We start from the raw sequence: 57,671 nt of genomic DNA, 5'->3' as shown, positions 1-57,671 counted from the left end.
ATAAAAGGTAAAAAATATTAAAATCACAAACGCGCATACCACGCGCAATATATGCTTATCATCATCAAATCTCGTCTCAAAATAATCAGGTATGGTAATACTATTAGCAATCACACTTGTATAGATTCTTAATCTTTTTGCTACAAAAGTCCAATTTAAAAAAGCTCCTATGGTAAGCCCTATGGCTATATAGCTTTCTATAAAACCACTCACATAAAGTGCACCTGGCAAACCTAATAAAAGCCAACCACTCATATCACTTGCTCCCGCACTCAGAGCGGAAACAACAGGTCCCAAAGAACGACCACCTAAGAAATAATCCTCTGTATTTTTATTTTTCGTAAAAAAATAAAAACCTATAAAAAGCATTAAAGCTGAATAAGCTATAAAGGTGATAACAATTTCTATATTAATTTGCACAACTTCCATATCATTTTCCTTTTTTTATTTTTCCTTACAACCCTATTAAACCACCTAAAGCTTTACATAAAGCAAATAAACAAATTTTAGCTTAAAATCAAAACTTACTTCAAAACTCTTGCCCCTAGATTTCCATATCTGTGATAAGAGATGCTTAAAGATTTTTCATTAAAATAATACAAAAGCTCAAAATGCCCATTAATTAAAGGCTTATCTCGTTTAATAATTTTGGCATTTAAAGCCGCTTGTTGATAAATAGGATTTTGCCTATCTGGCTTGCCATAATAAAAAATGCGTTCAAAATTTGCTATTGTTTTTGAAAATTCAAACTCGTTTTCTTTTTTGGATTCAAACTCAAAAATGCGAAGTTCTTTTTGGATAAAATCAAGATTCTCATTTTTTTCGTAGCTTAAATAAACTCTCACTCCACTTATCTTTCCTGCTATAAGCACAGATAAAATATCACTTAAACTATCATCTGCGCTTATTCTCAAAGCAAGACTTTTGATAGGCGTATAAGAAAATAAATTATCTTCACCTCTAATTTGCACATAATCTTTACTTTGGCTAAATTCATTTTCATAATGGTAAGTATAACTTTTAGCCATTAAAATAGCTTTTTGTAATTCTGCCTTTAAGTGAGAATCTAATTTTAAACTTAGCTCGGCTAAAGTCTTGCTTAATACATTTTCTTTGACATTCATATCAGCCTCATCTTGGCTTATATGTAGAAATTGTGTTACATAATTATAAATTCCAACTTTTCTACCAAAACCTATGGCAGATTTTTTTACTCCTCCAAAAGGCTGACGAAGCACTATTGCTCCTGTGGTTGGCTTATTTATATAGATGTTTCCAGCTTCTATATGAGTATGAAAATACTCCCATTCTCTTTCATCTAAGCTCTCAAGCCCAGCGGTAAGCCCATAACCCGTAGAATTGACTATATCAATGGCTTCTTCTAAATTTTGTGCTTTCATCACACTCAAAATAGGAGCAAAAAGCTCATTTGTATGAGTAAAATCTCCTTTTTTAGTGCCATATTTTATGGCAGGACTCATCAAATGCTCATTTTTATTGATAAACTTAGCCTCTAAAACCCAATGTTCATAAGGAGCAATCTCTTTTAAAGCTTTTTTAACCTTATCACTTGGCTTATCGGCTAAAGCCCCAAGCTTATTTTTAAATTCAAAAGGCGAACCAATAGCCAAAGATGAAGCTGCATCAATAAGACATTTTTTAAACTCCTCATCTTCATACACTTCTTTTTCAAGCACAAGCAAAGAAGTAGCTGAACATTTTTGCCCTGAATTTGAAAAAGCTGAATGAATAATATTTTTCACAGCTTGATCTCTATCTGCCATTTTTGTAACTATGGTTGCATTTTTCCCTCCTGTTTCAGCACTTAGCCACAAAGTAGGATTGGTTTTCAACATAGTATAAGCTGTTTCTTCTCCTCCTGTTAGCACACAAGCTTTGATTTCATCGGTATTTAAAAGGTATTTGGATATATCGCTTCCTTTAGCGGGCAAAAAGATAAGTCTATTTTTGCTGATACCAGCGTCCCAAAAACACTTGCAAATCTCATAACCACTTAATACTGACAAAGATGAAGGCTTATAAATGACTACATTACCGCTTGCAAGCATAGAACTAATACTCCCAACCGAAATACCTATAGGAAAATTCCAAGGTGCTATGACTAAGCCAACGCCTTTTGGACTAAATCTTGTCTTTGGGTTTGTTCTTCTTAATTCCTTTAAAGAATATGGATAAAACTCAAGAAAGTCAATAGCTTCGCTTACTTCAGAATCTAGTTCTAAAAAAGTTTTACCCACTTCAAGAGCAGCTATACCTATTAAATCCCCTCTTCTTTCCCTCATTAATTGAGCAGTGCTACTTAAAATCTCATAGAGATTATCAAAGCTTAGATTCTCATTTGCGCTTAAAGCGACCTTTAAACTTTCTTTTATCTCATTTTCTCCTGCCAAATAAATATGTGCTATGGTTTGGTTATTGATTTTATCTTTTTGTTCTACATTTTTTAATTTCTTGTGCGTGAAGTCAAGCTCGCCAGCAACAGGATAAAGCTTGATGTCTCTTAAATTTTCATATTTAACACGTATTTTTTGCGCCCAAACTCTGTTTTGAGCAAGAATAAAATCTGTATCAGGCTCATTTTTAAAAACTCCGCTTTGATACGAGCTTTGTTCTTTTGGCACATTATTTCTATCTTGGATTCTATGTGTGCTATTATCAAGATTTTTTATACCCTTTAAAGAGGCAAGAAAAAGCTCTTTTTGTACATTCCACGCTTTATCTCCTACCTTAAGCCCAAAAAAGTGTCTCATAAAATTATCTTCACTTGTATTTTCATCAAGCCTTCTTACAAGATAAGCTATAGCATTGTTAAAATGAGATTCATCACAAACTGGGGCATAAAGGATAAGTTGATGTATTTTACTTAACTCCAAAGAACACTGCATACTCATACCCTCAAGCTGCTCAAAAGTAAAACTATCTAGTGCATTTGCTCTTTTTATCCTTATATAAGCATAAGCTATTTCAAAAATATTATGACTTGCTATACCAATATGAATAAACTTATAATTATCATCCTCTAAAACAAAATCGAGCATTTTATTATAATTACTATCTGTATCTATCTTTTTATCAAAAGTGGGCATTGCCCAACCTCTTTGAGAAGCAATAAGCGCCTCGGATTCCATATTTGCGCCTTTAACAAAGCGGATTTTAATGGGTTTCATTCCTTTTAAAACTCTTTCTTTAGAAAAAGCATACAGCTTTTTAAGATATTCATAAGAATCTGGCAAATATGCTTGAAGCACTATACCTGCCTTTATATCAAATTGAGCAATACTTTCCATAAAAGCAGCCACTGTAAGCTCTAAATCTCTAAATTCTTCCATATCAAGATTGATAAACTTAGGCTGATTCTGTCTTTGCTCTTCTTCTAAAGCTAAAGCATAAAGATTCTCAAGCCTCTTTACTATTTCTGCTTTTGAATAATCAAAATCTATGATATTAATTTGAGAAAAAATTGTAGTAATTTTTATAGAAATATAGGTAATATAATTGCTTTTTATAGCTTCTTCATATTTTTTTATGCGATATTTGCTCTCAATTTCACCCAAAACCTCTTCACCTATAAGATTAACATTTAAGATAATATTGCTCTGATTTTTTCTCGCTAAAATATGAGATGTTAATTGCGCCTCATTGGCATCTAAAACCATACTTTTAGTGTCATTTCTTAAATGTCGTATAAAAAATGGCACACTTAAATGTGGAGTGAATTTTCCAAAATGTAAAAATGCAAAAAGCAAAAATTTCTCAAAAGCACTAAAAAAATCAGGTATGCCATATTTATTTAAAGAATATTCTATAAATTCAAAACTTGTCTTGGCTTCTTTTGAACGAAAAGAGCGATCAAGCAATTCAATAAGCATAACCTTAGCTTTAGGGTCATTTAAAAGTTTTTGCATCTTAAAATGAAAGGCTTTCTCTCTTGATCTTATGCTCGTATTAATTTTTTCTTGCAAATCTGCGGCAAAATCAAGGCTTTCTTGGATAATTTCTTGCATTTGTTTTTCCATAATAAATAATTTAATTTTTTAATCAATTTGAGTAACAATAATAATTTTAAAAGAGCTTTAGATTATACTTGCTCAAGGTTAATACTCCTTCATCTTTTCTAACCTTAAGATTCATAATTGCAACACAAAATAGGCTTTCTCATTTTCGTAATATATTTTAAAATATAAATATAAAATTTAAAAAGTAAAATATTTTTTTAATATAACTGATATATATCAAGTATCTAAAATGAAAATCAAGGATAAGATTCGTTCAATCATTTGGATTCTCCAAATGTAAGCGAAATTTTAAGGAGGCTTTATGACAAGCAAAATACAAGGTAAAAAGCCCACACTTTCACGCCGAGACTTTATTAAAAGTGCAGCAGCAGCTTCGGCAGCAGCAAGTGTCGGGCTAAGTATCCCAAGCGTAATGAGTGCAGAAGCACAAAATGCGCAAAAGCTGTGGAAATGGGATAAATCAGTATGTAGATTCTGTGGAACAGGTTGTGGCATTATGGTGGCTACACAAAAAGATAGTGCGGGACAAGCTAAAATTGTAGCAATTAAAGGCGATCCGGAAGCACCAGTGAATCGTGGCTTAAATTGTATTAAAGGATATTTTTGCGCCAAAATTATGTATGGAGCAGATAGGCTTACAACACCTCTTTTGCGTGTCAATAGTAATGGAGAATTTGATAAAAAAGGTAAATTTGCTCCTGTAAGCTGGAAAAGAGCTTTTGATGAAATGGAAAAACAATTCAAAAAGGCTTACAATGAGCTTGGACCCACAGGTATAGCAGTTTTTGGCTCTGGACAATACACAATTCAAGAGGGTTATGCTGCTGTAAAACTTGTTAAAGGCGGATTCAGAAGCAATAATATTGACCCAAATGCACGACATTGTATGGCAAGTGCGGTTGTTGGCTTTATGGAAACTTTTGGTATTGATGAGCCTGCTGGGTGTTATGATGACATTGAACTTACAGATACAATCGTTACCTGGGGTGCAAATATGGCTGAAATGCACCCTGTGCTTTGGAGTCGTGTAACCGATAGAAAATTAAGCAGCAGTAATGTAAAAGTGATTAATCTCTCTACTTATACGAATCGCACTTCGGATTTAGCAGATATTGAGATTATCTTTAAACCACATACTGATTTAGCAATTTGGAATTTTCTTGCACGCGAGATTATCAATCGTAATGCTGTAGATGAAGCATTTGTAAAAGAAAATTGCGTTTTTAGCACAGGTTTTGTTAATATCGGTTATGGTATGAGAAATAATCCTCAACACCCTAAATTCAAACCTGAAGAAAGAAATATAGTTGCTAAAGAAGTATCAAAAATAGTAAGCAATGATGAGGGTATCACACTGCAATATTTAGGCATCAAAGCAGGTGAAGAAATGAAAATGGATAAAGCTGGTGCAGCAGGAAATCACTGGGGCATTAGTTTTGAAGATTTCAAAAAAGGCTTAGAGCCTTACACACTTGATTTTGTAGCTAATCTTGCTAAGGGTAATCCTGATGAAAGTATAGAATCTTTCAAGCAAAAGCTTCAAAGTTTAGCAGATTATTATATTGATAAAAATCGCAAAATTGTAAGCTTTTGGACTATGGGTATGAATCAGCACCAAAGAGGCACTTGGGTAAATGAACAAAGTTATATGGTCCATATGCTTCTTGGCAAACAAGCTAAACCCGGCAGTGGTGCGTTTTCACTTACAGGACAGCCTAGCGCGTGCGGCACTGCTCGTGAAGTGGGAACATTCTCACATAGACTTCCAGCAGATATGGTAGTAGCAAATCCAAAACATCGTGAGATTACAGAAAAAATATGGAATCTCCCCTCTGGCACACTCAATAGCAAAATCGGTGCACCCTATTTGAAGATTATGCGTGATTTAGAAGATGGTAATATCAAATGGGCGTGGGTGCAAGTAAATAATCCTTGGCAAAATACAGCCAATGCTAATCACTGGATTGCTGCAGCAAGAGAACAAGATAACTTTATCGTTGTAAGCGAGTGTTATCCAGGCATAAGTGCCAAAGTGGCAGATTTAATTTTGCCAACAGCAATGATTTATGAAAAATGGGGTGCATATGGTAACGCTGAAAGACGCACTCAACATTGGAAGCAACAAGTTGTAGCACCCGGTGAGGCTATGCCCGATATTTGGCAAATGGCTGAATTTGCAAAACGTTTTAAACTAAGCGAAGTATGGAGCAAAGGATATGAAGCCCTTGATATTAAACCGGTTTTAGAATCTGCCAAAGCTATGGGCTATACAGAAGAAGATACGCTCTTTGATGTGCTTTTTGCCAACAAAAATGCAAAAAACTTTAGTGCACAAGACGCTCTACTTAAAAATGAGTTTAATACCGAAGTATTGGGCGATTCTCGGAATGTTGAAGATGGCAATGGAGAAGCATTTAAAGGATATGGGTTTTTTATCCAAAAATATCTTTGGGAAGAATATCGTCAATTTGGACTAGGACACGCTCACGATTTAGCTGATTTTGATACTTATCATCGCGTAAGAGGCTTGCGTTGGCCTGTTGTAAATGGTAAAGAAACACAATGGAGATTTAATGCAAAATATGACTTCTATGCGCAAAAACTTGGTAATGGTAAAGCATTTGCATTCTACGGCAATAAGGGCAAAGATATGCCTGCTGGCTCACTTAATGCTCCAAGCGAAGAAAAAGTTAGTATTGATAACAAAGCAAAAATCTTCCTTCGTCCTTATATGGACCCCTGTGAGATGCCCGATAAAGAATATCCTATGTGGCTTTGCACTGGGCGTGTATTAGAACATTGGCACTCTGGCACGATGACTATGCGTGTGCCTGAACTTTATCGTGCTGTGCCTGAAGCACTCTGCTATATGCACCCTGATGATGCTAGTGCTCAAAATTTAGAGCAAAATCAAGTGGTATGGGTAGAATCTAGAAGAGGTAAAGTCAAAGCAAAACTTGATTTACGCGGACGAAACCGCCCACCAAAGGGGCTTATTTACGTGCCTTGGTTTGATGAAAATGTATTTATCAATAAAGTTTGCCTTGATGCAACTTGTCCAATTTCAAAGCAAACAGACTTTAAAAAGTGCGCTGTGAAAGTGTATAAAGCATAAGGATAAAATGTGTCAGACGAAACACTCAAGCCATCAAACCCCCAAAGACGCGAAGTGCTGCTTAAAATAGGGCAAAATGCAGGTTTTGCTTTATTGGGGGCACTTATATGGGGTGCGTATGTTAATGTCGCTAAAGCTGGAAATGCTAATATTTTGCGCCCCCCTGGTGCGAGCAAAAATGATGCTGATTTTGTTGCAAGCTGCATTAAATGTGGTCTTTGTGTGGAATCTTGTCCATTTTATACGCTCAAACTTGCTACGCCAAATGATGATACCACTCTTGGCACACCATTTTTTGAAGCTCGCAAAGTGCCTTGCTATATGTGTAAAGATATTCCTTGTGCAGCAGCGTGTCCCACTGATGCACTTGATTTAAAACGTCTTTACAAACCCAAAAAACACGAAGAAGATGGGCAAAGCTATACTCAAGCAGATATTAATAATGCCACAATGGGTATAGCTATCGTGGATTCTAAACATTGTGTAGCTTATGCAGGCATACAATGTGATGCTTGCTATCGTGCGTGTCCGCTTATTGACAAAGCCATTAAGCTTGAATATAAACGTAACGAACGCACTGGAAAGCACGGATTCTTATTACCTGTAGTAGATAGTGATTATTGCACAGGTTGTGGTATGTGTGAAAAAGCGTGTGTAACGGAGCTTCCCACAATCATTGTGTTGCCTCGTAGTGTTGCATTAGGTAAAATGGGAACAAACTATATCAAAGGTTGGGATAAAACTGATGAAAACAGACTTTTTGAACTCAAAGAGCAAAAAAACATCAAGTCTAAAAAACCTAGCCATAGCGATAGTTTAGAGTATCTCAACAATTCACTTGGAGAGATATAATGAAGTTTGCAAAAATAAAATATCTGCTTCTTAGGCGTTTATCTCAATTTGTAATTCTTGCACTTTTTATAATGGGGAATTATTCTATTGCGACACTTAAAAATGTGCAAAACAAAGAAGAATTGGGTGTTTTTGGTGGCAATATAGAATCTCTAATAGGAGATTCTAGCTCTGTGGTGGCAAAGCAACCAAGCATACTAAGCTCTATCGTGCAAGGAAATTTAAGTCATTCAAGCTGGTTTGGTGGCGCTTTTAATCTCACAGACCCTTTAAGTGTAATGCAAATTTTTCTTGCAGGTGGTGGATTAGCATTTGATGTATTGCTCGGAACTTTGCTTGTAGTGCTGATTTATGGCATATTTTTAGGGAGGGCTTATTGTGCTTTTGTTTGTCCTATTAATCTTATAACAGATTTTGCAAACTTCTTACGTGCAAAGCTAGGATTAAATTATGCTCAACGTAAGCTCTTTCTTTCGCGTTCTACACGATTTGTAATCTTAGGGCTAGGCTTAAGTTTAAGCGCAATATTTGGTGTAGCTGCCTTTGAACTTATTAGCCCTATCTCTATGGTGCATCGTGGTGTAGTTTTTGGTATGGGTTTTGGCATTTTTGCCATAGTGGCTGTGTTTTGCTTTGATTTATTTGTACTTAAAAATGGTTTTTGTGGGCACATTTGTCCGCTTGGGGCAATGTATTCACTCATTGGGAAATTTGCACTTTTACGCGTTCATCATACACTTTCACATTGCACAAAATGTATGAAATGTGTGCAAATTTGCCCTGAGCCTGAAGTCCTAAAACCTATTGGCAAACAAGGAGGCGCATTAAAAACAATGACTTGTTTGCGCTGTGGGAGATGTATTGAGGTGTGCGATGATAACGCACTGAATTTTAGTATTTTAAATTTTACACACAAGGAGAAAAGATGAAAAAATACGCTCAAAGTTTAATAATTGGGTTACTTGGATTGGCATTTTTCGCGTGTTCAGATTCTACGGAATCTAAAAGTGATAATGTGTCTAAAGAGATACAAGGTGAAATGTTTAAAGATAGTGAAATTGGCTTAAGAAAAGTGGATTTGCAAGATGAAAAAGATGTCAAATTACTTCAATATGCATATCCTAATGCTTCTGCAGGCGAGAGCACACTTATTGAACGCTCATTTGAAAATGCTCCACCTATGATTTCTCACAGCATAGAAGGTATGCTACCTATCACAAAAGATGATAATCAATGTCTTACTTGCCACGACCCTGCAGTTGCAGCAGATGTAGGTGCTATAGCCGTTCCTGCTTCGCATACTTATGATTTGCGCACAAATAAAAATTTAGGCGAAGTCTCTCACGCACGATTTAATTGTGTGTTATGTCATACTCCACAGGCAAATGTAGCACCAGCTATTGCCAATACTTTTTCACCTGCTTTCCGCACTCAAGAAGGCAAAAAATCATCAAATCTTCTTGATGTTCTTAATGAGGGCGTAAATTAAGGTTAAATAAAGTGGATTCTCTACAAAGATGCATACGAAAGTTTAGCACACAAAGACTATTGTGCTGGCTTTTGTGTTTTTTTGCTTTATGTTTGCCCCTGTGCGCAAAAGCTCTTGTAATTGAGAGTAAAAATGCACAAATTATTCATACAAATGGCATTATCACGCATATCAGCACCTTTGGGGAACACATTTTTGTAGGTAATGCAATAGGTGAAATTGATGTGTTTAAGCTTGATAATTCGCAAAAAGCACACAAAATTTATAGTTTAACTTTGCCACTCATTGAAGATTATTTTGGAAATACTCACGCACCACGTGTATTTGACATTACTACTTTTGATGGCAAGACACTTTTTGTTCTTAGCGAGGCTTCTCGCGGTGCAAAAGAAATCCTTAAGCTCTCTGCTACACAATCCCCTCAAGTAATTTATAATACCCACACTGCACCAAAACGCATTATCGCTTTCGAAGACAATAAGCTTGTTGTAGGGTTTTTAAGTAATGAGATTGGGCTCTTTGATATTAAAAGTGCTCAATTTGTGTATATAACTCACCCAAGCCTTGCTGGATTTTCTGATTTATGTGTGAATGCGCCTTTTATCTTTAGCACTGATGAATCTGGTATTGTAAATGTGATTGAGAGTTCAAATGGCAAAGTGCTTTCACGCCTTGATAAAATAAACAAAGACAATAACTACCAAATTGCCTCTGCAGGTGATAAGATTCTAACCGCAAGTGTGGATAGGCAGATGGGAATCTACACCTTTCAATCAAGCCCTAAAGCAAAATTTACCCTTACAAATGCTACGAGCATTAAGAGCACATTTCTTATTTATGCAGTGGGTATCTCGCCTGATGCTATGTGGGCAGCTTTTAGCAAGAATGAACAAAATGATATTAGCATTATTCATCTTGCCACACAAAAAGAGTATTTCATACTCAAAGGTTCTACATCACTTATTAATAGTCTTATTTTTTATGATAAAAATACACTCATTTCAGGCAATGATGATAAAACATTTATCATTTGGAAACTGCCAAAATCTAAGGAGAAATAATGAATATCTCAAGTATCGTTGTGAAAACTACTCAAGAAAGTTTTGAATCTGTAAAAAATGCTATTAAAGAAATACAGGGTTGTGAAATATATATTGAAGACAAAGCTACAAATCAGCTTATTGTCGTTATAGAATCTCAAAACACCGAAGAAGAAGTAGCTATTAACAAACATATAGAATCTATGGCGGGAGTAATGAGCGCAAATATGCACTATGCCTATCAAGAAGATGAGATTAACGCACAACTTAAATCCATAGATGGTGGTATAAGCAAGTTTCTCAATAATGATTCTATCCCTGCTGAAAATATTGCTTACTCTGGTTCTATAGCACATCTTATGGGGAAAAAGCGCAAATAAATATTTTTTTATTTCATTTACATAACAGAGGTTTTAATTCTTATGATTCTATAGTCCCTTTTGTATCCATAAACTTAGTGATGCAACCCGCTCTCATATATTATATATTGGAATCTTTGAGCTATCATTTGAGCGCGTTGCAATATCAGCGAAATATGCTCCTCTTTTGCATATACTGCCCTTAAGCTTTCTTCAAATAAATTAAGCCACACATTAAAAAGCTCGCGTGGAAAAGGTGGTAAATCAAGGTGAGCTTTGAGAGGCTGCCCATTATAATCACCACTATTTAAAAGCATTCCTTGCCAAAAATTTGCAATCTTTGCTTTATGCACTTCCCACACCTCATCACTTGTGCCAATTTTTGTATTAAAAATATCGCCTAAACCACTTTTATCCGCACGCACTTTGGCGTAAAAAATATCCATAAGTTTATTTATAGAATCTACATTAATTTCTTCAAAAGTCATTGTCTCCTCCTAAGAATTTTGTATATAAACGCTATTTTTGCTCATACCACAAATAAAGTCAAGCACTAAAACAATGGAGTAAAATCACATTACTATAATGCCTTTTTACCAAGCACGCCATAACGATATTCATACATAATCACCCCTATTACAACCACACTTGAACACACAAGAGAAAGCGGATAAGAAAACCACACGCCAAAAACACCATAATAATAAGACAAAACAAAAAGTAAAATACTCACAAAAATGAGATTATAAGAGAGCGTGATAAGAAAAGAGCTTTTTGGACGTTGGATTGATTGGAAAAATATTGCACTCACAATATTAAATCCTAAAAATATATAGCCTATAAAATACACTTTCATTGCTTCAAGGGTTGGCTCTAAAATCATTTCTTGCCCACTTTTTAAAAAAAGTTTGACGAGCATAGAATCTATACTCATAAATACTGCATAAACTAAAATGCCTAAAGCAGTAGCAAAGCCCACTCCAAAAGCATAAATTCCCCTCACTCGCTTCATCTCTCCAGCTCCATAGTTATAGCTTGCTACAGGCTGCACACCTTGGGCGCAAGAGAGTAAAATCGTAAAGCACACTACACCCACATACATCACGATACTATAAATAGCAAGATAGCTCACTTTCATCTCTTCGCTATCAGCTAAAGTCTTCAATGTGTGATTAAACATAATCATTACAAATGCTACACTAAGTTCAGAAATGCTTTGAGGCACACCATTTTTTGCGGAAGCAAACACAGCATTGAGTGAAAAACGCCATACAAAATAAATGCGCCCTATTTTACGCACAAAATGGCTTAAAAGTATCATCATACCTAATCCGTGTCCCATAGCAGTAGCAAGAGCAGAGCCAAACATACCAAGCTCTAACACAAATAAAAAAATATAATTTAATACAATATTTGATGCAGAGCCAATAATCATCGCCATCATTGCCAAAATCGGGCGCTTATCATTAATCACAAAAATATCAAGCAAAGGGTGAAGTACCATAATCACAGCACTCAAAAAAATCACTTGCAAATACTCCACCACATAGGGCAGCACTAACTCATTTGCCCCAAGTGCAAGAGCAACTTTTTCTACACAGAAAAAAAGAATTACGCCGATAATGACAGAAAAGAGGGTTGCAAAATAAAATACCGAGCTAAACATTAATCTTGCGCGGTTATCTTGTCCTTTACCCAAAAAATACGAAGCAATAGAAGCTGCCCCTAAGCCAAAGAGTAATTCAAAAGCAATGAGAGCGGGAAATACAGGCCAACATAGCCCAATAGCAGCAAGTGCATTTTCACCAAGCTTTTTTCCCACAAAAATACCATCAATGGTTGAATAAGTTGAAAGTGCAAGCATTGCACATAAATTAGGAATAAAAAAATAAAAAAAGAGTTTGTAGATAGAATCTTTACGCATATCTACTTTATCATTTACGCTTACTGCACTCATTACTCTTTCCTATTTATTGATGTTTGAAACGCTCTATTGCTCTTTGATAATCCTGTGGAGTGTCAATTCCGACACTTTGAGTTTGCACTACTGCCATTGCAATAGTTTTACCCTGATAAAGTGCGCGAAGCTGCTCGAGTTTTTCTATCTCCTCTAAAGGGCTTTTTGGTAACGAACAAAATTCTTGCAAACTTTTTGCGCTAAATCCATAAAGCCCCAAGTGCCCCAAGTATGGATAAGTTTTCAATTCCTCACTCTGTCCATCTCGGCAAAATGGAATAGGAGAGCGTGAAAAATAAATTGCTTCATTGTGTGCATTAAGCACAACTTTAACAAGATTAGAATCTGCTATATCGGATTCGCAAATAATTTTAGCTAAACTACCCATAAATGGCGTATGTTTTTTCATCAAATCTTGCAAAGTGCGTATCACAGAGATTTCCAAAAATGGCTCATCAGCTTGAATATTAAGAATAACCTCATTATCGCTCAATCCGAGTTTTTTACTTGCCTCTGCACATCTATCTGTGCCGCTACTATGACTTTTAGCTGTCATTACACAAGGAATCTTATGTGTTTTACATACAGATGCTATTTGTTCATCATCACACGCCACCACAACAGAATCTACCTGCTGTGCATTAAGTGCTGTGCGCACGACCATAGGCAACCCACCTATATCACATAATACTTTTTTTGGGAATCGTGTAGATTCTAATCTTGCAGGGATAATAATCATTGTTTCTCCTTAATCTTTTACTTTAACGGCATTTTATCGCGTTTTATCTACCAATGTTTATATATTCATTAAGCAAAATCCCTAAAGATCTTACCTACATCTACACCTCTTATCACTTTTTGGGCGCATTTATCATAAATACCTTGCGCTCCATTTATTAAATCATCACTTGATATGCCGTGGCTTATAGAGATTTTTGCTTCCAAATACGCACTTAAATTATCAAATACTTTAAGAAACTCCCCATATATGCCATTGTATTCATTTTGATTGAATTTATCCATTAGTTCTTCACCACTTGTAGCATTATGAGGAAAATGCTCAATAATATAGCGATTAGCAAACTCATTTTGCGTAAAATAAATAATATCTTCTGCGATATTAGGTGGCACAATCGCTAGAATTTTCTTTTTTACAGCTTCTTCTTCAATCTCTTTAATAAGTCTATCAAGCCCTTTTACACTGCGTTTAATAGGCGAAATAATATCGCGTGTGAGTATTTCTGGTAAATCGTGAAATAATCCACACAAAAAATGATTAATCCGCATTTTCTCACAACAGCCTATGTCAAAACTCACCAAATACGCGCTTAAAGCTACAATAAGTGTATGCCCTAAGACTGAAGTAGCTGGGATCCTAGGTGTTTGACTCCAACGTTTTTGGAATCTAAGCTGCCCAAACATAGCAACAAGCTCACGCACATTCTCATAAAGCATAATCTGCTGCATACCTGCAAGATGATAATGCTCTTCAACTTGTTTATTGATGATATTTCGGATATTTTGCACATCATACATAAAAGGATTAAAATGATAAATAATATCAAACTCCCATTTAGACGCATAATAATGGGAAGCTTTAAGAATCTGTCGCTCCAAGCTGTCTTTTGAACCAAGCAAATATTCCCCCATAGAAGAGAAAAACTCATAGTCTTTCAAATCACATTCCAAACATTCACACACAAATTTAACGAGTTCTTTATTATGCGTCTCTCTTAGCTTGTGAAATACAGGTGGTTTAATATCTGTCAAAACAATGCGCTCAAAAAATTCAAAACAAAATTGTAATATTAAAGATTCCCAATCCACACTTTTACCGAGATTCTCCTCATATTTTGCCAAAATATAAGCAATGACAATTTTATGCGCTTGCTTATCAAGCTCCACAAATTCTACTGGTGTAGCTTGGTCATTCCAACGGCGAATACTTGCAGCAACAAAAATCCTCTTTAATAATCCCGCACTCAAACGAGGGGCTTTAATTTTAGATGTATATGACATTATCCCTCCCTTAAGACACCAAGTCTTAGAAATGACTCATAAATCTATGATTGTAGCCGATTTTGCCTTAAGAAAATATGGTATTAAAAATGCTTAAAACATAAGCAAGAGAACAAAATATCAAAGGATAGAATATGAAATATATCAGTATTGTTATATACATTGCCTTTTCAATAGGTATATTGAGTGCGTGTAGTGCAAAACAAAAAAAGCCTATAGGTAATTTTCAAAGTGTAGAATGTCGCACGATTTGCAATAATAATCAATGCACACAGCAGTGTATTAGCGCAAGTGGAGATTATTATAAAAAATAATCTCTATGCACTTACATCTGTTTTCATCATTACATAATCTCATTTTTAAACGCTTTATTTATGTCTATGATGCAGGATTCTTTGGACTTATTTATGCCATTAAGGCAATGATTGCAATTTGTATTAGTGGAACGATATGCTACACTCTTCTTGGCGGACAAGTGCTTATTTGGTCTGTAATGATGGGAATGTATGTATTTTTCCTCAACGGCTTTAGAAGCAATAAAGATATGGATTGGAAATATCTTGTGCTTTTTGTTGCCTTTGTATGCGCGCTTATACCTATTTTTGGCATATGGGAAGAAAGCCTTTGGCTTATAATCCCTTCTATGATTCTTGCCTTTGGGATTGGGATAAGCGAAGTATATGATAGCGATTTGCCAAAAGTGCTCACTCTTGCACTCATTAGCGCGCTTGTAGCAAATATTTATGCGGGCTCTCACCCAGAAATCTCATTATGGCAGTGTGTAGTTGCGGCTTTTATCGGCGGAAGTGTGAGCATAGGCATACGGCTTTTTATTTCTTTTGGACAATATGGTAAGTTTATTCAAACACAATTTGTTGCTATGCTCTTTGAACTTTCAATGATGAGTGAGAATCTTGGCACAAAAGATTATGATACAATCAAAACTCAAACACTCAATCACATCTCTTTGCTTAAGTCTAAGCTTACCTCTGCCTCTGCTAAAATCAAAGATGCTCATCTTATCAAAAACCATAAACGTGCACTTTTTTATCTCTATAAACTTGAAAGTGTATGCTATGTGCTTGATTTAATGAATTATTATTTTTTACATCATCACTCTACTTTGCTTATTCAAGCACAAGAAGAAATGACAAGCAATCTTTATGAACTCTCACATATTTTTTATGGCAAAAAGCCCTCTATTACAAAAAAATCCCTCCTCAATGCTATGGAACATAATGCGGATTCAGAATGGATTAACGCTCTTAAAATATTTTATTCCAAAATAGAATCTTTTACGCGACTTTCTTCTTTACAATCTCAAGCTTTTGTTGAAAATACTACTCCAAAAACTCTAAAGATTATGCGCGATGCTCTTGCGCATAATCCCTATCCACTGCTTTATGGTATCCGATATGCAGGAGCAATCGGACTTGCTATGTTTTTTGCACAATTTTTTCAGATTAATCACGGCGCGTGGATTGCACTTGGGGTAGTTACAATGATGCACCCAAACATCGGCACTATTAAGACATTGGGCAAAGATTCTATACTTGGAAGTCTCATTGGGTTATTGCTTGGTGTGAGCTTAGTATTTATAGCTTGGGATTCTCCTTTGTTGTATATCATCTTTGTGCTCAATCTTTTTTTAGTTATTTATTTTAAAACTTATCCTTTTGTGCTATGGTCTTTGGTGCTTATGCTTGAATTTGTATTAATGTTTGCCCTTGTGGATAATAATTTCATTGAACTTATCGCCTATCGCTTTAGTGATATTTTACTTGGATTCTTATTTGCCTTTTTTATCTCTAAAATACTCTATCCACGATATAGTGCTGATGATTTGCTACCCCAAATAAAGCTTTGTCTTGAACATTTTGCCACACTCACTTTAGACTTAGAACAATCTCAAAGTAAAGTGCTTGAAGGGCAAAATAAACTTGTGCGAAGCCTTGATGAGCTCTCCTTGCTTATCACGCAAAGTCAAAATGACAAAAAACTTTACTCACCTCATACCTTAAAGCTTTTTGATGAACTTATGCGGGATTTTTATCAACTTAAAGAATCTCTTATTATGCTTTGTGAAAGGGTAATAGATAGAGAAAAAAAGCTTGAGACACTTTTAAACAATGACTTAAAAGCCCTTCGTGTGCGTTATGAAATGCTTTGTGCAATGATAGAATCTCAGCCTTATTATTTCAAAACAGATGAAGATGAGCGATTCTTGCTTAAAGATGAATCTATCTATCCTATTGTGCGTGAGATTTTTGAACTACAAAATCGCGTTTATAACTTCTTGCACACCACACTTGGTAAATAAGGTGTTTTGAGATTTAAGCAAACCTAATCTACAATACATTTTTTAATTTTTATATTAAAATAAAAGGTTAAGAATGAAAAAAGCATTAATCACAGGTGTTACAGGGCAAGATGGAGCGTATTTGAGTGAATTTTTACTCAATAAAGGTTACGAAGTTCACGGCATTAAAAGGCGTAGCTCACTTTTTAACACCGATAGAATCGATCATCTCTTTGATGGACATCATAATAAGAAAATTCCATTTTACTTGCATTTTGGCGATATGACAGATTCTATGAATCTCACGCGTTTGATTGCAGAAGTCCAACCTGATGAAATCTATAATCTCGCCGCGCAAAGCCACGTAGCTGTAAGCTTTGAAACACCCGAATATACTGCAAATGCCGATGGAATAGGCACGCTTAGAATCTTAGAAGCAGTAAAATTCTTAAATCTTATTGACAAAACGCGCATTTATCAGGCTTCTACCTCTGAACTCTTTGGCAAGGTGCAAGAGATTCCTCAAAGCGAGAGCACGCCCTTTTATCCCCGCTCTCCTTATGCAGTGGCGAAAATGTATGCGTATTGGATTACGGTGAATTATAGAGAAGCCTATAATATGTTTGCGTGTAATGGAATTTTGTTTAATCACGAAAGCCCCGTGCGAGGTGAAACCTTTGTAACGCGTAAAATTACACGCGCAGCTTCTAAAATTGCGCTCAATCTACAAGATAAGCTCTATCTTGGCAATTTAGACGCTAAACGCGATTGGGGACACGCAAAGGATTATGTCAAAATGATGTGGTTAATTTTACAACACGAAAAGGCAGAGGATTGGGTGATTGCCACAGGGAAAACGACACAAGTTAGAGACTTTGTGCGTTTAGCATTTGCCTATTGTGGTATCACATTAGCATTTCAAGGAAGTGGCGCAGATGAAAAAGGCGTTGTAAGTGCATTAGATTCTGCTAAAGCAGCAAGTCTTGGATTAAATTTAGAGCATCTTAAAATCGGACAAGAAGTTGTTGCGGTAGATAAGCGATATTTTCGCCCCACAGAAGTAGATTTACTCCTTGGCGACCCAAGCAAAGCTGAAAAAGAGTTAGGCTGGAATCGTGAATTTGACTTGAAAGATTTAGTCAATGATATGATGGAGAGCGATTTAAAACTAATGCGCAAAGATGTGTATCTCAAAGAAGGTGGATACAAAATTATGCGGTATTTTGAATAATGAAGATTTTAATCACAGGCGGAAGCGGAATGGTGGGGCGCAATCTCTTAGAGAAATCCCAAAGTCTCTCTTATGAGATTCTCTTACCCACAAGAGCGCAAATGGATTTACTCTCACTTTCAAGCATACAGAGATTCTTAAAAGACAATAAGCCTGATTGTATTGTGCATTGCGCCGGGCTTGTGGGAGGTATCGCTGCAAACATCGCAAAACCTGTTGAGTTTCTATCAGAAAATGCCTATATAGGGCTAAATCTCATCAATGAAAGTGTGAAAACAGGTATCAAGAAGTTTTTAAATCTCGCAAGCTCTTGTATGTATCCACGCAATGCGCCAAATCCTCTCAAAGAAGAATATATTTTAACAGGGGAGTTAGAACCAACAAATGAGGGTTATGCCCTAGCTAAGATTCTTGCTACAAGAATGTGCGAATACATCACGAGAACGCAAAATGGCTATTTATATAAAACTGCGATTCCGTGCAATCTCTATGGCAAGTATGATAAGTTTGAACCCACAAGGGCGCATTTAATCCCCGCCGTGATTGCAAAAATCCATAATGCTAAGCAACAAAATTTAAGAGAAGTAGAGATTTGGGGCGATGGAAGTGCAAGGAGAGAATTTATGTATGCGGAAGATTTAGCAGATTTTGTCTTTTATGCACTAGAAAAATTTGAAAAAATGCCACAAAACCTCAATGTCGGCTTAGGATATGATTATAACATCAATGAATATTATCAAACTATCGCTAAAATAATTGGATACGAGGGAGAGTTTTGCCACAATATACAAAAACCTAGCGGAATGCAGCAAAAACTCATTGACAATACGCGCTTAAAAGCATTTGGTTGGAATCCAAAAACAACACTTGAGAGTGGAATCCAAAAAACCTATGAATATTTTTTAACACAACAAGGAAAGGAATAAAATGCAAAATTATCCATTAGCCTCATCAACTTGGGATAATAAAGAGTTAGATGCTATACAAGGAGTTGTGAAAAATGGTATTTTCACAATGGGTGAGAAAGTGGCAGAGTGTGAGAGAGATTTTGCAGCATTTATAGGCTCAAAATACGCAGTAATGACAAGCTCGGGCTCTACGGCAAATCTCATCGCCACTGCTGCACTTTTTTATACCAAAAATCCTAAACTTAAAAGGGGCGATGAAGTCATTGTTCCTGCAGTTTCTTGGAGCACGACTTATTATCCTCTGTATCAATATGGGTTGAAGCTAAAATTTGTAGATATAAACTTGCATACGCTTAATTATGATTTGGGAGCTTTAAAAGAGGCAATCAGTGAGCAAACAAAGATGATAATGTGTGTGAATCTGCTAGGGAATCCTAATGATTTTAGCACAATCTTTAAACTCATTGAGGGCAAGAATATCATTGTTTTAGAAGATAATTGCGAGTCTATGGGGGCGGAATTTGAGGGCAAACAAGCAGGGACATTTGGTGTTATGGGGACATTCTCAACCTTTTATTCTCATCATATTGCAACAATGGAAGGCGGATTTGTCATAACAGATGATGAAGAGCTTTATCATATTTTACTCTGCTTGAGGGCACACGGCTGGACAAGGAATTTACCCAAAGACAATTTAGTTGCACCCAAAAGTGAGGATTGGTTTAGCGAATCTTTTCGCTTTATCTTACCCGGATATAATGTGCGTCCAGTGGAAATGAGCGGGGCTATTGGCATAGAGCAGATTAAAAAATTGCCACATTTTTTAAAACATCGCAGAGAAAATGCAAAAATATTCCAAAAGTATTTTGCAAATCACCCCGATTTTATTATTCAAAAGGAAATAGGTTCTAGCTCTTGGTTTGGATTCTCTCTTATAATCAAGCCAGATTCTGCACTCACAAGAAAAGAAGTGATACAAAAGCTAGAGGCAAACAATATTGAATACCGCCCGATTGTTACGGGAGATTTCACACAAAATGAAGTAATGAAATATTTTGATTATGAAATTTTTGGTGAGCTAAAAAATGCGAAAATTTTGCATAAAAATGGATTTTTTATAGGAAATCACCATATTAATGTAGAACCTTACATTTTGCATTTAGCAGAGAGTATCGGGGGGGGGGCATTAAATAGATTCCTCTCCTTTGTTGCCTTTTATACTGCTTTTGTTTGTATCTTTTTGCCCCATTCTCATTTTGCAAAAGCCCAAATAAAAATCCTTATAGCTTGCTTATTGCATATTTATATATGCGCTTACTTTAATCAATCTAAACCCACGCTCTTAATCTACACAATTTTAAAGGAAGCAAATGCAAAAAGATTCTAAAATCTATGTTGCAGGGCATAGAGGACTTGTGGGGAGTGCAATTTATAAAGAACTTCAAAATCAAGGTTATACTAATTTACTGATTAAAACCCATAAAGAGCTAGATTTGACACAATCAGAGTGTGTGAGTGCATTTTTTGCCAAAGAGCAGCCTGAATATGTATTTTTATGTGCGGCAAAAGTGGGTGGGATTCTAGCAAATAACACTTATAGAGCGGAATTTATTTATGAAAATCTTGCCATTCAAAATAATATTATCCACAATGCGTATATAAGTGGTGTGAAAAAAATGCTTTTTCTTGGCTCAACTTGCATTTATCCCAAAAATGCCCCGCAACCCATTTCTGAAGATTCTTTACTCACAAGTGAGCTAGAATACACTAATGAGCCTTATGCGATTGCCAAAATTGCAGGACTTAAAATGTGCGAATCTTATAATCTCCAATATGGCACAAATTTTATTTGCGCAATGCCAACAAATCTTTATGGAATCAATGATAATTTTGATTTAGAAAATTCTCACGTTCTGCCTGCATTACTTAGAAAAATACATCTTGCTAAACTTTATCATCAAAATAAGCAAGATGAAATCTTGCGAGACTTTAAAATGCGAAATTTTGAGGAAGCTAAAAATTATCTCCACCACTTTGGAATCCAACCTAATTCTGTGGAAATTTGGGGTAGCGGGAATCCTAGAAGAGAATTTTTATATGCCGATGATATGGCAAACGCGTGCGTGTTTATTATGCAAAATCTTAATTTTCAAGATTTATATACAAAAGATTCTACACAAATCCGCAATACGCAGATTAATATCGGCACAGGCGAGGATATTTCTATCAAAGATTTAGCGTATTTAATCAAAGAGATTGTGGGCTTTAAAGGGGAGATTTGCTTTGATACTAGCAAACCCGATGGCACAATGCGCAAATTAAGCGATGTAAGCAAAATCCACTCTTTGGGTTGGAAACATACATATTCGCTCAAAGAAGGAATTTTAAAGACATATCAAAAAGTCTTTAAATAATTTAGCTCATTTTATTTTTAAGCCATTGACTTAACCTTGCAATATAACTCCAAAAAAGCGGAATAAAAAATATTGCTATAAATGTTGCCGCCATCATTCCGCCAATAACACCTGTGCCAATAGCGTGTCTTGCTGCACTTCCCGCTCCTGTGCTTAAAACTAAAGGAAGCACACCTATGCTAAAAGCAAGTGAAGTCATAATGATAGGACGGAATCTTAATTTTGCAGCACCTATGGCAGATTCCATAATGCCCTTACCCTCTTTTTCGTGTAAATGCTGGGCAAACTCAACGATTAAAATTGCATTTTTAGCACTTAAGGCAATCAGCATAACTAATCCAATATTAAAATATATATCATTATCAAGTCCGCGCAATGTTGTCGCTACTACTGCACCAAAAACAGCAAATGGCACAGCACTTAACACAGAGAGCGGCATAAGCCATCGCTCATATTGGGCACAAAGAATCAAAAATACAAAGATAAGCCCAAATATAAATGCAATCTCGCCTGTGCCACTCGCATTTTTCTCTTGATAACTTGTGCCTGAATAAGCAATAGTATAACCTTCTGGCAACACTTCTTTTACTAATTGCTCAATCACACGCAACGCATCACCACTTGAATACCCCTCACTCTCATTAGGATTGCCAACAATTTTTGCACTTGTAAAGAGATTAAATCTATCTACAATATCTGGTCCAATAACACGCTCAAAATGCACAAGCGCACTAATAGGGATTAAATCGCCATTGCCTGATTTCACAAAAATGCGACTTAAATCTTCTGGAGATTCTCTAAACTCACTTTGTGCTTGAACATTTACTTGATAAGTTTTGCCATAGAGATTAAAATCATTAACATAATACTGCCCAAAAGTGCTTTGCATAGTGGTAAATACATCATCAATATTGACATTACTTGCCTTTGCACGCTCCCTATCAAGGGTAAGATGATATTGTGGGATATTTGCACTAAAAAGACTTCGCACGCCAACAAGCTCTTTACGCTTATTAGCTTCCATCACAAGAAGATTTGCGTATTTTTCTAAGTCTTTAATACTTCCACCATTTCTATCTTGTATATAAATCTCAAAGCCGCCCACCGTGGATAAGCCCATAATCGCTGGTGGGGTAGTTACAAGGGAAAAGGCATCAAGACTAGCATTAAATACGCCCATCATCTTTTTAGCCATCTCAAAAGAACTCTCATTTCGCTCACTCCAATTTTTAAGCGTTACAAAAATCACTGCCCCAGAAGAGCGTGCTGCACTTGCAAGCATATCAAAGCCTGAAATTAAAAAACTATAATCCACATTTGGATTTTGCTCTAAAATAGCCAAAGCTTTTTTACCCTCTGTAGTGGTGCGAGAAAGTGAAGCTGCGGGTGGCAGCTGAATAAAACTTATCATACTTCCTTTATCTTCACTTGGCACAAGAGAACTCGGTAATCGTGAAAATAACCCCCAAGTAACCACAATAATTGCCACAAAACAAAGTAAAAGAGCTGAGCCTCGCCTTAATGCTCTTCCTATTTGCATACCAAATTTATGCGTAAGCCAATCAAAAAAATCATTGAATCTCTTTACAATATAAAATGGTTTTGGTTCTTTTGCCTTAAGGATAGATACACAGAGTGCGGGAGTAAGTGTTAGGGCTACAAAGCCAGAAATGACAACTGAAATAACAATAGTAATGGCAAACTGCTTATAAATAGCCCCACTAAAGCCACCAATAAACGCCACAGGAATAAACACCGAGCAAAGCACAAGCACGATAGCCACTACCGGTCCTTGAATTTCACCCATAGCTTTAAGGGTAGCCTCTTTTACCGAATATTTTTCGCCATTTGCCTTTTTTTCAGTATGCAAGATTCTCTCTACATTTTCTATCACAATAATCGCATCATCAACAACAATCCCAATAGCTAAAATAAGCCCAAAAAGTGTGAGGAGATTAATTGAAAATCCAAGCGCATACATTCCTGCAAATGTGCCAATAATTGATACGGGAATAGCAATTACAGGGATAATAGTTGCGCGGAAATTTTGCAAGAAAAAATACATAATAATGACTACAAGCACGATAGCTTCAATAAAAGTTTTTCTTACCTCTTTAATAGAAATTTTCACAAAATCAGTTGTATTATAAACATTTTTATAATGTAGCCCTTCGGGAAAATTTTGTGAGAGCTCTTTCATTTTTTTCTCTACATTATCTGCGACATCAAGTGCATTTGCTCCGGGTTGCAGGGCAATACCAAATGCTGCGGCATCTTTGCCATTAAATAATGGGCTTACGCTATAATCTTTTGCTCCAAGCTCTATTTTTGCCACATCTTTAAGACGCAAAGCTGAACCATCATTATTTGAGCGGATAATGATATTTCCAAACTCCTCTGCGCTTACAAATCGCCCTTGTGTTGTTACAGAATAAGTAAAGGCAATATCACTGCGCACTGGTTCTTTACCAAATGAGCCTACTGCAAATTGTGAGTTTTGTTCGGCAATGACTTTTGCCACTTCTGAAGGCGTGAGATTATTTTGTGAGAGTTTATCAATATCAAGCCAGATTCTCATTGAGTAATCTCTTGTTCCAAAAGGAGTTACATCACCTACTCCGGGCACACGTTTAAGCTCATTAATAACATTTAAAATACCATAGTTTGCTACAAAAGTTGCAGTATAGGCAGGATTATCTGAATACATCGCATATACTCCAAGCATAGTAGAAGATCTTTTACGCGTAGTAATCCCCACTCTTTGCACTTCTGTTGGTAATTGGGCAAGAGCTGCTTGAACGCGATTACTTACATTGACTAATGCCATATCTGCATTTGTATCATTACTAAAAAATACACTCAGATTCATTACACCACTTGAAGTTGAAGAAGATTTCATATAGAGCATACCCTCTACCCCATTAATACTATCTTCTATAATACTTGCTACCGTATTTGCCATCACTTCTGCACTTGCACCACTATAAGTAGCCTGCACCATAATTTCATTTGGCACTACTTGTGGATATTCCTCTATGGGTAAAACAAACATTGAAATACAACCCACAAGTGTAATGACGATTGAGAGCACCATTGCAAAAATAGGACGATTAATACAGAATCTTGACATAGCTTCTCCTTATTTTTGCTCTTGTTTTTTATCTTGCATCTTGTTTTGATTTTCTTGCGCACCCCCTTGAACATTTGTGGCTTTTTTGGAATCTACTCCTATTGGGCTAAGTGGCACGCCTTCACGAATTTTTGAAAGTTGGTTTAATACAAGAGTATCACCATTTGACAATCCGCTTGCAATAAGCACTTGATTATTTCGCAGATTCTGTCCGAGAATAACACGTGCAATTTTCGCCTTGCCTTCTTTAATAATATAGACATAGCTGCCTTGAGAATCTTGTAAAAGCGCACTTTGAGGAATAGTGATAGCATTTTGAGCTTCAAAACCCTTTAAGCGCACTCTCACAAATTCATTAGGTAGGAGTTTATGTTCTTCATTATCTACAATTGAACGCGCTTTAACTGTGGAAGTCTGGGCATCAAGCACACTATCAACAAAATCAAGTTTGCCTAATTTGTCATATACTTTGCCATTACCAAGCACAAATTCAACCTGAATACGCGCATTTTCTAATCCACGCATCAAATAATAATCTGTATTAGGAATGGCAAACTCTGCGTAAATTGGGCTTAATTGCGTAATGGTCGTAAGCACTTCTTGTCCATTTGCACCTACAAGATTCCCTACATCATAGCTACGCATACCAATTCTACCGCTAATAGTCGCCACTACATCAGTATAGCCTAAATCAATTTTTACATCATCAAGTGCAGCTTGTGTGCTTGCCACATTTGCTTGAGCAGAAAGAAAGTTTGAGCGCGAAGTATCATATTGGTCAATCGTATAAACACCCTGTTTATAAAGTTTTTCCACACGTTTCCAATCGCGATTTGCCTTGATAAAATTTGCCTCTGCAGATTGCCATTGTGCTTTAGCCTGATTCACTTTTGCAATATAACGTGCAGGGTCAATCTTAAAGAGTAATTGCCCTTCTTGAACAATATCACCTTCTTTAAAATTCTTTGAAAGCAGCACACCTTGCACTCGTGCATATACACCTACACTTTGGATACTTTTTAATCTTGCAGCATATTCAAAACTCAAGCTTACATTTTGATGAGCAATATTTAAAGTTTCCACTTTAAGACTTGGGATTTCTTTACCTTGCTTATCAGAATCTGAACAAGCCATAAAGCCTAACATAAGGCTAAAAGCTATACTTCCAAAAATGATATTATAAAAACGCATTAAAATTCCTTTCTATTTATGAAATTGAGCGATTGTATCGTTTTTTTTTTTTTTGCAATATGCAATCATAAGCCTTGTTTGTGAAATCAAAATGAACTATATAAAGTAAAATCCCCTATCGGCATTTAAGTAAATCTAAATAAACCTAATATGTGATGATTCCAAAATATATGTAATAATTTACACCTTAAATATTTTAGAATCTTATAAGCAAGTATGAGGATTGTTCCTTATTGCCTTGTGCTTAAAATTATGCAAAATCTTTTAAAAGCAACTCTTGTGTATTCATTACACTTACGCCTTTATCAAGCACTACTTGAGCAATATCTTGCGCCTCTTTAAGAGAGTGCATTTTTGCCGTGCCACATTGATAAATATTAAGCTCGGGTATGTCTTTTTCATCACAAATACGCAATACATCTCGCATACTTGATTCCCACGCTTCTTTTACATCATATTCATTTGGTGCACCTACCACACTCATATAAAACCCTGTGCGACAGCCCATAGGCGAAATGTCAATAATTTCCACACGCGTGTTATTTAAATGCTCTCGCATAAAACCTGCAATCAAATGTTCCATTGTGTGAATACCTTTTTCACTTAATAGCTCACAATTTGGGCGCGTAAAACGCAAATCAAATACACTAATTGTATCGCCTTTTGGTGTTTGCATAGTCTTTGCAAGACGCACTGCAGGAGCTGGCATTTTTGTATGATCAACCTTAAAACTATCAAGTAATGGCATAAGAGCCTCCTTACATTATTTTAATTGATATTTTAACATCAACAAAACAATAATTTCATAACACAAAAGGGATAAGTAATACAGCATATCTTAACATCTTCCCAAAAGCAATACCAAGTATGCTTAAAATCTGCGAATAACGAATAATACCAAGCACAAGTGCAAATATATCTCCTACAAAAGGCATAAAAACTAAAAACGCATATATAAAACCATAAACTCGCACACGCGGAGCAAGGATAGCTATTTTATCTTTTGCTTTGGGGAAAAATCTTGTAATAAAAGGCTCTCCGCCATAATATGCTAAATAATAAGTGCTTAAGCTCCCAAGTGTATTGCCTACACTTGCGATAATCCACACTTTTAAAGGTTCAAATCCAAATGCCACAAACCCTATGACAAAAGCTTCAGATCCAAGTGGATAAAGTGTGCTTGCTATAAAACATATAAAAAATAAGCCGACTAAACCATATTCATAATATTCAACCATAATTTTAGCTTATGAGTTATAGAATCTATGAAGATTCTATAAATTATGCTTTTTGTGTCAAAAAATCACGAATATTTTGTGCTACAAGTGTGAGCAATCGCTCTCTTGACTTATCATAAGCCCACGCAACGTGAGGAGTAATAAGAAGTTTATCAGCAATTGTTTTATCCAAAAATGGGTGATTTGCCTCCATAGGCTCACTCTCAAGCACATCAGTAGCAAAATACATCAATTTACTTTTTAATATTTGGGCTATATCTTTTTCATTTACAATCCCGCCTCGCCCCACATTAATAAGCACTGCCTCATCTTTAAGCAAAGGCAAATTTGTGCGATTAATGAGATTTTTTGTCTTATCATTAAGCGGCGCGTGAATAGAAATAATATCACTTTGGGAGAGAATCTCATTTAATTCCTTGCGTGTAAAAGCACTTTGTGTATTTTTACCGCTTGTGGAATAATAACTCACCTTTGCTCCAAAGCTTTGAGCAAGTCTCGCTACACGCTGTCCTATACTCCCAAAACCAATAATACCCCATTGCAGATTCTCAATTTCTCTTAATCCACCATTAATATGAACAAAAATTTTACTCCTAGCCCACGCTCCACTCTTACAATATTCATCATAATAATGCAATCTCGCTAAAAGATTTAATGCCATACTTAAAGTATGTTGAGCTACAGAAGTGGTAGAATATCCTGCTACATTTTTTACTTCAATCCCTCTTTTTGCTGCATAGTCTAAATCAACATTATTCATACCTGTGGCAGTAATGCAAATCAATTTGACATCAGGCAATGCGCTCAATACACTCTCATCAAGCACTACTTTATTTGTAATAAGAATCTCCGCTCCCAAAGAACGCTCTATACGCTCATTTGGCAAGGTAAAACCATAGCTTACTACCTCTCCTAATGATTTTATCTCGCTCAAATCACACGCACCTAAAGTATCTGCATCAAGTATAACCATCTTCATCACTTGTCCTTTATTTAGATTTTAAGATATAATAACATTTCATTTTTGAATAAGGCGCAAAATATGCAAAAAAATGCAAGAGTTGTGAAAATATTACTAGATTCACTCCCATTTATTAGAATCTTTCGCGGGCAAATCATTGTTATTAAATATGGCGGTGCAGCTCAAATCAATCCACAGCTCAAAGAAAAATTTGCCCTTGATATTGTCATAATGTATATGCTTGGCTTAAAGCCTGTAATTATACACGGCGGAGGAAAACGCATTAATGAAATGCTTGATATTATGGGCATAGAAAGTGAATTTTATAATGGTTATCGCATAACAAGTGCTGAATGTATGCGCGTGGTAGAAATGGTGCTAAGTGGAGAGATTAATAAAGAATTAACTGCTTTTTTGAATTTTCACGGCGCAAAAGCTGTGGGTATGAGCGGCAAAGATGCACATTTACTTCAAGCAAAAGCAAAAGATAATGGTGCTCTTGGTTATACCGGTGAGATTACAGCAGTCAATCCTAGTTTTTTGCTCAATGTTATTAATGATGGTTTTGTGCCAATTATTGCGCCTATTGCTACAGGAGAGGGTGCGGGACATTTGGGCTATAATATTAATGCTGATATTGCTGCGTGTCATATAGCCAAAGCCTTGAGTGCAAAAAAAATTATTTTTCTTAGCGATATTGCAGGTGTGCTAGATAGCAACAAAGAACCTATTTCTTCGCTTACCCCCTCTGATATAAAACAACTTCAAAAACAAGGTGTAATTAATGGCGGTATGATACCTAAACTTGAAGCGTGTGTAGATTGTGTGCAAAATGGTGTAGAAAAAGCTCATATTATTGATGGACGCATAGAGCATTCGCTTTTATTAGAACTTTTTACCACGCAAGGTATAGGCACAGAAATTTACAATGGACAGGATAAATGACACTCCAATCTTATAAATATAGCTTTTTAGAGCGATTATGGCTCAAACTTGAAGCACATTCGGCAGATAAAAATACAGAAAATATTGTGATGATTTTACCTGTGCTCCTTTTTATGCAGAAAAAAGAACTTGAAACGCGTCTTGATACGCTACCACAGATTCTAGAACATTATCTCAAACCTCATCTGATTCAGCGCGTTTTTAGCCATATTGTCATCAAACTCCAAAAATACACGCAAGATGAAGAGCTTTTTATGCAAGAACGACAGGAAGCCTTTGAATGCCTCTCGCAAAATATTCAGCTTTACACGCTTGTTATTGATATGTTTGATAATCAAGAAGATAATCATAACTTTGAACTTATTAAACAAGTGGTGCGCAAAAAATTTGATGAAGATTATGAATTAAATCAAGAGAATCTACGTTTGCTTGCTTATCAAGAAAAATATTCACAAGAAAACACATCTTCATCTTAACATTAGGAGTTTTATATGTTTGAACTATTCCCTATCAGAATGCGAGAAAAACTTATCAAGAAGTTGCAATATTCACTTGGCATAGGCTCTGGATCTTTTGTAAATGACAGCGGGGAGGAAAAAGTAATAAAAATTGCTTCCTCTACTTTTACCTCACAAAATGCACCTTTATATATTTTTGATGTAGGGGCGAATGTCGGTAAATACACAAGTTTATGTTTGAAGCATTTAAATGGGGGGGGGGGCAAGTAACACTCAAATTCATTGTTTCGAACCTTCTCAACATACTTTCAACATACTCCAAAACACACATTCTAACAATCCCATTGTCCATCTCAATAACTGCGGTTTAGGTGCAAATGAGCAAACAATGACTCTTTATTCTGATGGACCAGCTTCAGGACTAGCAAGCCTCACTAAAAGGCGACTTACCCATCATAATATTGATTTTTCTCAAAGTGAGCAAGTGCGTATCATAACGCTTGATAATTATTGTGCCAATGCTCATATTCCACACATTCATCTTTTGAAAGTTGATGTTGAGGGACACGAACTTGATGTGTTTAATGGTGCTTTAGGTATGTTTGAAGATGATAAAATTGATATGGTTACTTTCGAATTTGGTGGGTGCAATATTGACACACGCACTTACTTTCAAGACTTTTGGTATTTTTTCAAAACCTATAATATGAATATTTATAGAATCTTGCCTAATCAACGTCTCTATCATATTACTTCATATAACGAATCTCGTGAGCAATTTGATACCACAAATTATGTAGCTATCAGCACAAAATATGGAATTTTTAAGTAAGGTCTAAATTTGGTTGTTTCAATTTGGGGCGGACTTGGCAATCAAATGTTTGGCTATGCTTTTGCAAAAGCATTAGAACACTTTACAAAACGAACATTTTGTGCGACTTGGCAAATCTTATTATGAGAGGGAATTTGCTACTTTAAAACAATATATCCCAAATGCACATTTGTTTATATTTAGCAACGACATTCCCTATTGTAAATCTCATTTTACTAAGAAAGCCGCTTCAGATGAACATATATCTACACAAGGACTTGAGTTTAGTTTTATAGAAAGTAATGATGAGGGTAAGGCTGCGCAAGAAATGGAACTTATGCGTTCTTGCGAAAATGCTATCATTGCTAATTCCACATTTAGTTGGTGGGCAGCATACCTCATAGAGAATCCACACAAAATAGTCATTGCGCCAAGTGTATTCTTTACTAAAGCAAACCCTCTACACCAAACCTCACTCATTTTGCCACGAGAATGGGTAACCTTATAGTATTAGCGTTTCAAATTGAGTGCTTCTTTAATCAAATCATCGCCAGTAGTAAAAGCTCTCGCATTCATTGAATATCCACGTTGCATTACAATAAGCTCTGTTAAGGCATTTCCTACATCAACATTGCTTGTTTCAAGATGTTTATAGAGTACAGAGCCATATTTGAGGTTTAAGCCCTCCCAACCCAAAATTGGACGCCCACTAATTGTATTTGCATTGCCATTAACGACCATTTCTGTCATTTCAAAGAGATTTCCACCTACTTTTCTAAGCCCTTGGTCATTGACAAAAGCTGCAATCCCTATACGTCCCATAGGTTCATATGCACCATTATCAAAAGCTAAGAAAATAATTCCATCTTTATCAATACGCACATCACGCAAATGCCCTTCAGTTCGCCCATCTTGGTCTTTACCCAAAATTGCAGAATCTCTATATACAAAATTAGAGCTTTTAGAATCTTTTGTCCCTGCAATATTATACTGCACACTCTTATCTCCAAATGCAAGTTCTACAGGCTCAGCTACAGGATTCCCATCAGCATCAAATTCAATAGTATGTACTACATAATCAGGACTTACCATAATTTCCCCGTGTTGGTCAAACACAGCCGAATGCACCTCCCATTGCTCTCTTGTGGGGGGTGAAGATTCAGGATTGCCTGAAGAGAGCATATAATAACGACTTTGCACAAGAAATTTCTTGCCACTTTCATCATAAATCTCAACATTAGTTTGATAACTTGGCATTTGGATAAAATCGCTATGAAAACTATCACCATATATTTGCTGCCACCCGACATTATCAAGTTTTGGGTCACTTGAGCCACTATCTACTATTTTACGATATAAGCGCCCATCATAATTGACAATATCGCCGACTTGATAAGTTGTATCTTTAGCATAGTTTGAAGGAAGATTAGATTCGGCATTCCCTAGCTCTTCCCAATTTCCTTCATTAATAGGATTATTTCCCGCTTGATTAATACGGCGGTAAATTTTGCCCTCACTTGCCACTATATCTCCCTCAAGATAAGTTGTATTATCATTCCATTCAGGGAGTGCTCCGGTATCAAGAATGCGCCAATTATCGCTATCTACAAAAGGATCTTCACTTTTTCCCAACTCGCCTGTGCGCATAAATACTGCACCTTTATACTGCACAATAGCATTCTTTTCATACGCCTTATTTGGATTAAAATTTACACCTACACCGCTATTAAAATGGTCATTTTTGCCTTTAAAGCCTAATTTTTCAAATAAACTTCCCCCGATTTCAATATCAAGATTCTTATAAGAATTATTGCGTATTTCTAAACTCACTTTTTCGCCTACTTTGCCATCTGGAGTTCTGCTGACTTCCAAATCTAAGCCTGCTTTATCACGAAGTAGATTCTTTAAATCATTTAATGTATGAAATTCTCCTTCTTCTGCCCCACCTTCCCCATATTTAAAGATTAAGTTTTCTTTCTTACCTTCTTTATTGATAGTAATGCGCACTTCTTTATAAGTTGAAGCATTAAGTGGCATATCATCTGCAGCAAAGGCATTTACATCTGTATTCATAAAACGTTCAACATCAAACTCGCCTTCTTTATCTTTAAAAAATGCCACTGCTGAAATTGCATTCTCATTTTTATTCAGATTAGTGCTTACATCAAGCTTTGTGGTAAGCACAGGACGATAATAGAGGTTTTGAGGAATATGCATAGGAGTGAGTTTGCCAGAAGAAAGGGCTTCAAAGTCTTTTTCTTCATCTTTATTTGAAGTATAAATACCATCTTCTATCTTGCCTAAATCCACTCCATACATATAATATCCACTTGTATTAACAATATAGCCCTCGCCATCACGTAGAAATGAACCATCACGCGTAAAATAATTTTTTTGCTTTTTCTCATAGCCATCATCTTTAATTTCAAATGAGCCACTTTTTTGCTCACCTACAATGAACCAGCCTTTGCCCTCATAAGCGACATTAAACTCACCATCAGTTGCCTTATAGCTTCCACTACGTGTAGAAATAGCATTGCTTGATTTGGTTGCACCATAATTCATATCATTATTAATAGGAGAATCTGCATTTAAAAAATCCATATTATTAGCAAAAAGCGTTTCAAATTGCGGTATATTCTCTCTATAACCAATTGTATTGACATTGGCAATATTATTTGAGATAGAATCTAATCCGAATTGATGCGTTTTTATGCCGCTATAAGAATTAACAAGCGTCCCATTCATAGTGTATGTTCCTTGTTGTAGAACTCAATAGCACTCTCAAGAGGCAATATCATATCACCCATTCTTAACATTGGCGAGCCTTTATCAAATATAATACTTTGCACTTCGCCCCTACCTACACGAGCAGTGTGATATTGTTTTGTATGCTCATCAAGATTATATTCTGCCCGAATATTATATACGCCATCATCAACTTGCCGCCCCTGATTATCAAGACTATCCCAAGTAAATTCTAAATAACCATTTTGGTTTGCTCTATCTTTAAGAGAAATGCTTTTTATCATTTCATTATTACTATTAAAAATATATACCATCGGGTCGCCCTTTTGTGCATCTATCTTTTGGTCAAAATAAATAGAAAATTTCACTCCCTTACCTTTTTGAACATTAACACCAAATACATCAGTTTCTGCTATTTTACCTATCATAGAAACAGAATTAAGTGCATTGAGTTGGGCAGTAGCAACATTTGATTTCGCACTCTCTTGCATACCAAGATTAAGTGCTTCAAGAGATTGTTTCATTTGTTCTTGAAACTCTTTAAGCTCTTTATTCGTCTCTTGTGTGCTTTTCATCGCTTCTGCAACTTCTACCATCGTCTTTTTATTTTGCTCTTGCATTTCCACTTGTGTAAGCTGGGCAGTTTGTGTGATAATTTTATCTGTCTCCATAGGCGCAGTAGGATCTTGGTTTTTAAGCTGTTCTAAAAATAATCTCATAAAAGCATCATTGTCAAGCTCATTGATATTGCGCACTTTTTCTTTTTCTTTGGCTATTTTTGCCGCGCTGCCTGTAACTTCTGCTAAATCAATCGCCATTATTCGCTCCGTTTATAAAATCTACGCATATTTGGGAAGAGTGATATTCATCACATTTATCTCGCCCATTTGGGAATCCTCTAAGCTATTTTTGTTCCCTTCTTGATTGTGTTCATTTGATTGGGAAGCGTTCTGTTCAGATTGTTTTCCGCCACCACCACCGCTATTTGCACTAAAGCTCAAATCCACATTATCAAATCCCACTTGTGCAAGATTGTTTTTAAAATCTGCTTGATTTTGCAAAAATAATCCCACTGCTGTAGCATTTGAAACCACTTGGATATGCAAATCTTTACCTTTTTTGGTAATTGTAAGCTCTAAAGTGCCAAGATTTTGTGGGTGCAGCTCCATAGAAAATTTTGTAAGAGGCGGTTTATAATTAAGCACCTCTTCGCGCAAAGTTTGTGCAAAATTTCTCATACTCTCTCGCGCCAAAGCGGAACGATATAGAATCTGTGTGCGTTGATTTTCCCTCACATTATTCATCTCCACACTCTGTTTGCTTAATGTAGATTTTGTTTTAGATTCTGGATTTTCTTCGCTTTCTTTAGCTTTTGTTTGTTTTTTCTTACTCTTTGTAGTAGCTAAAATCTCCTCAAAAGTATGCGACTCTTGTTCATTGGATATTTGAGCCTCATCTGCTCCAAGTTGTGATATATTCTCAACTTTAGAGCGCGTTTCTTCTATTTGCATAGCACTTTTTGGGGCATTATTTTCATTTACTACTACACTCTTTTTCTCTTTTTTATTCTCCTTATGCACCTCTTTTTTGTTTTCATTATTTTTTTCCTGCTTTCTCTCTTGGAAGCTAGCTAAAGTGCTCAAGTTCTCCAATAGGACATTAGGGTTATTTTTTGCACTCTGCGTATTATTTGATGATATTTTAGCAGAGTGTTTTTGCACACTCCCTTGTAGCTGTGGTGCAAGATTCTCTTCAGCTTTAAGATTTTTTGCCTCATCAATTATTTTGGATTCTATAATGTTTTTAGGCTCTTTAATAACCTCCCCTTTAGCCATTACAAAAGATTCTGTTTTGGTCGTATCTTGGGAAATATCCACTTCTTTTTTTATTTTATTATTCTTTGCATTCTTTTTTAATGAACCCTTCTGTGCATCCTCACTGATAAGTGCATTCTCATTTACATTATTTTTATTTTTTGTAGCCTTAGTTTTTTTTGTTTTTTTAGGTTTATTTGGCTTATCTTCACTTATGAGAATCTCGTGTGTCTCTTGGGTTTGTAACTGCACAGATTGCATATTTTCGCCTTGCACTTTAAGTAACTTTTCTTTAGTGCTTTGTTGAGATAAAATAACAGAATCACCAGATTGTATCTGTGCTTTTGGTGCTATTTCTATTGCTTTGCGAAGAAGGTTTTCCTCCTCTATTTCCCCCTTAGCCAATCTGGGGTCTATCCTTTAAGAAAAATGCACCCGTGCCCTCATCATCTGACTTCTTAGTCGGATATTCATTTGATATTTTGCTTGTGATATTTTTAGGTTTTTTTACGCCGCGCTGCACAATCGCGATTCTATCAACATTATTTTCATATTCATACGAAATGCTTTCTTTTGCCGAAGCTGGAATACTTTTGGGCTTAGATTCTCTTACTTCTTGGGCAATCTCTTGTGTCTGCGTAGAGGGATTCTCTGCATTTTGTAGTGTTATTTTGCCTGGATTAAGCCCCTTAGATTTAGCAAGAGATTCTACATCACCTAGCGTCTTAGGATCTTGTGTTGTGTCTCTTTGTGCTTTTTGGGGTTGAGGCAAAGTCGTTGAGCGTGGAAGCTTTTGAGCAAGTGTATTTTGGTTTTTATTTTCTGCTTTTGCTTCTTTTTTATCACTAAAAACTTTAGGAGATGAAGTTGCGCCTGCACTAAGAGGTGCACTTAAAGCCTCTAGGAGTGGGTTATCTTGCGGTTTAACTTCTTTAGATGACTTAGCAATTTTTTCTTGCAAACCAATTTTTGATTCCTCACTGACATTTTCTTTATCTTTAAAATCAAAAGGTGTATTTGCACTTTTATTCACAGCAGCATTTTTGGTAGTAGCACTTTGAGTAGGTAATTTGCTTGATTTGACATTTGCATTATTTTTACCCTTAGAATCTGCTTTAGATTCTTTAATAGAAGTTTGAGCTTCTTTATTTTGTGCCTCTTTAGCTTGAGATTCTTTTACTTGCTTTGCAAGGATATTTTCAAATTTATTTTCTAATTTAGTTATTTCTGCTGATGGAGAATTTGGACGTTTCTCTAAAATAGAATCTGGCTTATTTAAAATGGCATTTTGCATTGCATCTAACATATTACACTCCTTAAGCAATTAATTATGTGAAATGATAAGCAAAATATATTCCAAAATGAGTTATGTTTTAATAAATAAAATATAAAAATTAAGGAAAAAATGAGTAAAAAAAGCAAATAAAACAATGGGGGGTATTAACATTATGTATTTTATCTCAACAAAGCCAAAGTGCGCAAAAAAGTGGATTTAAAATTTATAGTGATATAATGCAGATTTTGCCCTTTGCAATGATGGCTTATAGTTATAGTATAGAAAAATATTTTAATTATCTCATCATTCTGTGCTTAATGCCTTCATAAGTCAGTTTAGAATCTTGTGTGTGCTGCATAAATACCCCATTGACACTCTGGTTTTCTTGTGTGGGGAGAATGGCTAGAATCTTACCCGGGTGCGTTAAGTCTGTCCTTTGATAAAACATCTCTACAAATTTCGCAATACTTACTTTTATATTGCCAAGACTTGGGTCTGCGAGATATACAAATTGCTCATCTTTGCCCTTATAAACGCTAAAATGCTCCATATCACGCACATTTACATATATAATCACAGGAGCTTTAAGTGTAGAGAGTGCGTCTAAATCCAAAGCCAAACCCACTGCCTTAAATCCCTTATTTTGGGCAAACAAAGCCAAATCCGAAAATGAAAAACTCACACTCTCTCTTAATTGTTCATTCGTCTCTATCTCCTCTTTTTTATTAATATCTATACCTTTATTAAGGAGCAAAAAATCTAAAATATCTTTTTCGCTTATATTTTGGTTGTAATAATAAGTCAAAATCGTAGAGAGAGAAGCGCTCCCACAGCTATAATCATACTGCTGTTTAGTTAAATTTCTATCTTTAATCTCACTCCAAGAGGCAATAGGCTTTTGTGCATACAAAGAATTATTATGGATATGCACATCAGCAAGGCAAATGCCCCACAAGATAAGCAAAATGCAAAGAACACGCATTAGATTCTATATGAAAGCGATACATTAATCGCATTACTTGAGAAATTATGCGTATCCATTCGCTCTACATCGGCAAAGAGAATGAGTTTTGATTTGATTTCATACGCTATACCAAAGGTGTATCCTAACGATGAACCTGTGTAAGAAATAGTCTCATTATTAAGTTTATCTCTACTCTGATAGTTATAGCGCACACCAAAATTTAAAGACACATAGGGATTAACCGCAAAATATACTATGGGACTAAGGCTAAAGGTTTCTCCATTGTCAATTTTTATATTTTTGTAATATTTAGGGAGATTGAGTCCAAGCCCAGCTTGAAGCAAAAATACAATAGGATCAATCGTATAAAAGCTCGTGGCAAAAAGCGAATAGCTCTTACCATACTGCAAGGACTTTTGGGTAGAGGAGAAGTAGGTATTATCAATCACTTCCGCACTGCCACCAACAAGTAATGAGGGCATTTTACCCTCTCTTTTGGCTTCAGCCAAGAATCCAAGACTAAATGAGCTAAAATCCCCATTGCTTGATGAGTTAAAATTGCCAGCATTATCATCAGTAATGCTTTTTTGCCAAAAGGCATTAAGAGTGCTAAAAATCTCTACGCGTTTAGAGATACCATATCGTGCCTGAAGAGAGAAGCTCAAATAATCTTGATTGACATTTTCGTGATTCCAAAAGGGAATCTTAATATCACCAATATTATTAACCCCGTGAATACTTGAGGGAATAGAAATAAGTGCAGGAGCTGAATTTTTGCGCATAACATTAACATAAGAAAATGAGCCTAGAATCTTAAATTGTTTCTTTGGTGTGAAAATCTCATCAATACTCACAGGCTTTGCACATAACACAAAGGGCAAACACAAAGATAATGCAAAGATTCTAAACTTCATTTTCTTATATCTACTTTTATAAATATGTATTTTAAACCTAAGTCTTTAGACTACCCTCAAATAGTATAAAAACCTAGAAACAAATCAAGCTTAGAGATTCTATTAAAGAATCTCTCAAGCCTCCTTAAAACTGAAGTCCTATTTCTACCGCACCTACTAAATGTTTAGTAAGAGGGCGATTAAAGGTAGGTGTATTAAAATTGGAAGCGGCTAGATGAAAATACTTTGCCTTAAGATTCATAAAATAGCCTACTTTTGGTGTAATATCTTGTGTAAAACCTATATGCCCTTTAATCACATAGCTATAATCATTTATGCCAGAGCGGGTTTCGCCAAGATAGTGATAGCCGTGAAATACATAGTAGTAGCCTACATTGTATTCATAAGTTGTCTTAGCGCCACTTTGAATGAAGCCGTGCAAATCTAATCCAGCCATATGAAGCCCTGTCCTAAAGTCTTTACCTATTGCGTCATTCCATTGATGATTAAATGAATACGCTACATTTAAAAAGAGTGGATTTGTTTGGGAAGCAATATTTACTCCAAACTTGATATGAGCATCATACCAAACGAACGGCTCATTTTTACTACCCTTTGCTTTGCTTACACCAACTCCAAGAATCTCACCCCCTGCTTCACCAAAAATGCGATTATTGATATAGGAATTTCTTCCGATAAATGTAATATAACCAGCAGCATTTTTGGTAACATCATCTTGATTATCTATTTGATATAGTCCATACATACCGCCCAAACCTATTCTCAAATGATTTAAATCTGAAGTATCTGCATACACACACATTGCACCAAAGAGAGAGTAACCTAAAAATATTTTGCGTAAATATTTCATTATTTACCCTCCTGGTTACCATCTAAACCATTTTTTGATTTTTTTGACAACTTGTCTGCCTGCCTCATATCCTGCTCCTCCAGCAAATCCAATAATGAAAGCACCAGTTATAGGGTCTATTGCTTCGCCCTCTGTCTTTTGCATTTCCTCATCACTCAAAGCCACTACATTAAAATGATTAGCATTACTAGCAAAAAGAAATTCTTTATCGGCTTGTGAAAGAGATGTGTTTTGCACATTCTTTTTATAAGTAGATTCTACTGCACAAAGCGGACTTAAAACTAAACCCAAAGATAAAGTCAAAACCAAACCAAGTTTGTTCATAAGAACTCCTTTTTTTAAAATTTTAGAAAACTATTCTTAAACTTTAAAAAATAATAAAGTTTAAGAATAGTTTCATTATATAGTAAAAAATTTAAATAATACTTAAACAAAATTTTATTAATTTATGGTTGTAATATTAGCAATGCAGTCTGTAATTAACATTTTAAATACTTGATGCAAGTTAAAGAATAATAAAGAATATAGAATAAAGCGAATATCCGAGTTAGAACTTCGCTTTATTTAAGGAAAATAACCTTTGCAGATTCAAAATACTGCCCCATATCTACATAATCAGTGCTTTTACTTGGTTGGGCAAGATATTTATCCTCCTTAGCGCACTTAGCTACTTTATAATGTATCTGTGCTGCTTACTCCTATGAGTGTAAGCAAAGCTTAATTATCAAGTTTTCAAACACTTTATTTGCAAATTTTTCATTTTTTTGACTCTACTTTAAGGTTGCAATATTATTGACCCTATTGAGATTCGCTATTGCATACGAAGAATCAAAAACTTTTAAGTCTTTAGACTTAGCATTGAGTGAGGATATACCCCCCCCCCCGCGAACGGGACACGATAACCACCAAAACCTTTATTCATTTCGACTCCTTATATTAAAGAAATGCAAAATTTACTCTCTTAGATAAATCTCTAAGAGAGGATAGAATTATAGGCTTAAAAAATTTAATATTTCTTTAAACTATAAATGAAAGTATTTTTTTCAGAATCATTTTATCACTTTGGGGAGCGTAATACCTTTTTGTCCTTGATATTTACCTTTTTTATCTTTATAACTTACCTCACAAGTCTCATCTCCCTCTAAAAAAAGCACTTGAGCAATGCCTTCATTAGCATAAATCTTAGCAGGTAAGGGTGTGGTATTGCTAATTTCAATAGTGATATGTCCCTCAAACTCCGGTTCAAAAGGTGTAACATTTACAATAATCCCACATCTCGCATAGGTACTTTTACCAAGACAAATTGCCAGCACATTGCGTGGAATTCTAAAATATTCAATCGTGCGCGCTAATGCAAAGGAATTTGGTGGCACAAGACAATAACCATTCTCTTCTGTGGTAATTTCCACGACATTGCGTTCATCAAAACTTTTGGGATCAACAAGATTTGCACCAATATTAGTAAAAATCATAAATTCATTGCCTACACGAATATCATATCCATAACTTGAAAGTCCATAACTTACAATATTCTTTCCCACTTGTTTTTCACAAAATGGCTCAATCATACCCTTTTTGCTCATTTTTTTAATCCAAGTATCCGACTTTAATCCCATTACTATTACCTCACTAATCTTGCAAAAACTTTGTTATCTTAGAAAAATTGTGATATTATAGCAGATTAAATTTTACAGATGAAAGGTGCAATGATGAATTTGCAAGAAATCAAAAAGATTATGGAATTATTTGACAACAGCGGCATAGCTAAATTTAGTATTAAACAAGAGGGTTTTGAACTCAAACTCCAAAAAGCAGGTGCGTGTGGCTCCGTTACAGCTGTTACTCAAGCACCTATGCAAGTTATTTCTCAATCTCCTGTGGCAGGAGAATCTGTTCCTACAGCAGTGCCTACACAAACACCTACTCCATCAAAAAATACAAGCGGACATTTTATTACTTCGCCAATGGTAGGGACATTTTATCGTTCTCCTAGTCCGGGGGCAGCTCCTTATGTTAATGTCGGCGATACCATTAAAAAGGGGCAGACGGTTGCTATTATTGAAGCAATGAAGATTATGAATGAAATTGAAGCGGAATTTGATTGTAAGGTTGTTTCAATAGAAGTAAATGACGGGCAACCCGTAGAATTTAGCACAAATCTCATTAAAGTTGAAAAACTCTAAGGTGATATAATGAGTGTAAAACAACGAAAGATTCAAAAGATTCTCATTGCAAATCGTGGTGAGATTGCCCTGCGTGCTATTAGAACAATCCAAGAAATGGGCAAAGAGGCTATTGCTATTTACTCTACTGCTGATAAAGACACATATTACCTTGATGTAGCTGATGCAAAAATTTGTGTAGGCGGAGACAAATCAAGTGAAAGCTACCTCAATATCCCTGCTATAATGAGTGCAGCTGAACTTCTTAAAGCTGATGCAATTTTTCCGGGTTATGGATTTTTAAGTGAAAATCAAAATTTTGTAGAAATTTGCTCTCATCATAGCATAGAATTTATTGGTCCAACAGCTGATGTTATGGTCCTTATGAGCGATAAGTCAAAAGCAAAAGATGTAATGAAGGAAGCAGGTGTACCTGTGATTTTAGGAAGCGATGGGGCTTTAAAAGATTATAAAGAAGCACAAAAAATCGCCGATGAAATTGGGTATCCCGTGATTCTCAAAGCTGCAGCAGGTGGTGGTGGAAGAGGTATGCGTGTGGTTGAAAAACCTGAAATGCTAAAGAATCTCTACCTTGCAGCGGAATCTGAAGCAGTGAGTGCATTTGGCGATGGCACAATTTATATGGAAAAATTTATCCGCAATCCTAAACATATTGAAGTGCAGATTCTCGCAGATAAGCACGGAAATGTTTTACACATTGGTGAGCGTGATTGTTCTGCACAGAGACGACAACAAAAACTTATTGAAGAATCCCCTGCGGTAGTGCTCAAACCTGAAGTGCGTCAAAGACTACTTCAAACTGCTGTCAAGGCAGCTCAATATATTAAATATGTAGGTGCTGGGACTTTTGAGTTTTTGCTTGATGCAAATTATGAGGATTTTTATTTTATGGAGATGAATACGCGTTTGCAAGTAGAACACACTGTGAGCGAAATGGTAAGCGGACTTGACTTAGTAGAGTGGATGATACGCATTGCAGAGGGTGAAAAGCTTCCAAGCCAAGAAAGCATTAGTTTTAAAGGGCATTCTATTGAATGTCGCATTACAGCCGAAGACCCAGAGAAGTTTTATCCTTGCCCGGGAAAAATTACCAAATGGGTAGCGCCCGGTGGAGCAAATGTGCGACTTGATACTCACGCTTATGGAGGATATAGTGTGCCAATGCATTATGATTCTATGATTGGTAAACTTATCGTGTGGGGCGAGGATAGAAATCAAGCTATCAATCGTATGCACCGCGCTTTAAAGGAATTTTGCATTGAAGGGATTAAGACAACTTTGCCTTTCCATATAAAAATGATGAAAAATCAAGATTTCCTTGCTTCCAAGATTCATACTAAGTATCTGGAACAAAATATGCTTGATACAGAATGATTGGGCGGGATAATTTTATAAAGGAGTGAGTATGAAAATCAACGCAAATACAACACAAAAACTCGCCAAAGAGGAAATGAAAAAAAAAGATATACAAGAAACACGAGCCGCTCAAACTACAAATAAAAAACTTGAAAAAAATAAAAATATAGATACAAGCGAAATAAAAAACAATCCATTGAGCCAAAATATCAAAAATACTAATAGCAATATCGGTAGATTGCAAATTGCGCAAAAAACGCTTAATAGTATAGAATCTGATGCAAAAAAAATCGCTAAACTTGCTCAAGAAAGCAAAGAAACGCTTGATAAAGGGGAACAAGAAGATCTCAAAGAAGAAATGTCTGCATTGAAAAAAAATGTAGAATCTGCTATTAAAAAAGCAACTTTTGAAGAAATCAATGTCTTTTCTAAAAACATCAAAGACAATAAAGAGCGCATCATTTTTGATGCACCAAAACTTAATATAAAACTTCTTGATTCTGATGCACAAAAATTCTATGATGTGCTTAAAGAACAGCAAGTGCAGATTAAAGATGCTATCCAAATACTCCAAGAACAAGCACAAGAAAGTAGCGATAAACTTGCTAATGGTAAAATCAATAGCACAGATGCTCAAAATACTAATGGCTCATTCTTGAAAAAATTTGGCTCTCTTTTCCGTGTCTCTCACGATACTGATAAGCTAAGTAATCAACGTGTTCAAGAGCTTTTAACTTAAAAGATTCTCAAACAAATGATACCTTATAGCACACAATATATTGAGCAAGATGACATTGAGGCTGTAAATTTCGCCTTAAAATCTTCTCACCTTACTCAAGGTGCTCTTACACAAGAATTTGAAGCCACTCTTGCTTCAAAAATAGGTGTTCAATATGCTATAAGCTTTAATTCTGCCACTTCTGCCTTATTCGCACTTTATGGTGCGTTTATGTATAAATACTTTCCACATCTTGCGCATTTTTATAATACTTTAGATTCTAAAATATCAAAGCAAGATAAAGAGGAAATTTATTTTATCACTACGCCTATTAGCTTTGTCGCCACAACAAATATGATGCTTCAATGGGGAATTACGCCTCTATTTTGCGATGTTAAAGATGATGGAAATATTGATGAAAAGGCACTTGAGCACATTCTCTCTACTCACCCTAAGAGAGCACATATTAAGGCGATTGTGAGCGTAGATTATGGTGGGAAAAGCGTAGAAATATCATCTCTACGCTCACTTGCACAAAAACACAATCTTTTACTTTTTTCAGATAGTTCTCATTCATTTGGTGGAAGCTATAATGGACAAGCTATAGGCTCACTTGCTGATGCAACTATTTTTAGCTTTCACGCACTCAAATCCATTACTACTGCGGAAGGCGGAGCATTACTTACTAATGATGAAGAATTGGCACACTATGCACGTCTTTTACTCTCTCACGGAGTAGAAAAAAAATCTTTGTGGAATTATGATTGTCTTCTTGGAGGTATGAATTTTCGCCTTAGTGAAGTAGGTGCAGCACTTGGTCTTAGCCAACTTAAAAAACTTGATACCTTTATCACTCATCGCCATAATATCGCAACACTCTATGATGAAGCATTTAAAAATAATGCTAATTTTGGCATTATTGCTATACCTTCACATATTCGTAGCTCCCATCATCTCTATCCTATTTTGCTCTATCCACATTTATGGTGTCAAAAGGAGCATATTTTTCAACGATTACAAGCACAAGATTTAGGCGTGCAAGTGCATTACAAACCTATTTATCAGTTTAGCCTTTACAAAAAGCTTTTTGGCGACATATCCCTACCAAATGCAGATAGATTCTATCTCTCTGAAATATCTATCCCCTGTCATCAAAGTCTTAGCACTCAACAAGCTCAAAATATTATAGAAATAATTACCAAAACCTGCAAATAATACTATGGCAACAAAAAATTAGGCTAATTTTACCTAGCTTTAAATAGAGTAAGCTACAATAGCTTTTTTACACTATGGAGTTAGCTATGGATAAAACACAGATACTCGAGCGATTAAATATACATCTTAACACTCTCAAAACCACATATAAAGAATCTCACCATAAAGTAAATGTGCAATGGGTATCCTACATCTGCTCTCTTATAGGCATTCCCAAAGAAGGTGTAGAGCTATGTGCTCAAATCCTTTCTCTCAAACCACCTACACGCCTTGTGTGGCTTCACTTAGCAGAATGCACGGGTTGTAGCAGTAGTTTTTTGCGCCTTGATAAGCCCGATATAGAATCTGTGCTTCTTGAATACATTACTCTTGAATACCACGAAACAATTATGGGGGCAGTAGGCTTTAGCGCAAAAAAATCATTACATAATACTTTGGATAAAGAGTTTATCCTCGTTATTGAAGGTGGTGTATCACTAGGAAATCACGCACATTTTCTTACCTCTGGTGCAGATAGTATCACGGGCGAAGAAGAATGTAAAGAAGTAGCACAAAAGGCTCAAGCAATATTCGCAGTAGGCACTTGCTCAAGCTTTGGCGGGGTGCAAGCAGCATATCCTAATCCTACGCAATCTATAGGGATAGATTCATTTCTTTCTCAACGCATTATCAACATACCCGGTTGTCCGCCAAGTGAGGCAAATATTATCGGTAGTATCCTCTATTATATCCTTTTGCAAGAGCTTCCCCCAACAGATTCTCTTCATCGTCCAATATGGAGCTATGGAAAGAATCTACACGATATGTGTGAGCGCAAAGCAAAGTTTGAATCTGGTGATTTTGTGCAGAGCTTTGATGACCCGCATTTGGAAGATGGCTATTGTCTTTATAAAGTCGGGTGTAAAGGACCATATGTTTTTAATAACTGCCCAAAGGTTAAGTTTAATGCTAAAACAAGTTATCCTATTCAAGCAGGACACGGCTGTATTGCGTGTAGCGAGCCTGATTTTTGGGATAGCTTTGGACGCATAGAAGAGCCACTGAATAACTCGAATGCTTATCTTAGGCAGTCAAAAACATTACAGAATCTACCGCACATTCATAATCTTAAAGAATCTTTGGGTGAGAGGATATTGTGCCTTGATCTTGATACACTCTCTCCCACTCGCATATACGCGCAATCATCGCAAAGTAACCTCCTCACACTTTGCTTTCAATCTCATCTCCCTACTCTGCTTGCTCAAATTGCAAAAAGAAATAAACTAGGGGCACGGCTTGTAGAAAATTATAAACAATGGCGAGTGCAACAGCAACTCCCTGATATAAACATAAATCAAGACTTTCAAGGTGAGCCTTCTCACAATGTAAGTGATATTTTAAAGCTCATTGCTGAAATGTTTGGCAAGAGCAACCCTAATGCACTTGATACCCTTGAAAATGCACAAAACTATCTCTTTACTCATATAAGTAAGCTTGATATGAAACTCAATGGTAAAGAAGTCTGCAATATTGATATAGATAAATCTCTGCGCTTACCTTTGTGCTATCTACTTGGAGGATTAGAGATTGAAGGTGTAGCCTATGGTGTGGTAAGTTCTATATGTGAGATTCTATCCCTTAGCCTCGTAGAACTATGCAAATATTATGACTTAGAACAAGTGGCATTTAAAGGAAATCTAATGGAAAATACCCTTATACAGGATAGATTTGCCAACTATCTCCCAAAGTGGATTAAAGTAGTATAAATTACAAGTGGAGGAGAAACCATAGACATTAATAGTAGAAATCCAAAGCTTAATATTAAAATACATATTGATAAGGGGATATAAGATGAAATGCAAATTTTTAACTTACGATAAAGACAAAAAATGGCTTAGCTTTTTCTACAATGATGAAGAGTGGAGAAAAAAATTTGTTGTAAGTTTAGGGTATGATGAATATAGTTATGATGATATTGAATTGCTTATATTTTCGCAAATGCCTCACATCACAAAAGCAGATATTTTAGAATTATTTGAATTTTCTATATTGTGTTGTTTTTGGGCTTCAAGGATTGAGGGTGATGAGATAATGATATGGACTCACCACATAGACAACCTAGACGACAACCTCTCTCCTAATCCACCTAAGCCAACCTACATCAGCGAATACATTAATATTATAGGGCAACTCTTTTTAGCAGGATACATTGACTTTGGTACATATTGTGATAATGAGGATAGTAATAAGATAGACTATCCTACAAATCTATCTTATTACAAAGAAGATAAATATCAAGCTTGGGTCTATTTTAGAGATAATTTCTTTTATGCAAAGAGATTTAATAGGGATTTAGATGACGATATTATGATTTATGAGGGTAAAGAATACAGCATAAAGGATTGTCCAAGACGCATAGATAAAGAAAGAGGTTCTGTTCTTTGCGGTTATAGCACAATGTATAGCGATACCTCTTGGGATACTCCAAAATATTGGTCTCAATACAATATATGGGTAGCAAGGACAGAGAAAGGCACAAAATACTTTAATGAAATCCTAGCTCCTAGATTCTATAATAAATACAAGGACTTAAGCGTAGAAATTGATGAGAAAGGAAATATAGTGCGTTGGATAGGAGCAATCAATAGATGAGGCATAAAAATCCACAATAAGGCAGGAGAAAATGGCGATTGGTAGAGTGATAGCTGGAGTGAATCAAGGTGTATTTTATGAGTTTTATGACTTATTTCATAGTCATTTAAAAAGATATGATGATTGGGATTTTGAACTTTTTTTGCAAATCCCAGATTTAACAAAAGCGGATATTTTAGAGTATTTTGAATGCTATGTCGCAGCCTTTGGCACAGAAGAAGTGTATAGTGCTTTTTTTGCAGATTCCCCCTACAAACTAAACGAAACTCTCTTAGCCAACGACCCACAACCTAATTACATCAGCGAATACATTCACATTGTAGGACAATTATTCTTAGCAGGATATATTGAATTTGGAATGTGTGGCTTACAAGATAAAGAAGAAAATCTACTCTCTCATCAAAAAGAAGATAAATATCAAGCTTGGATTTATTTTAGAGATAATTTCTTTTATAAAAATGCCTATAATAGAGATATGGTAGAGGTGAGAGAAAAGTATCCAAATATGAGTGATGATGAATATGTGTATTCCACTTATGACACACCACAATATTGGGATATGTATAGATTTTGGGTAGCCCAAACAGAGAAAGGCACAAAATACTTTAATGAAATCCTAGCTCCTAGATTCTATAATAAATACAAAGACTTAAGTGTTGAAATAGATTCAAAAGGCAATATCATAAAATGGATTGGAAAGATTAATAGATAGAATGTCAATCAATCATTAGGATAAAAGATCTAAATTAGAATCAAAAATGTTAAAATATCCATTCAGAAAACTATATTTATTTATACTAAAAAGATATTAAATAAAAAGATAAATTCTTTAGAAATCCAAGAGGAATCTAAAAGGATTCATCAAGGATAAAAACAAGAAAAGATTAACTTTGATTGCTTTTAGGGGGGGGGGGATAGCTTGCTTATCACCTCATCAATAATCTACAAAAGCAAACATAGATTCTAAAATCACTTAGATAAAGCTATCTTCGCGCCATAATATGGTAAAATTATATTTGCACAACAAAACACATAATGAGAGGACAAAAAGTGGAAAAGAGAGAATCTAAAAACTCAAAATTGCAACATTTCCCCATAATGCTATTTGCTATCACAATGGGCTTTGGAGGACTTACACTTGCGTATAAAAAAGCAGCAGAGATTCTCTTTGTTCCGCTGTTTTTTTACCAAGCCCTCACTTTTATCATTTCCACACTCGCACTCATAATCTTTTGTCTATATCTTTGCAAAATCATCAAATACCCCAAAATGGTTTTACAGGAGTTCAACCACCCGATTAAAATTAATTTTTTGCGACTATTTCAATGTCTTTATTGTTGCTTTCAAATATTTTCCGCGAAATACCCATTTTCTCTTTAGCTCTTTTTAGCTTTGGCGTAGGATTTCAAACCTTTGTCGCATTCTATGTTATTGCCTATTGGCTCAATAAAGACATTCAAATAGTGCATTCTAATCCTGCGTGGTTTATCCCCGTTGCAGGCAACCTCCTTGTGTCTGTTTCAGGGGTAGGATTTGTCAATGAATATGTGCTGATGTTTTTCTTTTCTTTAGGAATGTTTTTTTGGATTATCCTTACAGCAATTTTATTTAATCGCATTATCTTTCACGGAATGCTTGCCCAAAAGTTTTTACCCACACTTGCGATTTTTATTGCACCTCCTGCTGTGGCAATGTTGGGCTATCTTAATATCAATGGCGGTGAGTTTGATTTATTCGCCCAATTTCTCCTAAATATTGCGCTCACTTTTGCACTACTGCTCTTTGTGCTCGCTAAAAATTTTTATAAAATCACATTTTTCATCTCGTGGTGGGCTTTTACTTTTCCCTTTGCTGCACTCACTCTCACATTTCTTACTGCATACGAAAAAACACAATATACCCCCTTTAAGCTACTTAGCCTTTTTTCACTTGTGCTTGCAAGCATTATTATCGCATTTGTGGGGCTTAAAACTATTGGCGCGATACTGCGTGGAGATATTTGCAAAGAAGAATAGGTTTAATTAGCCTAGATTCTCAAACGCATTTAACGCGCAAGCTATGACTTTGTCCATATCATAATAGCGATATTCCCCTAACCTGCCGATAAAATGCACATTATGCAGTGCTTTTGCTTTTTGAGCATAAGCTTCATATATCGCTGCACTCTGTTCATTTGGCACAGGATAATATCGCTCCTCTCCTCTATGCCACGCTTTTGGGTATTCAAAGCTTACAATACTATGAGATGTTTTAGCATCTAAAAAATATTTATACTCGCCAATACGTGTATAATCATAATTATTAGGATAATTCATCACAGAATTGCTCTGAAAATATGGCTTCTCAAAACGCACAAAATCAAAATGCAAACTTCTATAAGGCAACTCGCCCAATTCATAGTTAAAAAACTCATCAATCGCCCCACTATAAAAAATTCTATCACACTCAATAGAATCTGCTATATCTTTATAATCACAATCTAACTTTAAATGTATAAGAGGATTTTCAATCATTTTTTCACACATTTTGGTATAACCCTCCATAGGGATTCCTTGAAATGTATCTTGAAAATATCTATTATCGCGACTAATGCTTATAGGCACACGCTCAAATACGCTAGAATCTAGCTCTTGTGGCGCACATTGCCATTGCTTCAGCGTATAGTGCAAAAAGATTTTTTCATAAATAAAATCACTTAAAAACTTCAATTCTGGCACTTTTTGTAGTTCCAAAATAGATACTTTGCTCCCATAGGTAAATTTATCTAAAAGCGTAGATTCTATATCTTGTGCTATTTTTGCAGGAAATGCCATATACAAAGAATTAAGATTAAAAGGCACAGGCACAAACTGCCCATCTACAAAGGCTTTGACTTCGTGCATATAAGGATAGAATCTGCTAAATTTATTTAAATAATGCCATACTTTTTTATCATTAGTATGAAAAATATGTGTGCCGTATTTATGCACCAAAATACCCTCATCATTATAATCATAGGCATTTCCACCGATATGATTTCTCCGCTCTATAAGTAGCACAGATTCTCCTCTCACATTTGCTAAACGCTCTGCTAAAGTAAGCCCAGCCAATCCCGCTCCCACAATACAATTTTTTATTTTCATTGCTTACTCCTTTAAAATTCTAAAATGTTCGTAAAATGTCTTACCAAAAAGCCTTATCACACTATATTCTTTAAAAAGTCGGATTCTAAAACTTCGCTCCAAAGTTTTGAAAACATATTTGCTTTTACACACAAACATTAAAAAATCATTGTCGCACATAAGTTTCATTTGGCTATCACGTTTTATTATGGATTGTGGAATTTTAAGCTTCAAAACAAGATTTTTAGCACTTTCATAGTAATTCTCTGCATTTTTGGAATGTAAATCAAAAGAATATAAAAGTTTAAAGGGTAGCCCATACTTTTCTAAAACTTCATATTGCTTATACCAACTATAAATCGTTTTAAAAGATTCTAATGGTTCTAATGGAAAATTGCCACTATTTCTAAACAAATCCAAGATTGAATCCTGCCTTTGTCTATAATAATATGCACCAGTATCTATAAAACAAATATTTGGTGCAAAAATAATATAACGATAGAAAAATTCGCTATCTTCAGCACCTTGAGATAAAAGGAAGCGAATGTGGTAAGTTTTTATTATTGCTGCTTGCAACAAAACATTGACAATATGAAAAGACAAAAAAGGCATCAGTGATGGATTAAGCATAAAATTTCCTTTTTTACCCAAATGGAGATTATAAATCTCTAATTTATCTCCACGCACAAAAAACATTTTTGTCTGAATAGGAGTTATTCCAACATTGCATTTATCAACAAGTCCCTCAATATATCCCGAATCAATATAATCATCTGAATCAATAAAATAAATATACTCCCCTTGTGCCTCATCAAGTCCTTTGTTTCTTGCACCACCCAAGCCTTGATTTTCTTGCTCAAAGTAACAGATTCTACAATCCCTTTGTGCATATTCTTGCACGATTTCTCCACTGCTATCCGTGCTGCCATCATTTACGCAAATAATCTCTAAGTTTGTATAACTTTGACTGATAATAGAATCTAAACATTGTGCCACATACTTCTCCACATTATAAATTGGAATAATCACTGAAACTAAAGGCTTATCTTGGGGCTTAAAATCTCGCATTTATACCGCCCTCACAACTATAAATGCAAATTGTCGCTCTCTCTTTAAAATAAGACTTAATAAAAAAGGTGCATAAAAGGCTACATTATACCCCCCCCCCCCGAAGAATCTGCACGTTGTGCAAATCTCTCATATAATGTAATACCAAAGAGTTTTATCACACTATATTTTTTAAAAAGTCGCACACGAAAGTAGGATTTGAATTTTTGTTTATAAAATTTGAGAATTAATATAAAAAGTTGTAAAGGCGAGATTAAAAGATGATTTAAATAGCTAAGCCTCTGCTGTATGCGCTCAAATTCCAAATTAAGAGCGTGAGACATATCTCTATTTTGCAAAGCAATCTCATTAGCTGATAAAATCATATTGAGCATACACAGGGATTCTATACTGCCTTTTCCCTCACATATACTCTCTGTAAGGTTTGTAGCAATAATACGCGCACGTGATAATGTAAGATTATAAAGCTTATCAAGTTTATGCGCTCTAGCAAGATAAAGCACATCAAGCAAACCTTTATTTTGGTCGCTCCAGTGCGTTTCACTCCAAGCAAGAAAAGACTTTTGATGTCCTATGCGATAGCAATAAGTAACCTCTGAAAGCGCATAGAATCTTTGTGCTGCTATCATCACTTTGACAAAAAATACAGGGTCTTCATAGCGCGTATAATGTGGGTGAAAAATATGTGAATCTATTAAAAATTTTCTATCATAAATAAAGCGTGTCCAGCCAAAATCAAATTGATAATCTTTGTATTCCACAAAACCATTGTGTGTAAAAGTATAGCCATAAAGAATACTTGGAAAATCTGTATTAATTACACCATTTTTATAATCACTAAAACACCCACCACAAATAAGAGCTTGATTTGCCACCGCATTGGTATAGAGCGTAAAAAGTGTATCGTGCGAGGGACAAAAATCATCAGAGTCAATAAAATATACAAATTTGCCTCTTGCAAGATTTAAAGCCTCATTTCTAGCTTTTGCCACACCTGCATTAGCCTTGTGAATAGCTACTATACGCTTATCACTTTGGGCGAAAGATTCTAAAATACTCCCGCTTTTATCTGTGCTGCCGTCATTTACGCAAATAATCTCTATTTCACGCAAAGTTTGATTGATTACAGAATCTAGGCATTCTCTCAAATATTTTTCTACATTATAGATTGGTATTATCACTGATACGAGGGGATTATGATTGTTCATTTTTCGCCTCTTAATGCACATAAAAGGGGTGTAAAACCGCAAAATAGTTTAAATTTAGGATTCATAAATATCGTTTTAGCACTCGTAGTTTGCACACATAGAATCGATTGACATTGCCATCACTCACCCAACCGAGCCATTTTCTTTTTGCTCTAAATTTAAAAAAGACTAAGGGTAGTTCTTTTATTTTAAGATTCTCTTGTGTTTTTTTATAAGCAATCCATACATTAAATAATCGCTCGCTCAAAAACCCAAAAACTCTTGCTTGATAACTATCATAATTTTTATAAGCACTCAAAGGCTCAATGGCAAACAAAATATCAAAAATCCACTCACAATATTCAAGATATAATGCCTTTTTCATAATATACATATTTGCTATATGCCAAAGTATAGGTTTTTTGTGGAGTATATCTAATGCAATTTGATACATCTGTGGATATTTTGAAGCGATATACTCTAGCGCTAAATCCATATCTTTTATATAATGCACCTCATCATATAATTCATATAATGATAAATGTTGTGCTCTTTGCTTATCATCGTGGTCAATAACCAAAGTTGGAAGCACTATATCATAACCCTTTAGAGACTCAATAATATTTTGAGGATTAAGCCCATATTGTTGATAAAAATCACTAAAAAAACCTCTTATGGAATCATAATAACATTTTTGTGTTCTAGGCATATCAAAATGAGTAGAATCTCTAAAATCAAACACTCTACGATAATGAAAAAGTCCATAATAATCTGCTTCAAGATTCTTCCACGCCCAATACATTGCGGTGAGTTCGCAAAAGTAAGGGTTGAGCTCACTGATATGCTCTCCACTATTATCATACAAAAGTGGCACTCCTGCCTTATCACACAAAGTTTTCAAACCGCCTATGGTGTATTCACTCGCATTTGCTGCACCGAGCAGAATTGGCTGTAAGACATCATTGCCAATAATAGGGCTTACCTTGTGATAACATACGAGAATCTTTATATTCATACTTCATTCCCTTTATCAAATTCTTGTTTAAACTTTTGAGGCTGTGGAGTAGCAGGGGGGAGGGGCGAAAGAGATTTTTTATATATACGGATAAATAAAAAATAATACCGCTCACAATCTGGCGCACTGACTTTGCCAAAAAACTTACTTTGCTTGTTATAAAGAAGCTTACTTTTTACTTCAAGCACATTCAATTTACGCGTTTTCAACTGATAGGCAAGCCACACGTTAAAAAGCCACTCACTTAAAAATCCAAAGACTCTCGCTTCGTGTGCATCATAAGATTTATAATCAATTTGCTCTTGCAAAGCAAAAAGCACATCAAAGAGCCACTCACAATATTCAAAAAATATCTCTTTACGCCATATTGCCATATTCCAATAGCATATTTTCGCACCATTTGTAAAAAGTGCCTGCGTAATAGAATCTCCCATAAATGGATAAGTTTCTTTAATATAGGCAATCGCTTTATCTAAATCTTTTATGTTATGCCCTCCTTTCGCAAAATTTTCATACGCATTTATATCTTGGTGTAAAGGCAAGGGCTTGGGAATAACTATATCAATATGATGTGTTTGCAAATACGAAGTAATAAAGGTAGATTCAAGATGATATTTAGCGATAACACGACTTTGAGGAATAAAGGCTGATTTAAGGCGAGAAAAAAATGTATTTGGTGCGAAATCAAACACTCTCCGATAATGAAAAAGTCCATAATAATCTGCTTCAAGATTCTTCCACGCCCAATACATTGCGGTGAGTTCGCAAAAGTAAGGGTTGAGTGAGGAGATTTCTTTATTTAAGCTATGAGTGCCCCCCCCCCCCGATAACACAATCGTCTCTAAGAAGTTCTATATCTTGTGCGCGACACATAGATTGTAAATCTTTGTGCAATGTCTTAGGTGCATTTTTCGCGCCTACTAAAATTGGCTGTAATATTTCATTTGCAATAATTGGGCTTATTTTATGATAACATACGAGAATCTTCAATAATGGAGAACGCATAACTTATCCTGTTTAAAAATTAAAAAGCATAGTATAGCTTTTTTATCTTAATTTTTCTATACTTCAATCTTTTCTACTAAGTGCAAATTAAAACCACTTAAGGCATTATACTCGCCTTTACTCCCACCACAAGAGCTAAGAAGCACAAAATCCTCAATGCCCAATCTTTTAAGAATCTGTGCACCGATGCCAAAATCTTTTATATCACCACAAGTTTTAGATGTGTTTGCATATTCAGAATGCGTATTTAAAAATACCAAATATCCCCCTTTTTCTTTCAAACACTCAATACTCTTAAGAAGAGCATTCCATTCTTGAGCATTTTGCAATAGCTCCAAATCACTTCGCACATTATGAAATCGTATAAGCGGCTTTGGTTCATTAGATGATGAGCCTTTATGAGGAAATCCAAAAACTATATGCTCACGTTCTAAATGATCTATAAAAGTAATTTTTTCACATTCTACACCCATAAATACAGCATTTTCGCGCGTAAGCTCGCGCAGGAGATTCTCAAAATTAAGTCGGTATTGGATAATATCTGATACATATAGAATCTTTAAATGGTGTTGAGAAGCAAAATCAAGCAAGAATTTATCCCCACGCCCAGCCATTGTGCCGTCTTTTTTCATAATCTCACAAATTACGCTAATAGGCGCAACTCCTGCAAGGCGGCAAATATCTACACTTGCCTCTGTATGTCCTGTGCGCACAAGCACTCCTCCCTCTTTAGCAATAAGCGGAAAAATATGTCCGGGACGCACAAAATCGCTTGGCTTGGTATTACTCTCACACATAAGTCTAATAGTCATATCGCGTTCAAAGGCTGAAATACCTGTTTTTGCTTCTTTTGCATCAATAGAAATGGTAAAGGCTGTTTCGTGATTGCTATCGTTTTTTTGCACCATTGGAGGCAAATCAAGCTTCTGAGCAAGCTCTTGCGTGATAGATACGCAAATAAGCCCTCGTGCTTCTTGCGCCATAAAGTTGATTTTTTGAGGACTAGAGAAGATTCCCGCCATCACTAAATCACCCTCATTCTCCCTATCCTCATCATCCATAATAATAATCATCTCGCCTTGTTTAATTGCTTCTATGGCTTCTTTGATACGTTTATGATACATTATTAACCTTTAATGTGCTTTTATTAAAGATTATATAAAAACAAAATAAATTTCTTTGCAGAATCAATCTTAAAAAGTTTTAGAGATAAGGAAAGGGAGAGATGATAAGAATCCAAAAATTAGATTCTCATCATTTATGTGGAAATACAAGAGTGTTTAGGCAAGTGTGGCTTTAAGCATCCAAATGGCTTTTTGCAATTCGCCTACTTTATCATCAGCGTATCCTTGAGTCACATTATCTCCAGCTTTTTCAGCCTCATCTGAAAGTCCTTCAAATGCTTTGAGGAAATATTCGTAATCAGAGAGAATCGCTTTTAAAACCTCTTTTGAATTAAAGCTTGTTTTGCTTTCTTCTTTGATTTTTGCAGCCTTTAGCATATCTGCAAGGGTTACATAAGGTTTTCCACCGATTTGCAATACACGTTCTGCAACATCATCAAATACATCAGCATATTTTTCATAGATTTCTTCAGTAGCTTTATGTGTGGGATAAAAGTCCATACCTTTAACATTCCAATGAAAGTTATGCACCTTCACATAAAACACTGCTGCATCAGCTTGAATTTGTTTTAAATTATCTACAACTTTGCTCATCTTTATGTCCTTAGTCTCAAAATTTTCCCTCACTCTCCTAATATGTGGGTAAGTGAGGGAATATTAATATTCTAAGATATTGAAGTAACTTCTAAGTAAATATCTTTATAAGTAACACGTTTAACTTCCTCATATTGTGTGCTTTTATGTTTATCATTAGCGCATTCTCTCTCTTGACAAAGACATACAAACTCATTATAATTACGCCTCACATTTATTATTGGGGTATCGCCAAGCGGTAAGGCACCTGGTTTTGGTCCAGGCATTCAGAGGTTCGAATCCTTTTACCCCAGCCATTTCTTCATAAATTTATGAAGCTCTTTTTGTAAATTCTTTTAAAATGATGTAGCTTATCTTTCAATTTTAAGAATTTTAGAACGCGGGATAGAGCAGTCCGGTAGCTCGTTGGGCTCATAACCCAAAGGTCGGGGGTTCAAATCCCTCTCCCGCAACCAACTTTCATAAATTTATCCCTGCTTGAAAATTGCATTAATATTATGTTAAAATGCGCACTTTATTTTACTTAAAACCCAAAAACTAGCAAAATGCGCTCATAGCTCAGCTGGATAGAGCAACGGCCTTCTAAGCCGTAGGTCAGAGGTTCGAATCCTCTTGGGCGTACCACCAAAATACTTCTTAAACAATATCCTTAATCTTAACTTTTACACAACCAAAATTTAAAATATGAGACACATTGATTTAAGTAGATTCGCTTACACAATTTAATACTATATTTAATATATTTAATACTATTTTAATTTTGATATAAATTAAAATAGTATAGTATTACAAAAAAAAAAAAAATAACCAAGTATTGTATTAATTCAAGGTTTGGTGAAATTGACTTTAAAAGGAGACACAATGAAAAATGAAAACGCAGATTCTAAAGATGCGTTGCAAGAGCTTTTTGAGAAGTATAAAAACAATGATAGTGATGAGTTAAAAGCTGGACTGATGAATTTGAGCAAAGAGGAGCAAAAAGAGTTTATTAAGGATATTTTAAACTATGAGAATGACAACTGGGACAATGGGACACTTAAAAGTGATGAAAAATTCAATGTGATTTTTCCGCCAAATTTTAAAGTGGTTATGGAGTTTGAAAAAGCAAATTTTAATGGTGAAATACTTTCTGATTTCATTAAAGCACTAGAAGAATGGCTAGAGCACGAAGAAATGGAGCTTTATGATGATCCTGCTGACTTTGAGGGCGGGGATTATTATGATGAGGATAGTGATTGCGATGAGGATTACACCATAGATGATTGGGTAGCAGATCAAACAGGGTATTTGAGGGATTTTATTGATTCTTTGAAAGATTTTAAATGATACAAAGATATACAAAAATTAAACTTACAAAAAAGGAGACACAATGAAAACACTAGAAGAAATTAAGGCTATGGATAGAAAGCAAAGAAATGCTCTTCAAGAAGAGTTATATGCACTCATTGAAACAA

52 protein-coding genes, 3 tRNA genes and 2 pseudogenes (1 of these 57 running past the window's edge) are annotated in these 57,671 nt (G+C 35.5%); 29 read left to right on the top strand and 28 right to left on the bottom strand.

Annotated features, from left to right (window positions below):
• Together putP and LS66_RS07435 are read right to left on the bottom strand one after the other, a co-directional pair.
• Positions 1–429: the start of a sodium/proline symporter PutP gene (gene putP / locus LS66_RS07440; RefSeq protein ID WP_034366505.1), read on the bottom strand. 1,047 nt of this gene lie to the left of the window's left edge; only the first 429 of its 1,476 coding nucleotides appear in the window; the start codon lies at positions 427–429; its stop codon lies off the left edge, out of view.
• A 95-nt stretch (positions 430–524) separates the two neighbouring features.
• A complete protein-coding gene (locus tag LS66_RS07435; RefSeq protein WP_162846487.1) occupies positions 525–4,016 on the bottom strand; it encodes a proline dehydrogenase family protein in 3,492 nt (1,163 codons plus the stop codon).
• Between the two features lie 322 nt (positions 4,017–4,338).
• Here LS66_RS07435 and napA point away from each other — a divergent pair, with 322 nt between their 5' ends.
• From napA to LS66_RS07405, 6 genes are read left to right on the top strand one after another with little or no spacing between them, the layout of a single operon-like run.
• Positions 4,339–7,152 (top strand): nitrate reductase catalytic subunit NapA, encoded by a 2,814-nt coding sequence (napA, locus tag LS66_RS07430; protein WP_034366500.1) that lies wholly within the window; start codon positions 4,339–4,341, stop codon positions 7,150–7,152.
• Positions 7,153–7,161: 9 nt separating this feature from the next.
• Positions 7,162–8,004: a ferredoxin-type protein NapG gene (gene napG, locus LS66_RS07425; protein ID WP_034366497.1), complete on the top strand. Its 843-nt coding sequence runs from the start codon at positions 7,162–7,164 to the stop codon at positions 8,002–8,004.
• On the top strand, positions 8,004–8,933 hold the full coding sequence (gene napH / locus LS66_RS07420) for a quinol dehydrogenase ferredoxin subunit NapH (protein ID WP_011115003.1): 930 nt from the start codon (positions 8,004–8,006) through the stop codon (positions 8,931–8,933). Before napG ends, napH begins: the two co-directional genes overlap by 1 nt.
• Complete coding sequence (locus LS66_RS07415; protein ID WP_034366494.1) at positions 8,930–9,493, top strand: nitrate reductase cytochrome c-type subunit; 564 nt, start codon at positions 8,930–8,932, stop codon at positions 9,491–9,493. Before napH ends, LS66_RS07415 begins: the two co-directional genes overlap by 4 nt.
• 11 nt (positions 9,494–9,504) lie before the next feature.
• Entirely contained in the window at positions 9,505–10,554 is a 1,050-nt protein-coding gene (locus LS66_RS07410; RefSeq protein WP_034366492.1) for a WD40 repeat domain-containing protein, read from the top strand.
• Positions 10,554–10,913 (top strand): chaperone NapD, encoded by a 360-nt coding sequence (locus LS66_RS07405; protein WP_034366489.1) that lies wholly within the window; start codon positions 10,554–10,556, stop codon positions 10,911–10,913. The genes LS66_RS07410 and LS66_RS07405 overlap by 1 nt, the downstream gene beginning before the upstream one ends.
• 74 nt (positions 10,914–10,987) lie before the next feature.
• Here LS66_RS07405 and LS66_RS07400 read toward each other — a convergent pair whose 3' ends face one another.
• The 4 genes from LS66_RS07400 to LS66_RS07385 form a co-directional block, all read right to left on the bottom strand.
• Positions 10,988–11,380, bottom strand: coding sequence for a group III truncated hemoglobin (locus LS66_RS07400; protein WP_034366487.1), 393 nt, complete (start codon positions 11,378–11,380; stop codon positions 10,988–10,990).
• Between the two features lie 92 nt (positions 11,381–11,472).
• Complete coding sequence (locus LS66_RS07395) at positions 11,473–12,849, bottom strand: MATE family efflux transporter (RefSeq protein WP_034366484.1); 1,377 nt, start codon at positions 12,847–12,849, stop codon at positions 11,473–11,475.
• Positions 12,850–12,862: 13 nt separating this feature from the next.
• On the bottom strand, positions 12,863–13,588 hold the full coding sequence (kdsB, locus tag LS66_RS07390) for a 3-deoxy-manno-octulosonate cytidylyltransferase (protein WP_034366481.1): 726 nt from the start codon (positions 13,586–13,588) through the stop codon (positions 12,863–12,865).
• 68 nt (positions 13,589–13,656) lie between these two features.
• The gene (locus tag LS66_RS07385) at positions 13,657–14,868 is read right to left on the bottom strand and encodes an HD domain-containing protein (RefSeq protein WP_011115012.1); all 1,212 of its coding nucleotides are present in this window, start codon (positions 14,866–14,868) and stop codon (positions 13,657–13,659) included.
• A gap of 134 nt (positions 14,869–15,002) precedes the next feature.
• On the opposite strand from LS66_RS07385, the gene LS66_RS07380 reads away from it, so the two are divergent.
• The 6 genes and pseudogenes from LS66_RS07380 (at position 15,003) to LS66_RS07355 (ending at position 21,720) form a co-directional block, all read left to right on the top strand.
• The gene (locus tag LS66_RS07380) at positions 15,003–15,182 is read left to right on the top strand and encodes a hypothetical protein (RefSeq protein WP_011115013.1); all 180 of its coding nucleotides are present in this window, start codon (positions 15,003–15,005) and stop codon (positions 15,180–15,182) included.
• 5 nt (positions 15,183–15,187) lie between these two features.
• The gene (locus LS66_RS07375) at positions 15,188–17,188 is read left to right on the top strand and encodes an FUSC family protein (protein ID WP_034366478.1); all 2,001 of its coding nucleotides are present in this window, start codon (positions 15,188–15,190) and stop codon (positions 17,186–17,188) included.
• Between the two features lie 73 nt (positions 17,189–17,261).
• Positions 17,262–18,398 carry a GDP-mannose 4,6-dehydratase gene (gene gmd / locus LS66_RS07370; RefSeq protein WP_034366475.1) on the top strand — a complete coding sequence of 379 codons (1,137 nt, stop codon included), beginning with the start codon at positions 17,262–17,264 and terminating at the stop codon, positions 18,396–18,398.
• The gene (locus LS66_RS07365; RefSeq protein WP_034366472.1) at positions 18,398–19,324 is read left to right on the top strand and encodes a GDP-L-fucose synthase; all 927 of its coding nucleotides are present in this window, start codon (positions 18,398–18,400) and stop codon (positions 19,322–19,324) included. The genes gmd and LS66_RS07365 overlap by 1 nt, the downstream gene beginning before the upstream one ends.
• 1 nt (position 19,325) lies before the next feature.
• Positions 19,326–20,459: pseudogene (locus LS66_RS07360) on the top strand (DegT/DnrJ/EryC1/StrS family aminotransferase); the annotation flags it as partial.
• Positions 20,460–20,676: 217 nt separating this feature from the next.
• Positions 20,677–21,720, top strand: coding sequence for a GDP-L-fucose synthase (locus LS66_RS07355; protein WP_034366471.1), 1,044 nt, complete (start codon positions 20,677–20,679; stop codon positions 21,718–21,720).
• Position 21,721: 1 nt separating this feature from the next.
• On the opposite strand, the gene LS66_RS07350 is transcribed toward LS66_RS07355, so the two are convergent.
• The 5 genes from LS66_RS07350 to LS66_RS07330 form a co-directional block, all read right to left on the bottom strand.
• Positions 21,722–24,850, bottom strand: a complete 3,129-nt coding sequence (locus LS66_RS07350; protein ID WP_034366469.1) for an efflux RND transporter permease subunit — start codon at positions 24,848–24,850, stop codon at positions 21,722–21,724.
• 9 nt (positions 24,851–24,859) lie between these two features.
• Positions 24,860–26,041, bottom strand: coding sequence for an efflux RND transporter periplasmic adaptor subunit (locus LS66_RS07345; protein ID WP_011115018.1), 1,182 nt, complete (start codon positions 26,039–26,041; stop codon positions 24,860–24,862).
• A 250-nt stretch (positions 26,042–26,291) separates the two neighbouring features.
• Entirely contained in the window at positions 26,292–26,789 is a 498-nt protein-coding gene (gene luxS, locus LS66_RS07340) for an S-ribosylhomocysteine lyase (protein ID WP_034366467.1), read from the bottom strand.
• Between the two features lie 55 nt (positions 26,790–26,844).
• The gene (locus LS66_RS07335; protein WP_034366466.1) at positions 26,845–27,279 is read right to left on the bottom strand and encodes a YqaA family protein; all 435 of its coding nucleotides are present in this window, start codon (positions 27,277–27,279) and stop codon (positions 26,845–26,847) included.
• Positions 27,280–27,322: 43 nt separating this feature from the next.
• Positions 27,323–28,258 (bottom strand): D-2-hydroxyacid dehydrogenase, encoded by a 936-nt coding sequence (locus LS66_RS07330; RefSeq protein WP_011115021.1) that lies wholly within the window; start codon positions 28,256–28,258, stop codon positions 27,323–27,325.
• Positions 28,259–28,321: 63 nt separating this feature from the next.
• Between LS66_RS07330 and argB the strand changes: the two genes are divergently transcribed.
• From argB to LS66_RS07310, 5 genes are all read left to right on the top strand, one after another.
• The gene (gene argB, locus LS66_RS07325) at positions 28,322–29,185 is read left to right on the top strand and encodes an acetylglutamate kinase (protein WP_034366463.1); all 864 of its coding nucleotides are present in this window, start codon (positions 28,322–28,324) and stop codon (positions 29,183–29,185) included.
• On the top strand, positions 29,182–29,661 hold the full coding sequence (locus tag LS66_RS07320) for a hypothetical protein (protein ID WP_011115023.1): 480 nt from the start codon (positions 29,182–29,184) through the stop codon (positions 29,659–29,661). Before argB ends, LS66_RS07320 begins: the two co-directional genes overlap by 4 nt.
• A 15-nt stretch (positions 29,662–29,676) precedes the next feature.
• Positions 29,677–29,913, top strand: coding sequence for a hypothetical protein (locus LS66_RS10205; RefSeq protein WP_201273672.1), 237 nt, complete (start codon positions 29,677–29,679; stop codon positions 29,911–29,913).
• Positions 29,894–30,475, top strand: a complete 582-nt coding sequence (locus LS66_RS07315; protein ID WP_011115025.1) for an FkbM family methyltransferase — start codon at positions 29,894–29,896, stop codon at positions 30,473–30,475. The genes LS66_RS10205 and LS66_RS07315 overlap by 20 nt, the downstream gene beginning before the upstream one ends.
• A gap of 100 nt (positions 30,476–30,575) precedes the next feature.
• Entirely contained in the window at positions 30,576–30,962 is a 387-nt protein-coding gene (locus LS66_RS07310) for an alpha-1,2-fucosyltransferase (RefSeq protein WP_034368054.1), read from the top strand.
• 2 nt (positions 30,963–30,964) lie between these two features.
• Here LS66_RS07310 and LS66_RS07305 read toward each other — a convergent pair whose 3' ends face one another.
• From LS66_RS07305 to dcd, 9 genes are all read right to left on the bottom strand, one after another.
• Positions 30,965–33,202 carry a flagellar hook-basal body complex protein gene (locus LS66_RS07305; RefSeq protein WP_011115026.1) on the bottom strand — a complete coding sequence of 746 codons (2,238 nt, stop codon included), beginning with the start codon at positions 33,200–33,202 and terminating at the stop codon, positions 30,965–30,967.
• Positions 33,199–34,020, bottom strand: a complete 822-nt coding sequence (flgD, locus tag LS66_RS07300; protein WP_011115027.1) for a flagellar hook assembly protein FlgD — start codon at positions 34,018–34,020, stop codon at positions 33,199–33,201. Before flgD ends, LS66_RS07305 begins: the two co-directional genes overlap by 4 nt.
• A 21-nt stretch (positions 34,021–34,041) precedes the next feature.
• On the bottom strand, positions 34,042–35,421 hold the full coding sequence (locus LS66_RS07295; RefSeq protein WP_052057509.1) for a flagellar hook-length control protein FliK: 1,380 nt from the start codon (positions 35,419–35,421) through the stop codon (positions 34,042–34,044).
• Positions 35,414–36,322 carry a hypothetical protein gene (locus tag LS66_RS07290; RefSeq protein WP_034368057.1) on the bottom strand — a complete coding sequence of 303 codons (909 nt, stop codon included), beginning with the start codon at positions 36,320–36,322 and terminating at the stop codon, positions 35,414–35,416. Before LS66_RS07290 ends, LS66_RS07295 begins: the two co-directional genes overlap by 8 nt.
• A gap of 265 nt (positions 36,323–36,587) precedes the next feature.
• On the bottom strand, positions 36,588–37,274 hold the full coding sequence (locus LS66_RS07285) for a C39 family peptidase (protein WP_034368059.1): 687 nt from the start codon (positions 37,272–37,274) through the stop codon (positions 36,588–36,590).
• Positions 37,274–38,170, bottom strand: a complete 897-nt coding sequence (locus LS66_RS07280) for an outer membrane beta-barrel protein (RefSeq protein ID WP_052057510.1) — start codon at positions 38,168–38,170, stop codon at positions 37,274–37,276. Before LS66_RS07280 ends, LS66_RS07285 begins: the two co-directional genes overlap by 1 nt.
• Positions 38,171–38,294: 124 nt before the next feature.
• Positions 38,295–39,020 (bottom strand): hypothetical protein, encoded by a 726-nt coding sequence (locus tag LS66_RS07275; RefSeq protein ID WP_138091977.1) that lies wholly within the window; start codon positions 39,018–39,020, stop codon positions 38,295–38,297.
• A gap of 15 nt (positions 39,021–39,035) precedes the next feature.
• Positions 39,036–39,344 carry a hypothetical protein gene (locus tag LS66_RS07270; RefSeq protein ID WP_034368604.1) on the bottom strand — a complete coding sequence of 103 codons (309 nt, stop codon included), beginning with the start codon at positions 39,342–39,344 and terminating at the stop codon, positions 39,036–39,038.
• 725 nt (positions 39,345–40,069) lie between these two features.
• Positions 40,070–40,636 (bottom strand): dCTP deaminase, encoded by a 567-nt coding sequence (gene dcd / locus LS66_RS07265; protein WP_011115036.1) that lies wholly within the window; start codon positions 40,634–40,636, stop codon positions 40,070–40,072.
• A gap of 93 nt (positions 40,637–40,729) precedes the next feature.
• On the opposite strand from dcd, the gene accB reads away from it, so the two are divergent.
• From accB to LS66_RS07220, 8 genes and pseudogenes are all read left to right on the top strand, one after another.
• A complete protein-coding gene (gene accB, locus LS66_RS07260; RefSeq protein ID WP_034367723.1) occupies positions 40,730–41,203 on the top strand; it encodes an acetyl-CoA carboxylase biotin carboxyl carrier protein in 474 nt (157 codons plus the stop codon).
• Positions 41,204–41,212: 9 nt separating this feature from the next.
• Positions 41,213–42,577, top strand: a complete 1,365-nt coding sequence (locus LS66_RS07255; protein ID WP_011115038.1) for an acetyl-CoA carboxylase biotin carboxylase subunit — start codon at positions 41,213–41,215, stop codon at positions 42,575–42,577.
• 31 nt (positions 42,578–42,608) lie between these two features.
• Positions 42,609–43,298 carry a hypothetical protein gene (locus tag LS66_RS07250; protein ID WP_034367721.1) on the top strand — a complete coding sequence of 230 codons (690 nt, stop codon included), beginning with the start codon at positions 42,609–42,611 and terminating at the stop codon, positions 43,296–43,298.
• A gap of 15 nt (positions 43,299–43,313) precedes the next feature.
• The gene (gene pseC / locus LS66_RS07245) at positions 43,314–44,492 is read left to right on the top strand and encodes a UDP-4-amino-4,6-dideoxy-N-acetyl-beta-L-altrosamine transaminase (protein WP_034367718.1); all 1,179 of its coding nucleotides are present in this window, start codon (positions 43,314–43,316) and stop codon (positions 44,490–44,492) included.
• An 86-nt stretch (positions 44,493–44,578) separates the two neighbouring features.
• On the top strand, positions 44,579–46,237 hold the full coding sequence (locus LS66_RS07240; protein WP_034367713.1) for a hydrogenase small subunit: 1,659 nt from the start codon (positions 44,579–44,581) through the stop codon (positions 46,235–46,237).
• Between the two features lie 85 nt (positions 46,238–46,322).
• Complete coding sequence (locus tag LS66_RS07235; RefSeq protein ID WP_034367710.1) at positions 46,323–47,123, top strand: hypothetical protein; 801 nt, start codon at positions 46,323–46,325, stop codon at positions 47,121–47,123.
• Between the two features lie 31 nt (positions 47,124–47,154).
• Positions 47,155–47,835, top strand: coding sequence for a hypothetical protein (locus LS66_RS07230; protein WP_034367707.1), 681 nt, complete (start codon positions 47,155–47,157; stop codon positions 47,833–47,835).
• Between the two features lie 323 nt (positions 47,836–48,158).
• Positions 48,159–49,138 (top strand): annotated as a pseudogene (locus LS66_RS07220) (SLAC1 anion channel family protein).
• Between the two features lie 6 nt (positions 49,139–49,144).
• Here the strand turns inward: LS66_RS07220 and glf are convergent.
• The 8 genes from glf to LS66_RS07180 form a co-directional block, all read right to left on the bottom strand.
• Entirely contained in the window at positions 49,145–50,245 is a 1,101-nt protein-coding gene (gene glf / locus LS66_RS07215) for a UDP-galactopyranose mutase (protein WP_034367704.1), read from the bottom strand.
• Between the two features lie 3 nt (positions 50,246–50,248).
• Positions 50,249–51,292 (bottom strand): glycosyltransferase family 2 protein, encoded by a 1,044-nt coding sequence (locus LS66_RS07210; protein WP_034367701.1) that lies wholly within the window; start codon positions 51,290–51,292, stop codon positions 50,249–50,251.
• An 80-nt stretch (positions 51,293–51,372) separates the two neighbouring features.
• Positions 51,373–52,500 carry a glycosyltransferase gene (locus LS66_RS07205; RefSeq protein ID WP_138091974.1) on the bottom strand — a complete coding sequence of 376 codons (1,128 nt, stop codon included), beginning with the start codon at positions 52,498–52,500 and terminating at the stop codon, positions 51,373–51,375.
• Between the two features lie 61 nt (positions 52,501–52,561).
• Positions 52,562–53,494, bottom strand: a complete 933-nt coding sequence (locus LS66_RS07200) for a DUF4422 domain-containing protein (protein ID WP_034368477.1) — start codon at positions 53,492–53,494, stop codon at positions 52,562–52,564.
• A complete protein-coding gene (locus LS66_RS07195) occupies positions 53,491–54,327 on the bottom strand; it encodes a DUF4422 domain-containing protein (protein WP_138091971.1) in 837 nt (278 codons plus the stop codon). The genes LS66_RS07200 and LS66_RS07195 overlap by 4 nt, the downstream gene beginning before the upstream one ends.
• Entirely contained in the window at positions 54,299–54,499 is a 201-nt protein-coding gene (locus LS66_RS07190; protein ID WP_034368411.1) for a hypothetical protein, read from the bottom strand. Before LS66_RS07190 ends, LS66_RS07195 begins: the two co-directional genes overlap by 29 nt.
• A gap of 56 nt (positions 54,500–54,555) precedes the next feature.
• On the bottom strand, positions 54,556–55,623 hold the full coding sequence (locus LS66_RS07185; protein ID WP_034368408.1) for a bifunctional 3,4-dihydroxy-2-butanone 4-phosphate synthase/GTP cyclohydrolase II: 1,068 nt from the start codon (positions 55,621–55,623) through the stop codon (positions 54,556–54,558).
• A gap of 156 nt (positions 55,624–55,779) precedes the next feature.
• Positions 55,780–56,217, bottom strand: a complete 438-nt coding sequence (locus tag LS66_RS07180; RefSeq protein WP_034368405.1) for a DNA starvation/stationary phase protection protein — start codon at positions 56,215–56,217, stop codon at positions 55,780–55,782.
• A 221-nt stretch (positions 56,218–56,438) separates the two neighbouring features.
• Between LS66_RS07180 and LS66_RS07175 the strand changes: the two genes are divergently transcribed.
• The 4 genes from LS66_RS07175 to LS66_RS07160 all read left to right on the top strand — a co-directional run bounded on the left by LS66_RS07175 (position 56,439) and on the right by LS66_RS07160 (position 57,543).
• Positions 56,439–56,513: transfer RNA gene (locus LS66_RS07175), tRNA-Gln, on the top strand.
• Positions 56,514–56,595: 82 nt separating this feature from the next.
• Positions 56,596–56,672: transfer RNA gene (locus tag LS66_RS07170), tRNA-Met, on the top strand.
• 92 nt (positions 56,673–56,764) lie between these two features.
• Positions 56,765–56,841, top strand: a tRNA-Arg gene (locus LS66_RS07165).
• A gap of 237 nt (positions 56,842–57,078) precedes the next feature.
• Positions 57,079–57,543, top strand: a complete 465-nt coding sequence (locus tag LS66_RS07160) for a hypothetical protein (protein WP_034368692.1) — start codon at positions 57,079–57,081, stop codon at positions 57,541–57,543.
• The last annotated feature ends 128 nt before the right edge of the window (positions 57,544–57,671 follow it).

Origin of the sequence: Helicobacter sp. MIT 03-1614 (genome assembly GCF_000762925.2) — a bacterium.
Lineage (GTDB): Bacteria > Campylobacterota > Campylobacteria > Campylobacterales > Helicobacteraceae > Helicobacter_C > Helicobacter_C hepaticus.
This window is presented reverse-complemented; position numbering and strand designations above follow the sequence as displayed.

What these genes read in the sequence shown, in the direction of transcription:
- LS66_RS07180 (WP_034368405.1), bottom strand. Translation starts at nt 56,217, where the DNA reads ATGAGCAAAGTTGTAGATAATTTAAAACAAATTCAAGCTGATGCAGCA.
- LS66_RS07285 (WP_034368059.1), bottom strand. Translation starts at nt 37,274, where the DNA reads ATGCGTGTTCTTTGCATTTTGCTTATCTTGTGGGGCATTTGCCTTGCT.
- LS66_RS07230 (WP_034367707.1), top strand. Translation starts at nt 47,155, where the DNA reads ATGGCGATTGGTAGAGTGATAGCTGGAGTGAATCAAGGTGTATTTTAT.
- argB (WP_034366463.1), top strand. Translation starts at nt 28,322, where the DNA reads ATGCAAAAAAATGCAAGAGTTGTGAAAATATTACTAGATTCACTCCCA.
- LS66_RS07375 (WP_034366478.1), top strand. Translation starts at nt 15,188, where the DNA reads ATGCACTTACATCTGTTTTCATCATTACATAATCTCATTTTTAAACGC.
- LS66_RS07405 (WP_034366489.1), top strand. Translation starts at nt 10,554, where the DNA reads ATGAATATCTCAAGTATCGTTGTGAAAACTACTCAAGAAAGTTTTGAA.
- LS66_RS07290 (WP_034368057.1), bottom strand. Translation starts at nt 36,322, where the DNA reads ATGTTAGATGCAATGCAAAATGCCATTTTAAATAAGCCAGATTCTATT.
- LS66_RS07210 (WP_034367701.1), bottom strand. Translation starts at nt 51,292, where the DNA reads ATGCGAGATTTTAAGCCCCAAGATAAGCCTTTAGTTTCAGTGATTATT.
- LS66_RS07185 (WP_034368408.1), bottom strand. Translation starts at nt 55,623, where the DNA reads ATGTATCATAAACGTATCAAAGAAGCCATAGAAGCAATTAAACAAGGC.
- gmd (WP_034366475.1), top strand. Translation starts at nt 17,262, where the DNA reads ATGAAAAAAGCATTAATCACAGGTGTTACAGGGCAAGATGGAGCGTAT.
- kdsB (WP_034366481.1), bottom strand. Translation starts at nt 13,588, where the DNA reads ATGATTATTATCCCTGCAAGATTAGAATCTACACGATTCCCAAAAAAA.
- LS66_RS07235 (WP_034367710.1), top strand. Translation starts at nt 46,323, where the DNA reads ATGAAATGCAAATTTTTAACTTACGATAAAGACAAAAAATGGCTTAGC.
- dcd (WP_011115036.1), bottom strand. Translation starts at nt 40,636, where the DNA reads ATGGGATTAAAGTCGGATACTTGGATTAAAAAAATGAGCAAAAAGGGT.
- LS66_RS07400 (WP_034366487.1), bottom strand. Translation starts at nt 11,380, where the DNA reads ATGACTTTTGAAGAAATTAATGTAGATTCTATAAATAAACTTATGGAT.
- accB (WP_034367723.1), top strand. Translation starts at nt 40,730, where the DNA reads ATGAATTTGCAAGAAATCAAAAAGATTATGGAATTATTTGACAACAGC.
- LS66_RS07345 (WP_011115018.1), bottom strand. Translation starts at nt 26,041, where the DNA reads ATGCGTTTTTATAATATCATTTTTGGAAGTATAGCTTTTAGCCTTATG.
- LS66_RS07355 (WP_034366471.1), top strand. Translation starts at nt 20,677, where the DNA reads ATGCAAAAAGATTCTAAAATCTATGTTGCAGGGCATAGAGGACTTGTG.
- LS66_RS07395 (WP_034366484.1), bottom strand. Translation starts at nt 12,849, where the DNA reads ATGAGTGCAGTAAGCGTAAATGATAAAGTAGATATGCGTAAAGATTCT.
- pseC (WP_034367718.1), top strand. Translation starts at nt 43,314, where the DNA reads ATGATACCTTATAGCACACAATATATTGAGCAAGATGACATTGAGGCT.
- LS66_RS07315 (WP_011115025.1), top strand. Translation starts at nt 29,894, where the DNA reads ATGGGGGGGGGGGCAAGTAACACTCAAATTCATTGTTTCGAACCTTCT.
- LS66_RS07190 (WP_034368411.1), bottom strand. Translation starts at nt 54,499, where the DNA reads ATGCGTTCTCCATTATTGAAGATTCTCGTATGTTATCATAAAATAAGC.
- LS66_RS07200 (WP_034368477.1), bottom strand. Translation starts at nt 53,494, where the DNA reads ATGAATATAAAGATTCTCGTATGTTATCACAAGGTAAGCCCTATTATT.
- LS66_RS10205 (WP_201273672.1), top strand. Translation starts at nt 29,677, where the DNA reads ATGTTTGAACTATTCCCTATCAGAATGCGAGAAAAACTTATCAAGAAG.
- LS66_RS07320 (WP_011115023.1), top strand. Translation starts at nt 29,182, where the DNA reads ATGACACTCCAATCTTATAAATATAGCTTTTTAGAGCGATTATGGCTC.
- LS66_RS07380 (WP_011115013.1), top strand. Translation starts at nt 15,003, where the DNA reads ATGAAATATATCAGTATTGTTATATACATTGCCTTTTCAATAGGTATA.
- glf (WP_034367704.1), bottom strand. Translation starts at nt 50,245, where the DNA reads ATGAAAATAAAAAATTGTATTGTGGGAGCGGGATTGGCTGGGCTTACT.
- LS66_RS07240 (WP_034367713.1), top strand. Translation starts at nt 44,579, where the DNA reads ATGGATAAAACACAGATACTCGAGCGATTAAATATACATCTTAACACT.
- luxS (WP_034366467.1), bottom strand. Translation starts at nt 26,789, where the DNA reads ATGCCATTACTTGATAGTTTTAAGGTTGATCATACAAAAATGCCAGCT.
- LS66_RS07415 (WP_034366494.1), top strand. Translation starts at nt 8,930, where the DNA reads ATGAAAAAATACGCTCAAAGTTTAATAATTGGGTTACTTGGATTGGCA.
- LS66_RS07250 (WP_034367721.1), top strand. Translation starts at nt 42,609, where the DNA reads ATGAAAATCAACGCAAATACAACACAAAAACTCGCCAAAGAGGAAATG.
- LS66_RS07350 (WP_034366469.1), bottom strand. Translation starts at nt 24,850, where the DNA reads ATGTCAAGATTCTGTATTAATCGTCCTATTTTTGCAATGGTGCTCTCA.
- LS66_RS07270 (WP_034368604.1), bottom strand. Translation starts at nt 39,344, where the DNA reads ATGAACAAACTTGGTTTGGTTTTGACTTTATCTTTGGGTTTAGTTTTA.
- flgD (WP_011115027.1), bottom strand. Translation starts at nt 34,020, where the DNA reads ATGGCGATTGATTTAGCAGAAGTTACAGGCAGCGCGGCAAAAATAGCC.
- napA (WP_034366500.1), top strand. Translation starts at nt 4,339, where the DNA reads ATGACAAGCAAAATACAAGGTAAAAAGCCCACACTTTCACGCCGAGAC.
- LS66_RS07280 (WP_052057510.1), bottom strand. Translation starts at nt 38,170, where the DNA reads ATGAAGTTTAGAATCTTTGCATTATCTTTGTGTTTGCCCTTTGTGTTA.
- LS66_RS07335 (WP_034366466.1), bottom strand. Translation starts at nt 27,279, where the DNA reads ATGGTTGAATATTATGAATATGGTTTAGTCGGCTTATTTTTTATATGT.
- LS66_RS07305 (WP_011115026.1), bottom strand. Translation starts at nt 33,202, where the DNA reads ATGAATGGGACGCTTGTTAATTCTTATAGCGGCATAAAAACGCATCAA.
- LS66_RS07330 (WP_011115021.1), bottom strand. Translation starts at nt 28,258, where the DNA reads ATGAAGATGGTTATACTTGATGCAGATACTTTAGGTGCGTGTGATTTG.
- LS66_RS07255 (WP_011115038.1), top strand. Translation starts at nt 41,213, where the DNA reads ATGAGTGTAAAACAACGAAAGATTCAAAAGATTCTCATTGCAAATCGT.
- LS66_RS07275 (WP_138091977.1), bottom strand. Translation starts at nt 39,020, where the DNA reads ATGAAATATTTACGCAAAATATTTTTAGGTTACTCTCTCTTTGGTGCA.
- LS66_RS07385 (WP_011115012.1), bottom strand. Translation starts at nt 14,868, where the DNA reads ATGTCATATACATCTAAAATTAAAGCCCCTCGTTTGAGTGCGGGATTA.
- LS66_RS07160 (WP_034368692.1), top strand. Translation starts at nt 57,079, where the DNA reads ATGAAAAATGAAAACGCAGATTCTAAAGATGCGTTGCAAGAGCTTTTT.
- LS66_RS07205 (WP_138091974.1), bottom strand. Translation starts at nt 52,500, where the DNA reads ATGAACAATCATAATCCCCTCGTATCAGTGATAATACCAATCTATAAT.
- LS66_RS07365 (WP_034366472.1), top strand. Translation starts at nt 18,398, where the DNA reads ATGAAGATTTTAATCACAGGCGGAAGCGGAATGGTGGGGCGCAATCTC.
- napH (WP_011115003.1), top strand. Translation starts at nt 8,004, where the DNA reads ATGAAGTTTGCAAAAATAAAATATCTGCTTCTTAGGCGTTTATCTCAA.